Annotated in this window: 38 protein-coding genes (2 of these 38 cut by a window edge); 18 read left to right on the forward strand and 20 right to left on the reverse strand. The window is 46.6% G+C overall.

Translation table 11 applies throughout. The annotated features are described in order from the left end of the window. Positions 1-273, reverse strand: partial view of a methyltransferase domain-containing protein gene (locus QWY82_RS06655; protein ID WP_290260780.1) — the beginning only. It extends 576 nt beyond the left edge of the window; the window shows 273 of its 849 coding nt (coding positions 1-273); its start codon is at positions 271-273; the stop codon falls past the left edge of the window. Positions 274-726: 453 nt separating this feature from the next. On the opposite strand from QWY82_RS06655, the gene QWY82_RS06660 reads away from it, so the two are divergent. Beyond that, a complete protein-coding gene (locus QWY82_RS06660; protein ID WP_290260781.1) occupies positions 727-1,641 on the forward strand; it encodes a phytanoyl-CoA dioxygenase family protein in 915 nt (304 codons plus the stop codon). Positions 1,642-1,853: 212 nt separating this feature from the next. Next, positions 1,854-2,384 carry a 4'-phosphopantetheinyl transferase family protein gene (locus tag QWY82_RS06665; RefSeq protein WP_290260782.1) on the forward strand — a complete coding sequence of 177 codons (531 nt, stop codon included), beginning with the start codon at positions 1,854-1,856 and terminating at the stop codon, positions 2,382-2,384. Positions 2,385-2,397: 13 nt separating this feature from the next. Here the strand turns inward: QWY82_RS06665 and QWY82_RS06670 are convergent, their stop codons facing one another. The 3 genes from QWY82_RS06670 to tviB are packed head-to-tail and all read right to left on the reverse strand — an operon-like array spanning position 2,398 to position 5,607. After that, positions 2,398-3,309: an XrtA system polysaccharide deacetylase gene (locus QWY82_RS06670; RefSeq protein WP_290260784.1), complete on the reverse strand. Its 912-nt coding sequence runs from the start codon at positions 3,307-3,309 to the stop codon at positions 2,398-2,400. Positions 3,310-3,311: 2 nt separating this feature from the next. After that, complete coding sequence (locus QWY82_RS06675) at positions 3,312-4,319, reverse strand: NAD-dependent epimerase (RefSeq protein WP_290260785.1); 1,008 nt, start codon at positions 4,317-4,319, stop codon at positions 3,312-3,314. Positions 4,320-4,332: 13 nt separating this feature from the next. Beyond that, positions 4,333-5,607 carry a Vi polysaccharide biosynthesis UDP-N-acetylglucosamine C-6 dehydrogenase TviB gene (tviB, locus tag QWY82_RS06680; protein WP_290260786.1) on the reverse strand — a complete coding sequence of 425 codons (1,275 nt, stop codon included), beginning with the start codon at positions 5,605-5,607 and terminating at the stop codon, positions 4,333-4,335. Between the two features lie 299 nt (positions 5,608-5,906). Between tviB and QWY82_RS06685 the strand changes: the two genes are divergently transcribed. The 6 genes from QWY82_RS06685 to QWY82_RS06710 all read left to right on the forward strand — a co-directional run bounded on the left by QWY82_RS06685 (position 5,907) and on the right by QWY82_RS06710 (position 14,784). Next, a complete protein-coding gene (locus QWY82_RS06685) occupies positions 5,907-7,325 on the forward strand; it encodes a TIGR03013 family XrtA/PEP-CTERM system glycosyltransferase (RefSeq protein ID WP_290260787.1) in 1,419 nt (472 codons plus the stop codon). Between the two features lie 91 nt (positions 7,326-7,416). After that, the gene (locus QWY82_RS06690) at positions 7,417-7,953 is read left to right on the forward strand and encodes an XrtA/PEP-CTERM system exopolysaccharide export protein (RefSeq protein WP_290263484.1); all 537 of its coding nucleotides are present in this window, start codon (positions 7,417-7,419) and stop codon (positions 7,951-7,953) included. A gap of 45 nt (positions 7,954-7,998) precedes the next feature. Beyond that, a complete protein-coding gene (locus tag QWY82_RS06695; RefSeq protein WP_290260788.1) occupies positions 7,999-9,507 on the forward strand; it encodes an XrtA system polysaccharide chain length determinant in 1,509 nt (502 codons plus the stop codon). 16 nt (positions 9,508-9,523) lie between these two features. Further along, complete coding sequence (locus QWY82_RS06700; RefSeq protein WP_290260789.1) at positions 9,524-10,789, forward strand: hypothetical protein; 1,266 nt, start codon at positions 9,524-9,526, stop codon at positions 10,787-10,789. Between the two features lie 22 nt (positions 10,790-10,811). Next, entirely contained in the window at positions 10,812-12,116 is a 1,305-nt protein-coding gene (locus QWY82_RS06705; RefSeq protein ID WP_290260790.1) for a porin family protein, read from the forward strand. 16 nt (positions 12,117-12,132) lie between these two features. Then, positions 12,133-14,784: a tetratricopeptide repeat protein gene (locus QWY82_RS06710; protein WP_290260791.1), complete on the forward strand. Its 2,652-nt coding sequence runs from the start codon at positions 12,133-12,135 to the stop codon at positions 14,782-14,784. Positions 14,785-14,936: 152 nt separating this feature from the next. Here QWY82_RS06710 and QWY82_RS06715 read toward each other — a convergent pair whose 3' ends face one another. The 4 genes from QWY82_RS06715 to QWY82_RS06730 form a co-directional block, all read right to left on the reverse strand. Then, entirely contained in the window at positions 14,937-16,235 is a 1,299-nt protein-coding gene (locus QWY82_RS06715) for a FemAB family XrtA/PEP-CTERM system-associated protein (protein ID WP_290260792.1), read from the reverse strand. Positions 16,236-16,245: 10 nt separating this feature from the next. Next, the gene (locus QWY82_RS06720; protein WP_290260793.1) at positions 16,246-17,250 is read right to left on the reverse strand and encodes a polysaccharide deacetylase family protein; all 1,005 of its coding nucleotides are present in this window, start codon (positions 17,248-17,250) and stop codon (positions 16,246-16,248) included. A gap of 30 nt (positions 17,251-17,280) precedes the next feature. Beyond that, positions 17,281-18,126 carry a polysaccharide deacetylase family protein gene (locus tag QWY82_RS06725; RefSeq protein WP_290260794.1) on the reverse strand — a complete coding sequence of 282 codons (846 nt, stop codon included), beginning with the start codon at positions 18,124-18,126 and terminating at the stop codon, positions 17,281-17,283. Between the two features lie 149 nt (positions 18,127-18,275). Continuing rightward, positions 18,276-19,469: a carboxylate--amine ligase gene (locus QWY82_RS06730; protein WP_290260795.1), complete on the reverse strand. Its 1,194-nt coding sequence runs from the start codon at positions 19,467-19,469 to the stop codon at positions 18,276-18,278. A 428-nt stretch (positions 19,470-19,897) separates the two neighbouring features. Here QWY82_RS06730 and QWY82_RS06735 point away from each other — a divergent pair, with 428 nt between their 5' ends. The 4 genes from QWY82_RS06735 to QWY82_RS06745 all read left to right on the forward strand — a co-directional run bounded on the left by QWY82_RS06735 (position 19,898) and on the right by QWY82_RS06745 (position 23,825). After that, positions 19,898-20,995 (forward strand): glycosyltransferase family 4 protein, encoded by a 1,098-nt coding sequence (locus tag QWY82_RS06735; RefSeq protein ID WP_290263486.1) that lies wholly within the window; start codon positions 19,898-19,900, stop codon positions 20,993-20,995. A 49-nt stretch (positions 20,996-21,044) separates the two neighbouring features. After that, the gene (locus tag QWY82_RS19895; RefSeq protein ID WP_353958699.1) at positions 21,045-21,563 is read left to right on the forward strand and encodes an arsenate-mycothiol transferase ArsC; all 519 of its coding nucleotides are present in this window, start codon (positions 21,045-21,047) and stop codon (positions 21,561-21,563) included. A gap of 4 nt (positions 21,564-21,567) precedes the next feature. Continuing rightward, the gene (locus tag QWY82_RS06740) at positions 21,568-22,821 is read left to right on the forward strand and encodes an O-antigen ligase family protein (RefSeq protein WP_290260796.1); all 1,254 of its coding nucleotides are present in this window, start codon (positions 21,568-21,570) and stop codon (positions 22,819-22,821) included. A 137-nt stretch (positions 22,822-22,958) separates the two neighbouring features. Continuing rightward, positions 22,959-23,825: a hypothetical protein gene (locus QWY82_RS06745; protein ID WP_290260797.1), complete on the forward strand. Its 867-nt coding sequence runs from the start codon at positions 22,959-22,961 to the stop codon at positions 23,823-23,825. A gap of 150 nt (positions 23,826-23,975) precedes the next feature. On the opposite strand, the gene QWY82_RS06750 is transcribed toward QWY82_RS06745, so the two are convergent. From QWY82_RS06750 to QWY82_RS06780, 7 genes are all read right to left on the reverse strand, one after another. Beyond that, the gene (locus tag QWY82_RS06750; RefSeq protein ID WP_290260798.1) at positions 23,976-24,947 is read right to left on the reverse strand and encodes a glycosyltransferase family 2 protein; all 972 of its coding nucleotides are present in this window, start codon (positions 24,945-24,947) and stop codon (positions 23,976-23,978) included. Positions 24,948-25,051: 104 nt separating this feature from the next. Then, positions 25,052-26,362 carry a phenylacetate--CoA ligase family protein gene (locus tag QWY82_RS06755; protein WP_290260799.1) on the reverse strand — a complete coding sequence of 437 codons (1,311 nt, stop codon included), beginning with the start codon at positions 26,360-26,362 and terminating at the stop codon, positions 25,052-25,054. Next, positions 26,363-27,619 carry a glycosyltransferase gene (locus QWY82_RS06760; RefSeq protein ID WP_290260800.1) on the reverse strand — a complete coding sequence of 419 codons (1,257 nt, stop codon included), beginning with the start codon at positions 27,617-27,619 and terminating at the stop codon, positions 26,363-26,365. Positions 27,620-27,784: 165 nt separating this feature from the next. After that, the gene (locus QWY82_RS06765) at positions 27,785-28,927 is read right to left on the reverse strand and encodes a glycosyltransferase family 4 protein (RefSeq protein WP_290260801.1); all 1,143 of its coding nucleotides are present in this window, start codon (positions 28,925-28,927) and stop codon (positions 27,785-27,787) included. Next, complete coding sequence (locus QWY82_RS06770; protein ID WP_290260802.1) at positions 28,924-30,021, reverse strand: acyltransferase family protein; 1,098 nt, start codon at positions 30,019-30,021, stop codon at positions 28,924-28,926. Before QWY82_RS06770 ends, QWY82_RS06765 begins: the two co-directional genes overlap by 4 nt. Continuing rightward, complete coding sequence (locus QWY82_RS06775) at positions 30,011-31,870, reverse strand: ABC transporter ATP-binding protein (protein ID WP_290260803.1); 1,860 nt, start codon at positions 31,868-31,870, stop codon at positions 30,011-30,013. Before QWY82_RS06775 ends, QWY82_RS06770 begins: the two co-directional genes overlap by 11 nt. Further along, a complete protein-coding gene (locus QWY82_RS06780) occupies positions 31,861-33,003 on the reverse strand; it encodes a glycosyltransferase (RefSeq protein WP_290260804.1) in 1,143 nt (380 codons plus the stop codon). Before QWY82_RS06780 ends, QWY82_RS06775 begins: the two co-directional genes overlap by 10 nt. Positions 33,004-33,098: 95 nt before the next feature. Here QWY82_RS06780 and QWY82_RS06785 point away from each other — a divergent pair, with 95 nt between their 5' ends. Both QWY82_RS06785 and QWY82_RS06790 read left to right on the forward strand, forming a co-directional pair. After that, complete coding sequence (locus tag QWY82_RS06785; protein ID WP_290260805.1) at positions 33,099-34,244, forward strand: glycosyltransferase family 2 protein; 1,146 nt, start codon at positions 33,099-33,101, stop codon at positions 34,242-34,244. After that, positions 34,223-35,365 carry a DegT/DnrJ/EryC1/StrS family aminotransferase gene (locus tag QWY82_RS06790; protein WP_290260806.1) on the forward strand — a complete coding sequence of 381 codons (1,143 nt, stop codon included), beginning with the start codon at positions 34,223-34,225 and terminating at the stop codon, positions 35,363-35,365. The genes QWY82_RS06785 and QWY82_RS06790 overlap by 22 nt, the downstream gene beginning before the upstream one ends. Before the next feature lie 12 nt (positions 35,366-35,377). Here the strand turns inward: QWY82_RS06790 and xrt are convergent, their stop codons facing one another. Continuing rightward, entirely contained in the window at positions 35,378-36,844 is a 1,467-nt protein-coding gene (xrt, locus tag QWY82_RS06795) for an exosortase (protein WP_290260807.1), read from the reverse strand. A gap of 293 nt (positions 36,845-37,137) precedes the next feature. Further along, positions 37,138-37,887 (reverse strand): PEP-CTERM sorting domain-containing protein, encoded by a 750-nt coding sequence (locus QWY82_RS06800; protein ID WP_290260808.1) that lies wholly within the window; start codon positions 37,885-37,887, stop codon positions 37,138-37,140. An 878-nt stretch (positions 37,888-38,765) separates the two neighbouring features. On the opposite strand from QWY82_RS06800, the gene QWY82_RS06805 reads away from it, so the two are divergent. The 4 genes from QWY82_RS06805 (at position 38,766) to QWY82_RS06820 (ending at position 54,689) form a co-directional block, all read left to right on the forward strand. Continuing rightward, positions 38,766-44,756, forward strand: a complete 5,991-nt coding sequence (locus tag QWY82_RS06805) for a MupA/Atu3671 family FMN-dependent luciferase-like monooxygenase (RefSeq protein ID WP_290260809.1) — start codon at positions 38,766-38,768, stop codon at positions 44,754-44,756. A 61-nt stretch (positions 44,757-44,817) separates the two neighbouring features. Continuing rightward, positions 44,818-50,652 carry a type I polyketide synthase gene (locus tag QWY82_RS06810; protein ID WP_290260810.1) on the forward strand — a complete coding sequence of 1,945 codons (5,835 nt, stop codon included), beginning with the start codon at positions 44,818-44,820 and terminating at the stop codon, positions 50,650-50,652. A 36-nt stretch (positions 50,653-50,688) separates the two neighbouring features. Further along, positions 50,689-53,898, forward strand: coding sequence for a non-ribosomal peptide synthetase (locus QWY82_RS06815; protein WP_290260811.1), 3,210 nt, complete (start codon positions 50,689-50,691; stop codon positions 53,896-53,898). Then, on the forward strand, positions 53,895-54,689 hold the full coding sequence (locus QWY82_RS06820) for a hypothetical protein (protein WP_290260812.1): 795 nt from the start codon (positions 53,895-53,897) through the stop codon (positions 54,687-54,689). Before QWY82_RS06815 ends, QWY82_RS06820 begins: the two co-directional genes overlap by 4 nt. A gap of 77 nt (positions 54,690-54,766) precedes the next feature. On the opposite strand, the gene QWY82_RS06825 is transcribed toward QWY82_RS06820, so the two are convergent. The 3 genes from QWY82_RS06825 to prsK all read right to left on the reverse strand — a co-directional run. Next, complete coding sequence (locus QWY82_RS06825; RefSeq protein ID WP_290260813.1) at positions 54,767-55,201, reverse strand: fibronectin type III domain-containing protein; 435 nt, start codon at positions 55,199-55,201, stop codon at positions 54,767-54,769. Between the two features lie 160 nt (positions 55,202-55,361). Further along, positions 55,362-56,723, reverse strand: coding sequence for a PEP-CTERM-box response regulator transcription factor (gene prsR, locus QWY82_RS06830; RefSeq protein WP_290260814.1), 1,362 nt, complete (start codon positions 56,721-56,723; stop codon positions 55,362-55,364). Positions 56,724-56,738: 15 nt separating this feature from the next. Then, positions 56,739-57,671, reverse strand: partial view of an XrtA/PEP-CTERM system histidine kinase PrsK gene (gene prsK, locus QWY82_RS06835; RefSeq protein WP_290260815.1) — the 3' end only. Its footprint extends 1,125 nt past the window's final position; the window shows 933 of its 2,058 coding nt (coding positions 1,126-2,058); the start codon falls outside the window, past its right edge; it ends in the stop codon at positions 56,739-56,741.

Here is a 57,671-nt window from a genome sequence, read left to right on the forward strand (position 1 = left end):
CTCTGATTTTTGATACCACTCGGCGTCTATCTCATTCCGCCAAAAGTCTTTGTGGCTTTTTTCGAGTATATCGCCTTTATTCTTGTTGCTGTGGGCGAGGTAGAAGCGAATAAGTGTTTCTATGCGCTTGCCAATTTTGCTTTTACCAACACCTTTACCCCAGTATTGCAGAGCGAATGAATCTTTGATTTTTTGAGTCGTCGCAGGCATCAGCTTGGTCAGAATCAATCCAAGCATCATCTTTATACTTGCTTTCAAACGTCGAGAGTCCATTTTCTAGTTTCCAGTCTGCTAGTTGGGCCAAGCCTTGGTTGCATTATTCTCTGTCGTGTACAATTTTAGCGCCGCTGTTAAGTCGAAGGTATGAGAGTCGCAAGCTGCCCCAAGGGATGACCTTGGGCTACAGCCTAATGTCACAAACGACCGGATTTTAAAGTAATATTCAGATTAAGTCGCACCTATTTACTGGTTTGGCGGATTGGTTGATCGTTGTGTTGCCTATTCGATTGATGGAGCCGACGAGCAACTATTGCGCTCGAGCCTATCAAGATTGGCGCCAGTCGTTTTCACTGTGCGCCGCCTTGTCGCTGTCTTGCATGTCGTAGCATACTAAGCAACTTGTGTTAGATATGTCGGCGCAACGGCGAGCCGGGATGGTTGCGATTTTATACCGCCGCTACGCTTTAACGATGTCGCGGGTGTTGGATCACTACTAGGGATTTAGATATGGATGGTTTTGTAGGTGATGACGTGGGCACAGGGAGTGCATTAGAGTGTGGTCAATCGAGCATTCGTTTTACGGACTCCGAGAGGGATTCTCATGAGTTGCCGGCAGAAAAGATTGCACAAGGGGTGGCGCTATTTAAAGCCCATGGCTATCTAAAGGTAGAAAATGTTTTTGACCCCGTGACGATGGAGGCGTGGCAACGGCATTACCGAGTGCGCTATCGGGATCAATTAGTCGGCACCAGTCAAGAGGACAAGCGGCCCTTGTATACCGTTGATATTGAAGGGCCTTTTAACAGCGTTAAACTGTACGCAAACCCCAAAGTGTTTCCAATTGTGAAAGCGATATTGGGAGACAATTGTATATTGGGAGCGCTGAGCACTGTAATATCATTTCCCGGAGCGCCGGATCAATTTGTACACCGCGATAGCCAGGCAATTTTCACTGAAGATTACAGTGTGGATGTGACGATTCCTGCGTATGCGATGACAATGTTGGTGCCCTTGGTGGATTGCACGCTGGAAACCGGTTGCACTAAGGTGCGGCCCGGTACACATCTGTTGACGAAGCATCAAGAGTTGTCCGGCGGCGAGTGGGTTGACCCGGAAGTATCGGTTGGATCTATATTGCTTACTGATTCGAGAGTTATTCATCGCGGCGGCGCGAATAAATCCAATAGGGTGAGGCCTATCGTTTATTTAACATATCATCGAAAGTGGTATAGAGATTTTTGGGGTTATGAGCACCGTCCGCCAGTGAATGTCTCAGCTCGGGAGTTTGAAAATATACCCCAGCAATATCGTCCGTTAGTGGCATGGACGATAGACCCTTATAAAAAATATCGGTTTCAAGCTAGCGTCAAAAAAATGCTACCAGCACCCTTACTGAAGTTTATTAAGCGAATATCGTCTTAGCGAAAATTGATATGTAAGGCACCTCACGGAGGTGTTGATCTGTATTTATTTGACAGCGTCTGTGCGCTGAGGAATGTATATTTTTGCGAAGAATTACGAGCATCGAGGCGTCACTGAAAAGACTAGTACCGTCAGGGATTAAAATTTGCTGTTCGGCCGAGTTGTGCGCGCCATCCACACTCTATTCGCAAGAGATATCTTGCACTCACGGCATGGTCGAAAGTCGCGTTGTTGAGTTTGCACAAGGACGCTCTTGCGCGCGCTTAGCATTGGTCGAGTTGGGGGTGGCGCCGGCAGCGATTCTTCGCGGTACCCAGCGCGAACCTATTTGGCCTGACGGCGCGGTAGGTAGTATCGCGCATACCGACGCCACAGTCATTGCCGTGGCGGCAAATAACCATGCGCTTGCAGGCTTGGGGGTGGATGTGGAAAAAAAGGCGCCACTTAGTGCGCATTTAATTCCGATGGTTTGTCGTGAGGATGAGGCCGTTGGTATAAGCGGAGAGCAAGCAAATATAGTATTTAGCGCGAAGGAGGCTATTTATAAATGTATATTCCCTGTGGTACAGCGGTATGTTGATTTTCTGGAGGTTAGCGTGGCTCTGGATCATAGTAGCGGCCGGTTTACCGCGATGTCAGACGGCCAGCATCGGGATTTAGAGCTGCTTAGGCACCTGCAAGGCGTTAGCTTTGTCACCCAAGATCTCGTTTTCAGTGTGGCCTGGTTGCTCAAGCAGAACTGATCTCTATTTAGCGTTATCCTTGCTTGAAGTCTGATACGTGGCGGGTAGTTTCAAGCTTGGCATATTTTAAACTCTCGCTCATTGTGGCGAAGTCAAAGTCATTGAGAAGCCGCTCTAGCCTTGGCAGGCAGCGGTTTAGGTTCGTGTAGTGCCTAAAGCGTGAAAAGGCGCTGGCGTTGGGAACGCGCGGTTGTTCCGGGTCTATTTCCCAGGGGTGCAAATAAAATATTTGTGGTTTGGTTTGGTTGTGGCTAGCTCGTTCAAATAGCCAGCGCGAGAGTGCGTAAGGGTACTGACGAAAATAGCCGCCGCCGGCCGCGGGTATGGATTGCCCGAGCACCTTGGCGGTGGTGAGTGGAAATTCAGTGAGTGTTTTGCCGCTGCTGGTAATGATTTTATAGGGCTCTTCGGGGCTGCCGGGAATGCCGTAATTGTCGTGTCGGGTTGGGAAAATGCTGGAATCCCACTCAAAGCCAAGGTCGGCCAAAATATCTAAAGCCCAAAGGGATTTTTGGGTGATGGAGTAGCTAGCCGCGCGGTAACCGATGACTTTTTCGCCCGTAATCTGCTCAAGAATGTCTTTGGACTTTAGCGTTTCCTGCTTAAAAACTTCGGGGGTTTGGCTGTATATCAGCTGGTGACTGTAGCCGTGCGAGGCAATCTCGTGGCCGGCGGCTTGAATCGCTTTTACCAAGTTCGGGTAGCGCTCTGCCACCCAGCCCAAAATGAAAAATGTGATTTTGATGCCGGCTTGATCAAACAGCGCGAGTAATTTTTCGGTATTTTGCTCTACCCGGCAAGGCCACTCGTGCCAAGAATTAACATCGATAACATCCTTGAAGGCCGCTACGTGGAAGTAATCTTCCACGTCTACCGTCATGGCGTGTTTAATGGTTTTTCTGTGTTCGTTGCGTCCCTGCTTCATGACTAAACCTTATAAAAATCGCGATACCATTTAACAAATTTTTCGATACCGGCTTCTATCGGAGTGCTCGGCTTGTAATCTACATCTTTGATCAGTGCATCGACATCGGCATAGGTGTCGGGTACATCGCCTGGCTGCAGTGGCAGCAAGTTTTTAGTGGCTTTTTTACCTAGGCAATCTTCAAGAATTTCGATATAGCGCAGTAGCTCAACAGGGTTGTTGCTGCCGATGTTGTACAGGCGGTAGGGCGCCTTCGAAGTGGCCGGGTCGGGTTTGTCGCCAGTCCAGATGTCGTTGCTGGGCGCTACGTGGTCGAGCGTGCGCACAACGCCTTCAATAATATCGTCAATGTAGGTGAAATCGCGACGGTGGTTGCCGTAGTTGAAAACATCGATGGGTTCGCCGGCGAGTATTTTCCGGGTAAAAATAAATAGCGCCATGTCTGGGCGGCCCCAAGGGCCATAAACGGTAAAAAAGCGCAGGCCCGTGGTGGGAATATTGAAGAGGTGGCTATAGGTGTGTGCCATCAATTCGTTGGCTTTTTTGCTCGCGGCATAGAGGCTGACGGGGTGATCCACATTATTGTGAACCGAAAAGGGCATGGCGGTATTGGCGCCGTAAACCGAGCTACTAGAGGCGTAGACTAAATGATCGGTGCCAATGTGGCGGCAGGCTTCCAGAATATTCAAAAAACCGGTGATATTCGCATCTAAATAGGCCTGAGGGTTTTCCAGCGAGTATCGAACCCCGGCTTGTGCCGCTAGGTTAACCACTCTGTCTGGTTTGTGCGCTTTAAAGGCCGCGTCTAGGCTTGCCTTGTCTTCTATGCTGAGTCGAACATCGGTAAAACCATCGCGGCAGGTGAGGCGTGCCAAGCGGGCTTTCTTTAAATTGACGTCGTAGTAATCGTTGAGGTTGTCGATACCAATCACGGTGTCGCCTCGGTCTAGCAAGCGGTGCGCCAGTGTTGAGCCAATAAAGCCGGCGGCGCCGGTAATTAATACTTTCATAATCTGTTCCGTCTTAAAGGCGTGCGTCTACATCCGCCTTTGGCAGGATGTGTTTTACGTCGAATAGCACTGAATTAGGTTTGCCTAGGGCTCTGATTGCGCTGGCGCCCATGGATTTAAACTGCTCGTGCCCCACGCAAATAATAATGGCGTCGTAGTCATCAGGCTTCGGCGTTTGTATGGTGCTAAGGCCGTATTCATGCTCGGCCTCGGTAGAATCTACCCAGGGGTCGTAAATGTCGATGCTGGCATGGTAAGTGGCAAGCTCTGCGACAATATCCACCACCCGCGTGTTGCGTAGGTCTGGGCAGTTTTCTTTAAACGCCAAACCCATAATTAATATTTTCGCATCGACCACGTGAATGCGTTTTTGCGTCATCAGTTTGATAACTGATTCGGCCACGAAAGCGCCCATACCGTCGTTTATGCGTCGGCCGGCGAGAATCACTTCTGGGTTGTAACCCACTTGCTGCGCCTTGTGCGTCAGGTAATAAGGGTCAACGCTGATGCAATGGCCGCCAACGAGACCGGGGCGGAAGGGCAGAAAATTCCACTTGGTGCCGGCCGCTTCTAGCACCTCGAGGGTGTCGATATTTAAGCGTTTGAAAATCAATGCCAGCTCGTTAATGAGCGCTATGTTGATGTCGCGTTGGGTATTTTCGATCACCTTGGCGGCTTCGGCGACCTTTATAGAGTTGGCCTTATGGGTGCCCGCTGTGACGATTTTGCGGTATAGCGCATCGACATAATCGGCCACTTCCGGCGTCGAGCCGGAAGTCACTTTGACAATATTGTGGACGCGATGTGCCTTATCGCCTGGGTTAATCCGTTCTGGGCTGTAGCCAGCGTAGAAATCGGTGTTGAAGCTCAAGCCCGAGGTGCGCTCAATAATCGGAATGCAGTACTCCTCTGTGCAGCCTGGATAAACCGTCGATTCAAAAATCACAATGCTGTTTTTGCGAATGACCCGGCCCAACAGTTCGGAGGCCTTTTGCAGCGGTGTTAAATCGGGCTGCTTAGATTCTGTAATGGGAGTGGGCACGGTGACAATGTAGACATCGCAATGTTTGATGTCGCGCTCATCGCTGCTAAAAGACAACATTGTCGCAGCGCTTAATTCTTCGCCGTTAAGTTCCAGCGTTTGATCGACGCCTCGACTTAGGTCGGCCACTCGCCTGGTGTTGATGTCGAACCCTAAGGTATTGATCTTTTTACCAAATTCAGCAGCAAGTGGCAGACCAACGTAACCGAGACCGATAATACAAAGCGTGGGGGAGTCGTTGAACATGAGCCGCTGTCCTTGTGATGGCGTCATTTTAAGGTCGCATAATCTACCATAAAAGCCAATAAGGTGTGTATGGTTCAAAATGTGGGGTGGTTAAATAATATTCATACTTAGGAATCGGGTAATTGTCATAAAAAAGGATATAATGCCCGATTAGCAAGGTTCGGGCATTTTCTGCGCAGTGTTGGATGGCCGTGGCTTGATGATTTGCATATCGGCAATCTCGGCTATTTGGGCGTTTAGTTGCGCAGGGCACGTCATAGGTGCCATACAGGACGTGTAGATTACAAAAAGGATTTAGCGTGGCATATTTACGCCTTAACAAACATTATATACATCAGCACTTTCTCGCCCTCGGCGGTATTGAAGTGCTGCTTCTTCTTTTGATTGCGCTCGCTGTTCAGCATTCGCAATTCTTTATGTTAGGCGCTAATCCCGTTAGCTTGGATGATCTTCAAGGCTGGCTGCCCTCTTTGGTGTTCGCACTGGTGTTGAGCTGCTGCACACTTTCGATGGGTGTCTATCTTTCTTTAGTGCGCGAAGGCTTCTTCAGCATGGTGTTGCGCACCATAGTGAGCTTCTTCCTGCTGGGCAGCATGGCGCTCTATTTTGTCGATTTTCTGGCTGGCGGTGAATTCTTAGGTAGTAACCTCGTTTTTTGGGGCGTGTTGCTTTCTACCGTCTTGGTTTTTGTGGTTCGGTTGATCTTTATTGGCTTAGTTGATATTGCCAATATTCGCCGGCGCGTCGTGATATTTGGTGCGGGCACCCGGGCCTTGGAGTTGGTTAATGCTTTGGATGGCCATACCAGCAAGTTGGCCGTGCAAGTGGTGGGGTGTATTGTCGACGGCGATGGCCCCGTTGCCGTTGGGGATTCAAAACGACTCGCTGCGCCAAGTAACTGGCTGGATTTCGTTAAGCGTGAAGAAATTTCAGAGATTGTGATTGCGCCAGACGAGCGTCGCTCGGCTCAAGGCGCCAGTATCCCACTGAATGCACTATTAGACTGTAAGGTGGCGGGGGTGCCGTCAACGGATGTGCTGAGCTTTTTCGAGCGCGAATTAAACTATATCGATATAGACACACTAAAGCCCTCATGGCTGCTTTTTTCTGACGGGTTTAAAAATAATCGACGCCATCTATTAATAAAACGTTTGTTTGATTTGTCGCTGTCGCTCCTGTTTCTGTTTTTTATGTGGCCATTCATGTTGTTAACCGCCATAGCCGTTAAATTAGAGAGCCCTGGCTCCGCACTGTATTTTCAGGAGCGTGTGGGCCTTAATGGGAAAAGTTTTAAAATATACAAATTTCGCAGCATGCGCCAAGATGCCGAAAAAGGTGGCAAGGCGGTATGGGCGCAAAAGAACGATTCTAGAGTGACTCGGGTGGGGGCTTTTATCCGCAACACCCGGCTTGACGAGCTGCCCCAGCTTTATAATGTTATTGTGGGTGAAATGAGCTTTGTGGGCCCGCGCCCAGAGCGACCACAGTTTGTTGCCGAGCTTGAACAAGCCATTCCATTCTACAGTGCTCGCCATAAAGTTAAACCGGGGCTAATGGGCTGGGCGCAATTGAAATATCCCTATGGTGCCTCGGTTGAAGATGCAAAAAATAAACTTAAATATGACCTGTATTACGCTAAAAACAAAAGTTTCTTAATGGATTTACTGATTATGGTGCAAACCGTTGAGATTATTTTGTTGGGCAAGGGTGTTCATTAATAAAAACGATCAGGAGCGATCAGTGAAATATTTAATATTAGCGGCGCTAGCATTAGCGCTTACTGCGTGCGCCAACAAAAAAAGTTTGGAGATGCCCGTTATATCCCAATCGCCAGAAGTGAAAGCTTACCAAATCGGTGTGGGCGACTCATTGCAGGTTAACGTATGGCGCAATCAGGAGTTGTCATTGGCGGTACCTGTGCGCCCCGATGGGAAAATATCTATGCCCTTGGTGGGCGACATTGAGGCTGCAGGTCTTACGCCTTTGGCGCTATCGGATAGTATCGTTACCAAGCTCGGTGCATATGTTAGAAACCCGCAAGTAACTGTCATTGTCACCAACCCAAGCAGCGCAGATTTCCAGCGCCGAGTGAGAATTACCGGCGCTGTAGAGCTTCCCCAATCTATTGCGTTTCGCGAAGGCATGACCGTATTGGACTTGGTTTTATTGGCGGGTGGAACAAACGACTTTGCTTCCGCCAATGGCGCTAAGTTGTATCGAAAGGTCGATGGGGCGATGAAAATATACCCTATCTATTTAGATGACTTGATCAATAAAGGTGATGTGAGAACAAATTATCCTTTACAGCCATCAGACATTGTTACCGTGCCAGAACGTTCATTTTAAAATGTTGATTTTTTGTAATTAGGGTTTGTTAAAAAGAGTAGTTTGATGGACAAGATTTATATCCTAGAAATATTGGCTGCACTGAAAGCAGAGCTGATTCGGTTTCGCTTGGCCGTGGTTGCCACATTTATCACTGTAAGCTTTATGACTTTGATGGTGGGATATTTTTGGCCTAGCAGTTACACCACAAGCGTTGTGCTTTATTCTGATGTAACCACAATCATTGAGCCGCTTCTAAGGGGGCGGGCGTCAGTCACAGAAATTGACCGATCTCAGCAGGCCCGAGATGTCATTTACGGTCGCACCATTATGGAGGCTGCTGCTGTTGAGGCCGGGTTAATTGATGACACCATGAATGCGGATCAAAAAGATCGGGTTATCAGGAAGCTTCGTAGCGGCCTTGCATTAAAGACTGAGCGCAACAACTATTTTACTGTAAGTTATACAGCCGACAATCCCGATAGCTCTTTTGAAACCCTGTACACAATCATATCTGTATTTATTGCAGATACAGAGCGTAAGAAAAAGGATGAAAGCCTGGGAGCTTTTAATTTTATTGATGCTCAGGTGCAGTCTTATAAACGCCAGCTTGAGCTTGCTGATGGGCGGCTGAAGGATTTCAAATCAAAGAATCTAGACGGTAGTGAGGCTTCGGTAGCAGCGCGCATGGCGCAGTTGCGCGTGGATATTGAAACCTTAGCTATCGGTATTGAGGAAACTCAATCGCGTATCAATACCACTAAAGAGCAGCTTTCCGACGAGGGCCAGTATTTAAAAACCAAGGGGCAAGTTGACGAGTTAAAGCAAAGTCGCCAAGCGATGGTGAGTCAGTTGGAAAGCTTACTGCTCAGGTATCAAGAAGGTTATCCCGATATCGTTTCGCTGCGTGCGCAGATTGCTGAGATCGATCAGTCGATCGAGCAAACCAAACAGTCGGGCGAAGTGTATGGCGCAAATGTTGAAAACCCTTTATATGAAGAGCTGCGCAAGCAATTGTCTTTAGCCGAGGTGGAGCTGCGTGCACAAACGCGAAGAATGCAGTCATTAAAGGGGTTGTTGAAGCAGGAGGAATTACGTGCCCAAAGGGTGGCTGCTAACCAAGCTGAACTTTCAGAGTTGACGCGAGATTACAACGTTACTCGCGATGTGTACGAAGAGATGTTGCAACGCAAAGAATCCGCCCGCCTCTCAATGTCTCTCGATCAAGAAGGGCAAGGCGTTTCTTATCGAATTCAAGATCCCGCGACATTTCCGCTGGCGCCGTCAGGTATAAGTTTTAAGCACTTTGCTGCCGCTGGGCCTGTGTTGGGTTTGTTGGCACCTTTAGGGCTGCTCATTCTATATATACTCGCAGACCCGCATTTTAGGTCGGCAAGAACTATGCAACAGCAACTGCCGCAGGAGCTGACGTTGGTGGGGGTTATCCCACATTATGACTCGCCTATGTCTACGCGTTTGTTGCGAAAAGACATACTAATTTTGGTTGCTCTTTCCGTGCTAGCTATGGGCGCTTATATAGGGCTTGCTACCTATTGGCGATCAATACTGGGCTAATGCATGAGGTGTTACAGTGTCTAGTAAAGGTACGAAAGCGCCCGTGGAGGTTGCAAAAAGGGAGTTGGCTGATGCCGGCTTAGTTGATCCTGTAGAGAAAAAATTTCAAGCAGCGGACAATGCGTTAAAGCAGGGCAATAGTGATCTTGCGAAGGAGTTGTTAGATAACCTTTTACAAGAGCATCCCACCCACTTTCGTTCTTTAATGTTACAAAGCGCCATTGCAATGGCTAAAGGCAGATATTCTAAGTCAGAAATGTATACGCGAGCAGCAATTAAAACCTTGCCCGCAGCAAGTGTTATCAGTTTAGAGCGTGCTGTTGCGTTGAGTCAGCTCATCGATGCCCTAAACTTCCAGGGTAAGGTCGACGAAGCGAGCGTATTTGCTCGCATGCTTGGCGGCGCAAAAGAATTGTTGCCATTTAGCTCAGAGGCTAGCGCCTCGTTGGTTCCTGCGCGGGTGAGCAACGCTGTGAACGCTAGAAAAGTAAAGCATGGCGAAGAAAAAAGCATAAATTTGAAGGGAAAGACAGAGGCAAACGATATGTTGAAAAACGCAACGGTGGGTGTCAACACGAGTGCCAATACGGTTAGTCAGATGGGTCCTGCAAAAATTAAAAATATGGCTCCAACGTCATTGTGGAGTCATGAAGAGCTGCAAGAGCGTAAAGTTGTTTATGTTGGTATGCGCCAACGAGATGTTTTGAATGCGTTCCGCGAGGTTCGCATTAAGTTGATGCAAAAAAATAAGAACGACAACATGATTGTGATGGTGTCTTCTTTAAAGCCACAAGGGGGCGGTAGTTTTTTTGCATTCAATCTGGCGGCCATTTTTGCGCTGGACCCACAGAAAACCGCTCTTTATGTTGATTGTAACCCCTATGACTCCTCAGCCGAGCGCTATGTGAATGGCGTCGTTAATTTTGGTTTATCGCAATATTTAACCGATAGTGAAATAACCTTAGAGCAAATAATTTACCCATCGGGTGTGGAGCGCTTAAGGGTTATTCCGGCGGCTGGGACCAATGAGTCCGCAGCAGAGTCTTTTAACTCTGTGCGCATGAAGGAATTTATCGCAGAGATTAAGAACCGCTATCCGGACAGATTCATTGTGCTTGATGCGCCGTCGGTGGAGTCTACTACTGAGGCGCGTATTCTAACGCAATATTGTGATCAAGCCTTGTTGTTGGTTCCTTCAGGCAAAGCTACGGCAGAGGATGTGTTGTCGGGTGTGGATGCGCTTGGGCAGCAGCGCTTTGCTGGGCTCGTCTTTAACCGCTAAACCCGTTAGCGAGGTTGTTCAGGTGATTATTAGAAAGGCCCACATTTTTGTCGCTTCCATGATCAGCGTGTCAATCACGTCAGTGGCACAAACTAATTCGTCGGCTACTGCTACCGATAGCTTCGGCGGCAGCCTAACTGCCAGAATAACGCAGACCGACAATGCCAGAAAAACGGAAGACGCCTTAATTTCTGAACGCCAGGATGAGCTAGGCGGAAGCCTATTCGCAAATTATGAGAACAGTTTGCTGCAATTCGATGCAGACTATAACCTCAATGGCACAAATTACACGGAAGACTCTCAAGACAATCAAAACTTTATTGAAGGGCAGGCAGCGTTACAAATCGGTAAGGAGAAAGACCTTTTTGATTTGCTTTTGTCGCAAAGTCAGCGCACGCAATATGGTTCGCCTGACGACGTAGCGCTAAACGAAAATCTTGATGATCGAACTGTGTGGACCGCAACTCCTTCACTAAAAATGCAGCTGAGTGAGGTTGACACACTTGCCGTTCAAGGTACCTATTCATTGGTTGAGTATCGTACCAATTCCACGCGTGATAGCACGCGCGCAGGGGGTGTTGTCTATTGGCGGCATAGGTTATCCGCAATAAGTTCGTTTAACTTATCTGTCGGTGCAGATCAAATCGAATACCCAAATGGCGATTTAGATGACTACGACTCCCTTAATGCAAGGCTAAGTTACACCGCTCAAACCCGTTACTTGAACTACACGGTGTTAGCGGGTGTTAATAATGCCACATTTGCTGACGGTGGTAAGGACTACACCGCTCCAATGTTTAAAATCGATGTCACCTACGAAAACGGTGGCCAAGCTTTTGAGTTCAATGCATCGCAAGATATTACCGATAGTTCGATAGGCGATGGTAATCAGGATGGGGTGGACCCAACGCCGGGTAACGATGGTGTTGGGGTTGATCAAATGGAGCGTAAGCAATTTGGTTTGCGTTGGCGAACGCAATCGATTTGCTCTAGGTGCTCCTTTGATCTATATGCCCAATATCGAGATGATGAGTATCGACGCCTAAAGCAAGAAAATAACGATGAATCCTCTGCGGGATTAATGCTCCGTTATCGATTGACGGAACGGGCCGGTGTAGAGTTTGGCTACCGTAGGCAGTGGCAGCAATATGCCCAAATTGATCGACCAAGTTTTACTCGAGACTACTTAAGCTTAATGTACCTATACGACTTCACACAGCGCTTTAATGGTTCGCTTTTTTACCAATTCGAGGCTGCAGAGGGCGAGGTCGGTAGTAATGAGTATGAACAGAATAATTATGGGTTTGCGTTAACGTATTCGTTTTAGCGCAATCAGTCTTACTTTGTATGGTGTAAAAATAATGCTATTTCAGTTCCGATGGTTTTTGTTGGTGACCACATTTCTATTGATGTCCTGTAGTTCCGGAGAAAAGCAGGGAGCCGACAATGCTGAGCGTCATTTAAAATCCGCGAAAATTTATGAAAAACAGGGTCAGTTTCGAGCTGCAATGTTGGAGGCTAGAAATGTTATCCAGTTGACGCCTGATCAACCGGAAGGTTATGAAGTGCTGGCCGGTATCTACAACAAGATAGGCGCTTTTAGTCTCACAATATCGCTGTTGGAGCCTCGGAGTGTTGAATCCCCAAGTATCGATATTCCTCTTGCAGAAGCTTACATTGCTAGTAAGAAATACCGCTCTGCCATCGGAGTACTGGAACCGCTTATCGGAAGCGAATCAGTTAATGGCATGGCTATTTTGGTCGAGCGTCTGTCGGCTGAAGCATACCTTTACTTAGGTGATACGGATAAGTTTGATCTGCGTTTAAAAACTTTGCAGGCAATGCCTGAGGGCGAGCATACGGCCCTTTACCTAGAGGCAGCCCGCGCTCTTTCAGAGCAAAAGGTAGATGAAGCTCAGCGTTATTTAACTAAGTTAGTGGCGCTTGATGCTCAAGCTTTTGATGCCTTGACGTTATTGGGTGATATCAGTTTATTCAAGAACGATTTAAGTGGCGCAGAAGGTTTTTATACCGATGCACTGAGTACATTAAATAATGCCGATATTATGTTGGCAGACAAAGTCTTTGTTTTGCGGCGTCTGATAGAAGTATTAATTCGGCTGGGGCGATCAACCGAGGCTTATGCCTATCAAAAACTTTTATCGGATGCTAACCCTGATAGCTATGCTGCGCAGCAAAAATTTGATGACGCTATGCAGCTTTACACGGAAGGTGATTTGAATGGAGCCGCGGCGTTACTCAAGGAGTTAAGAGAGCAATTCCCTCAGGATAAAGGTTCAGCGACCCTGTTAGGTGTCGTAGCGCAAAAACAAGGTGATAATGAGTTAGCTGCTCAGCTTTTTGATGAATATTTGGATGCTGAAACGGTTGCGCCGTCGATAATACAAGCGGCTGCATTAGCAAAGTTTGGTGCGCAAAAGTCCGATGAGGCGGTGGCAATGTTAAAGGCGGCGGCAGAGCAACAGCCAGATAGTGCTGGAATACTCGCCACATATGGTTTGGCATTGGTTGAATTAAACAGAGACCTAGGTGAGGCAACAAAAATCTTAGAGCGAAGCCTCGCGCTAGATCCTAATCAGCAGCGTCTGCGTTTGGCGTTAGCGAGTAGCTATTTGCAGCGCGGTAATCAAGAGCAGGCACTTGCGCAATTGAAAAAGGCATACACTGAAAAGCCGCAAGATTTTCTTATCCAGCAGGCCTACTATAGGACGCTGCTGGCAGTGGGCAAACGCGAGGTATTGGAGCAGGAGTTAAGCAAGTATCGGAATGCAAACCCAACTTCTGCGAAAGCGTACTTTTTCGCTGGTTGGTATGAGTTTGAACAGAAAGATGTTAAAGCCGCTATCAAAAGCTTTGAGGAGGCGCGAAAACTAGACGACGCAATGATTAGCGGGCTTGCTCATATCGGACTGGCGCAATCCTATGAGGCTGAGGGTGAATTAGAGAGTGCCGCGCAAATTTGGCAACAAGCGATCAAGAATAACCCTGCATCACTTCAAGCTTATAGCAACTGGGTGAGAGTGTTGCAAAAAAGTAAGCAGCTGGAATCAGCTATACCTCGTTTGAACAAAATGGCATTGCCGGGTGAGTACTGGCAACCAGATTTTGCCCGCGCAAAAATCTATCAGCGGTTTGGCAAGCTATCCGAAGCATTGGAAAGCGCCAAAGCTGCACTAGTTAAGGCATCTTCTAACCCTGTGGTTGAGATTCTGTTGGCGGCAATCTACCAAGAGTCTTCAATGCAGTCTCTTACCGCTGGCGATGTGGTCTCAGCGCGAAATGCATTGCTGAAATCAATTGAGCTGGCGCCCGATAATATTAGCTATATTGCGAATTTAATAAAAATTGAACTTGATTCTGGCAATGTCGCCGCTGCACAGAAAATACTTGATGATTTAACGTCGGAGAGTGCGACGTTAGACGTGAAACATTATTTACAAGGTATGATTCACGAGCGAGGTGGTGATGGCGTTGCAGCATTGGTTTCTTATCGCGCTGCTTGGGCTATAAAGCCTTCGGATTTAATGGGTGACGCTATTTTTAACTTGCTCAGGACGGATAGTCTGCGACCAGAGCTGGCCGCTGATTTTCTCCATGATTGGGTGGCGGTGTTGCCGCAATCAGTTAAGCCGCTGCTGTATCTTGCTATGTTTGCACAATCTGAAAATAATACGACAGAGGCGGAAAGGTTATATTTGGAAGTGTTGGAGCGTCAGAGTAATGTGCCGGCGGCGCTGAATAATCTTGCCTGGATCTATGCAGATCGCGGCGATAAAAGAGCGCTTGAAACTGCCAAAAAGGCCTATGACCTTGCGCCTAAAAGCCCGGCAATCATGGATACCTATGGTTGGCTGCTGGTAAAAAGTGGTGAGCTGAAAGCTGGGCATGACGTGTTAGTGGCGGCGCTAGCCGCAGCCCCTCAGAATAAAGATATTCAAGATCATGTGGCCTTTGCTAAGGCGCAACTTAAATAACGATTGTCGCGGATATAGAGATTAAGCTTACCTAGCAGCGAGTAGTTAAGGTGAGCTTTTTATATGAGCCTTCTTGTTTATGTGCTTGAGGCTGTAGTAGCGCTATTTTTTTGCATGATTGAGAAGCTCGCCATTAAATGGGTGGGCATCCTCTAGGGAATGCCCCTAACGATAATGGGCCCAATTAGCCGTGTTAACCAAACTGGTAGTCGTTTCCAGGCCTTTATTAAAAGCTGTAGTTTTGGATTGTCTGTGTTTAAGTCAGAGGATTTTTGACTGGAACCAAAATAATACCAATGATGTTCGAATGGCTGCGCGCCCCATTGTTTCTTAAACTTGTAGGTTCCTGCATCCTTTGTCGATCTGCCGAAATCAAAATAATCATAATTGCAGTCAATAGCATGGTCTAGTATCTGTCTATAAAGCCACATGTTCATATTTTTATGATTATATTTCTTTAAGGTTGATGCCCAAGGAATTTCCAGTGTGTCTTGATTGCCTATCAAAAAGCCGGTAGAAACCGGAATTCCCTCTAAATACCCCACGGCAATAGTGGCTTTAATCGCTGCGGTACTGAGAATAGACTGAAAAAAACCTCGGCTGTATACCGGTGTGCCTAAATCGCGCATGTTCTCAGAAAAAACGCGGTAAAAGTCATCAAGTAGTTCCAGTTTTCCAAATTTAATTGAGGGGCTATTGATCTCCGCTTTTTTATATTGAGCGCGTACTTTAGCGCTTAGTTGTGACTCTAGGGCTTGTTTTGAATTTGGCAGCTTTAGTACCATCGATACTTTCTTGCTAATGCTTGTATCGGCCAATTCGGATTGCATGGTGCGCACTTCTACGTGCTTTAGCTTGTGTGTGATTGCTATGTCATTGCAGTGTGATAGGAGTGCCTTTGTTACATTGAGAAAGTCGGATTCTACGCCGCCATAGTTAACATACGGGACGGATACGCCCATGCGACCAAATAAAGCGGAGCTCACAATGGTAATGGGAAGACCACCGATAATTTCACCACCTGCGTTCTTTGCAACGATGATGATGGTGTCGTGATTAAAGCTGGCCTTTATAATAGCTTGCCAAGCGGAGGTGAAGAATACCGAGGCCTTTCTATTTAGAACAAAGTGTTCCCAGCGCTGCAGGCTTTCTGGTTGTAGGGTGTCAATTGAAAAGCTAGCCGAGAAGTTCGAGTGTTTGTTCTGATAAATAACACTGGGTTTGAGCAGGTTCTTTGATGCCGTATCTTCCTCTAGGGGCGATTTTTCAAGTTGTTTTATTTGCTTTTCGATGGCTTTGATATCGTCAGTGATATCTTTCATCTTATTTATCAGAGTATCGAACTCGGGCGATGGCTTTTTTGCCTCTTTAAATTGGCTAGAGGTCGCACCTTTTTCATCAAGCTTTTCTTTCAGCTTTCTGCGTAAAGTATTTATCTCAGAGTTTTTCATAGAGTTATATTTAGCTTATTTTACTGCGCACAAATTCAACCCAGGAAGTATACCGTATGAACTTTACGAGACTGGTTGGGAAGCTATGTCTCGGTATGGTGTAGGGTGCGTTTGCAATTTTAAGTAGCGTTGTATTGCCCGAAATGGCGGTTACGGCACCTGCGTAGCCTGCGGCCTGAACCAATTTAGTATGCCCGGCGTTGAAGTCATGTTGAGTTCCAGAAGGGTAGCAAAAAACAGAGGAGGGATTACGCAATTCATGTTTTAGGGTTTTTAATGAGCGAGTGAGTTCTTCGCGTATTTGTTCGTCGCTCAAACTGGTAAAGGGATGGTGGCTTGATGCATGAGAGCCTATTCTCAAGCCTTGCTTCTCTAACATTCGGAGCTTATCCCAGTCTGGCGCATTAAAATGTGATGGCGCTTTTTGTGGTATACCAATATCGAGTCGCATCGCCAAATCGTTGATGAGTTGAGATGTTTGGCTTGGGTTGCAGCGCTTTAGGTGGCTAACAATGTGGCGTCGAGTTTTTATGGCGGCTTCGGTACTGCTGGTATCTAAATTGAACACACTACTTTCGAAGCTGAAATCAGCTACTGTGGGTTTGGCATTTGCCAATAGGTAGCCAACTTTTGCATCCCAGGGCCAAGCAAGTTGATTCACGAAGCTTTCTAATACGAACAGCGTGGGTTTAGCGTTATATTTTAACAGTATTGGTATTAATGTTTCGGTTTGATCAAGGAACCCGTCATCTAAAGTAAAGCAGATAGTGGGGCGGCTGGGTGTTTCACCATTGGTGGCGAGCTCGAGAATGTCGTCAATGGACAAAAATTGAAAATTGTTATTCTGGGCATATTGAAGGCATTGCTCCAAAACATCGGGGTTAGCGCCGAGCAGTGATGGCGTTTCGGCTTGTGAGCGATGTAGCATGAAGATGGTGACATAGTGGCCAAGCGTGGTTTCGGCTATTCTCGAAACACCCGGTAATTTTAGTATTGCGCTAATAACTCTATCCATTATCTGCACCGCTCCTTATTTGTCTCGCGGCTAAAGCCAGCCTGAAAGCCTTGCGCCAAACTTATCTGCCGTATTGCTAACGTCCTCGTGCAGACCAATTCTAGGTAGTGAGTGTAAAGGTGTCGATTTGTTGCTAACAATGCCTCTTTTGGTGGTAACCGCTGCACTGTATGTTTGGCTGACTAGCTCCTCAGCTAGCCGAGAACTATCGCCATTGGGATAGCAAAAGATATCAACAGCCGCATTTAACTGCTCTTCAAGTTGAGATTTACTGCTTTCTATTTCTCTTGAGGCTTCGGTGGCGTCAAGGTCTTGATTCAAGCGCTGATGGGTGCAGGTATGCGAGCCGATGGTGCATAAGCCTGACTGAACCATAACTTGAATTTCTTGCCAGTTCATAAGTGTTCTTTGATCTGGCGTCTCGTCTTTCGGTGTTGGTAAGTCACTTAACGCTTGGTAAATTTCCTTTTCCGAATGCGCTTTCAGTAGGTTGATAACTTCTGAAATATGCTCTTTTGAGGCCGATTTCTGCTCACCTAAAGCATCTAATGCCGATGCGAATAGTGGCTTGCGTCTAAGTATGTCTGTGTGGCCAGCGCTTAAATAAGAAGCTATTCGATTAGGCCAAAAGCTGAAATCTGTTCCAATTTTTTCAGATACCGCAAATACGGTAAAGGGAATTTGATGTTTCTCCAGAATAGGAAAGGCAAATTGGTAATTATCTAGCCAGCCGTCGTCGAAGGTGATGGCACATGCTTTGGTTGGCAATGGATCATTGCGTTTTTTGGCATTTACCCAATCGCCTAAAGCCACAACTTCAAAATGACGCTTTATCTCTGTCATATGCATGTCAAATGTTTCTGGTGAAACAATCATTCCCGGCTCTTCCAATGCGCATCGTGGGTCATCTTTAGGTAGCACCCGGTGGTACATTAACACCCATAAGTTCTTGTTAGGCTGTGGGCGCCTGTGTGGGCCAAAGGCACTGGCGGCTTTTGTGGCAATGCGTTTAAGGAAGGACTTCATCAATCTAGGCCCAACAGTTGTTTTAAATAAATTTTAAATTCAAATATGGCCGGCTTTAAATCATTCCAGCGATTAATTTCGTGCTTTGTCTTTGGTGAAAATGGATTGAAAAAGCTGAGTAGCCTAGAAATTTTACTAGACAATTTTCTGTTTGATTTCAGAAATAGATAGAGGCTATCAACGTCGCCCAGAAGCCAACGCAGGCGTTGGCCGGTTCGGTAGGGTGTAATTGCCTCGCAAGGTAAGTTTAGTGCAAGGCAAACTAAGTGCTTCGGAAAATTCGCTCCAGCATCAATTGATAATTGTAGTGACCCCCAAAAACGCGTATTCACTTCCATTAAATAAGCCGTGCCGTCTGGAGCAATGCGAAATTCGACCATTGCAACACCGTGCCAATTCACCGCAGACATGAGTTGCTCAGTCAGGATCTTGAGTGCTGGGTTTACCTTGGCACTTTCGCTCAATACGCTCACTCCACCCTCAGGAGGTTTTTCGCGAAGGCGAGTATGGGCAAAAAATAGAATAGGCTCGCTTTGATGGTACAGGCAGAAAACACCTGCGCCATGCCCTGGAATAAACGCCTGAATCATAAAGGCTGAATTTTTGAGGTAGTCAGCCCGCGCTAGGTGAGCGCGTAACTCATCTTCAGATTTGACAACTTTAACCGAGGTTTTTACCCATGCGCCGTCTCGATACAACGTTGACTGACAAGGTTTCAGGACGAGAGGGTATGTCAGGCTAGAAATATCGAGCGTTGCGGTGCTGTCATAGCGCTGACTAGACGGCGTAGCGAAGCCTAATTTCTTGGCTAGCGCTAGTAAGTTGGACTTGTCCGCAAGCTGCATCACGGTATCAAGTGGCGCAAAAGGTAGGTCAACATCTGGCAGCTGCTCGTGATGTAGCAGAATCAGCTGACTGGTAATTTCTGTGACTGGCAGTACCAGGGAAAACTGATCGCTGGCCTGCGCCTTTGTAAGCCAGGCTAGGAAGGCTTGGGGGTCTGTTTCGGAACTAGGGCACTGTAAATAGCGGGCGCTATATCTAGAACTTCCGGCGAGCGACTGGCTTGTGGAATCAGCGGTGTAGATGGTTAATTGCGGTAAATCGCCAAGGGCGCGCACTGAGGCAAGGGCGCTGCGTTGGTTTGCGTCTAATACAAGTATTTTGTGCTGTTGGTTGGTTAAATTATCCATAATCCTAGCCTACGGCCGCCCCATCAATGGGTTTCATCACAGCGCAAATAATACCGTATATCCGTGCCATTTAGTACTCGGCGTAAGGCCTGTACAACACAAAGATAGATTATAGATTTTATCTATAAGTCCCGCCTTCCAAGTGTTCTGAGGCTATTGATCTACCCGCTATTGGTTTTTTTGCATCATAGGTGCTGCCGTTGATGGGGTTGGAGGCTTCCGCAGGTACACAAGTCAATATGAAATGTGAACACTGTCTGACATCTATAGCTGGCCATTCTAAACATGCCTGTGTTTGTAATACGCATGCTGCTAAAATGGCGCCGTGAACCCAGTGTGAGTTGATTTTATGGGGGACCACAGGAAGATTCATGTGCCTAGAGCGGAAAGCAGAGCGCTTTAGGACTTATTAGATGGAAATTAGACCTATGCAGGGCAGCACAATCCTTCATGTTATAGACACCACAGGGCCCGGTGGCGCTGAAACTATATTTACCCAGCTATGCGCCGAATCAAATCAAAGAGGCTACCACGCATTGGCACTTATTCGTGGTGAGGGCTGGGTGTCTCGAGAGCTCGAACGGTTAGGTGTCGAAACCCTAATCGTGAATTGTAAGGGTTCATTTAACGTTCGTTTTCTTGCAACATTGATTCGAATAATACTGACCAGAAAGGTCAAATTGATACAGTCCCACCTTTTGGGTTCCAATGTCTATGCTAGCTTGGCTGGTTTGCTAACCGCTAGACCGGTGTATTCAACATTTCATGGCTTTGTAGATATCGGTGAGCACGAACGATTTCGTGCACTAAAATTTTTCGCCATCCGTTACGGATCTAGAGCCGTATTTGCGGTAACGGAATCTTTGGCGTCAATGTTAGTAAAATCCACCTCTATAAATGAAAAGCAGGTAGTTGTAATCCCCAATGGCGTTGACACAGAGTATTTCTTTTCGCGCAATATGTATGAAATAGCCAGTGCTGGGCCTGTGAAAATAGGGTGCCTAGGCAATGTGCGCACGGCGAAAAATTACCCCATCGCCATTCTTATGATGAAGCACCTAAAAGAACAAGGGCTAAATGCCGAATTACATATAGCGGGTGATGATACAAACGCTTTGGCTGAGTCCTGTCGGGCTCAGGCGCTCGAACTCGGTGTGTCCGATAGTATAGTGTGGCGCGGCTTTGTGGCAAATACGCCGGCGTATCTAAATGAACTAGATATTTTTTTACTTTGTTCCTCTAGTGAAGGGCATCCGCTCGCCTTAACCCAAGCCATGTCCTGTGGGTTGCCCATTGTGACCACCGCTTGCGGAGTTGAGAATATTGTTGCACAAGGCGAAACGGCGGTAATTGTAGAAAATCAGAGTGTGACCGCCATTGTTGACGGTGTGCAGCAATTAGCCAGTGATGTGGTGTTAAGATCAACATTAGGCCAAACTGCTGCGAAAGTTGCTCGTGACAAGTGGTCTTTAGCTTTTACATTGAATAACTATTTTAAGAATTATGGCATTAGCAATGATGAATGAATCGCGAGTTATGACAAGTATTGCAGAAAATTTTGGCAGCAAGAAAGGAATGCTCAAGCACTATTACTATCAAGTACTGGATAAGATATTTAACAAATACAAACGCTATAAAGTAGTTCACCATAAGCCTGCTCGAATCGTATTTGTATGCAAGGGTAATATTTGTCGAAGTGCTTTTGCTGAGTGGCTGTTTAAGGAAAAGTCGAATATCCCCGTGTGCTCAATTGGATTGGATACTAAGACCGGGGGGGCGGCAAACTCCAGAGTTGCAGCACTATCGGAGAAAATGGGTGTGTCACTTGAAGCGCATAGAACTACCTCTATCAGGGACTACGTATATCAGCCCGGAGATTCCTTTGTATGCATGGAGCCATATCAAGCAAAGTTATTAAGTGCAATCTATAGCGATTCTCAAATTCTATTGCTAGGTGCATTCGCAACAAATAAAAACGTATATATCCATGACCCCTATTCGGCCAGTGATAGTTACGCGAGTAACTGTTTGGTGCATCTTTCTGAGTGCACATTAAATTTAATTTCTCATTTAGACGCTGCACCTAGGTCCTGAACGAATGCTGGCCGATCTAAAATACTTTATTGCTGAGTGCCGAAAACAAGATTTAGCGTTTTACTGCGCTTGTGCTTATTTAGTCTTTGAATACTTGCGGCCGCACACCATCTTCCCTTGGTTAGACTTTCTGCCGTGGGCTCAGCTTTCTTTAGTGATCGGTTGCATAGCATTATTTAAAAATGGTGAACTAAAAATTCAGGGGACGCATATCTATGTGGCTCTATTCGCGTTAACGTGCATATTTTCCTATTTAAATACTGAGTTTCCTGAGTCGGCTAAGAAAGTGATTGATGTGCCAATATCATGGTTTGTAGTCGTTCTGATGTTTTCTAATAGCATTCGAAACTTTAAGCAGTTCAAGCTTATTTTAATTCTATTTTTCTTAATCATCTTCAAAATGTCGTTGTTTGGTGCGAAAACCTGGGCGCTGAGGGGGTTCTCTTTTACTTCCTGGGGGATTGCTGGGCCGCGCGGTTGGTTTGAAAATTCTGGCGAGTTGGCGCTGATCATGGTGATTTTTACATGTATGAGTTTCGGCTTTTTATTGATGCACGAAAAAGTTAATAAGCTCTATTATTTAGCTCCGCTTACTGGAGCAATGACGGTTATTGCTGCTAGTTCTCGGGGTAGTCAGCTGGCTCTAGCTGTTGTTTTTATTATTGCAGCCATAGCTATTTGGAAAGTTAATATTAAAAACATGCTGGCCTTTTCCTTGCTGGCATTTTTTGCTCTAACGTTTTTGCCGGAAGAGCAAAAGGCTAGGTTTGAATCTATGGGCAGTGACGCCACATCCGAGTCTCGTTTGGTGTATTGGTCTGCTGGGCTTGATATGCTCGGTGAGAACAAGTTGTTTGGTGTTGGATTGAATGCATTTCCAGAATACTTCGAGCGATACTATTATGACCCGTCTGCCTTTAAAGCATTCTCGTATCGAAAAGAAGTTGCTCATAACACGCTAATTCAAGCCGCAAGTGAAATGGGCTACCCTGGACTATTTGCTTACTGCTTAATGGTTTTCCAATGTCTCGTATTAACCCAAAAAATTAGATCTAGTGCACATTCTCGGAGTTTTCATACGGAGGTAGTTGGCTATACCCGTTATGTCGATTTGGCATTGCTCGGATACTTTATATCTTCTTTTTTTATGTCTGTGGCTCTTTATCCCTATATCTACTTTCTTTTAGGTATAAATCAAGGCCTTTTGAATTGCTTTTCTTCTAAAAATGGAAAAAAGCTAAGTCAAGCGTTAAGTTAATATGCATTAAGGAGATTGGTCTTTCTATAGCACCTAATCTATAGTAACTGGGTTGGTGTATCTGACAATTTTAGAATGATAAGATATGTTCGTATCGCCAATAAAGTTTGAAATAAACGAGTTAATGTGGTGATTAAATGAAAACAATTCTTGCTTGTGCTTACCCTCTAATATTATCAATTCTATCGCCTGTTGCGTTGGCTGAATTAGATATTGGGCTAGTCGACCCTGAGTGGGAGTTTTCTGATGATTTCGAATCTCCGACCCCTGACGCTTCCTTTTGGCAGGGGGAGGGAGTCTACTTAAGGTACAGCATTCCGGACCCGACATCTTCTGGTAACAAAGTAATGGAGATGAAGTACGTACCTAATTCAGAGGGGTCTGGCGACTCTTGGTCTGAATATGATTTTAGGTTAGGTGTAAACGCGGTACAGTTACATATGAGCTTTGATATATACATTCCGGAGGACTATATACACATTGAGCACAACCATAAATTATTTTATCTTTGGTCAGGTGTTTACGGAACATCAAATGCAAATATATCTATAAACAGTGAAATGTGGGGTATGCCTGGTGGTGCCTCGCCTTCGATTTATATTGGTGTTGATGGCAATAATTATGGACACTCAATGATTAGTGGTGAGCCACTTATTATGAAGGATCGGGAGGGATCATGGAGTCGTATAGACGTATTGTTGCAGCTTGCAGAGGATTCTCATACTAAAGGTTCTGTGGAGATATACAAAGACGGAGTGTTCATCACTGGTACGCATCATCCCCAATTACAAAAGGCATATACTCAAGCGCCTCTCGGAAAAAACCTTATTCCATTCTCTACAAGAGGTAACTTCATTGATCAAGGAACATTATTAGGTTGGGCTAATGGAGCAGATGGAGGAGGCTTCTTGGTTGATACTGTATTCCTTATTGATAATTTCAAAATTCAAGCAAACTCTAAAATAGGTGCTACTAAAGGAAGTCGGCGCGCGAAGGTCCCTTAGAATGAACTAACTGCCCCGCGCAGGGGATTAGCATTTCTATGCGCGCGTACGCACCGTGGAGACTAATTTTTTTGGTATACACTAAATTGTTAATGTGTTGTAAAAGTGTTTTTTAAAAAGTTTGTATTTCTTAAAATGGTTTGTGTTGGCCTACAGTAAATATTGTTTTAGCGTGTTATAACTACGTTTGACTAATTCTATGGTTGCTCTCAGCGCTCCTTTTACTTTTCTGGTTGGATGTCCGGCAATTTTTAGCGAGTTGATGTAGTAGCCTAGGCCTTCAATAACACTACCGTTTCGAAGCTGGTAGGTCGAGGCGTCGATGTTTGCACGTATTAGTCTGTCGTTGAGGGCGATTCTTTGGTCGGAGCTTAGGTCTGAGTATTCTGCGAGAACTAAAAGCGCCTGTAATTTATCCGTAGATATGTTTTGCCAATGTTTAGTTGTGTTGCTGTCGTGCCTTCTCATCTCCATTAAAATATTGTCATTGAATACGGCGCCGCCTCGTGTAGATACTTTCAGCACAAACTCGGCGTCTTCGCAAATTTTTAACTTTGTACTAAATAGAAGTCCTTTCAAGTAAGACTTCCTGAACATGATGGCAGAGGTAAACGCCGGAAATTCACCGAACTTTATAAGTGTGGTGAATGATCTTCCCTCTATGGCGGTTAGGTTTCCTGTCGGCTTGGCCCTCGTCCTAGCTAAGGCTAGTTCATGATAGAATGAAAACTGCGGTAGAAATTTAACTCTATTAGTAGCGTCGAATCGAATGAAATTGGTAATGGAAAGTGCGGCGGAGGTGTGGAGATTTAGCGCGTAAGCCTGCTCTTCCAGCATGTTGGGTAACCAAAGATCGTCAGCATCTAAAAAGGCTATGTATTTTCCTTTCGCAATTTTCATTCCGAAATTTCTGGCAGAGGAGGCCCCAGAATTTTCCTGCCTGTAGTAATACACATAGCTACAGTTTATCGATTCTAATACCGACTTCGTGTTGTCTGTGGACCCGTCGTCAATAACGATTATTTCTGTTGCTTGCAGCGTTTGATTTAGGATGGTGCGAATTGCCTCCTCAATATGCTGTGCGTTGTTGAAGGTTGGTATAATTACTGATATTGAATCCATTTATAGCGTCCGAGATCGGCAAGTCTTGCAGCGTTATATACCAAAATCTACTTTTATAATGGTCGATGTGTCACCATTTTTATAACGTAAAATGAAGCTCAATCTTATAACAAAAGCGACTTAACTACTCTCATTTTTCCTGAGGGTTCTCGTTGTATTGAATCAACAAGATTTATATCAATGCTTAATTGAGAGTCAAAGGTTTCTAGCAATTTGTTGTTGATAACATGTGCATCATTGCTTGACCAGTCGTCCTTTGGGATGATATTAATAACTAAATTATTCGCTGAGGTTTGAATTGCTTGAAACTGCGAAATAACATTTCTTGCTTTTTTAAAATCTTCAATAACGTAAATAAGAGATTCGGGATGAATACTTCTGCCTGAATTAAGTTTTATAATGTCATAGGCTCTTCCTTGGATTTTTGATAGCAATGGAAGCGTTACCCCGCACGAACAAGGTTTATTGGACAGTTCTCCAAAATCGCCAGTTCTGTATCTAATTAGAGGGGTCTTAAGGTTATGGAAATCCGTTACGATAATCTCGCCGGTGCTATCGGTTTCAACAAATAGATTGTCTGCCATAACGTGCATGTTTCCACTCTTGCATTCGTGGGCAATGGAGCCTACCTCCCCGCAGCCATACTCATTAAAAACTTTGATGCCAAAGCATTTTTCAATTTTTAATCTAGCATGGGGGTAGAGAACCTCTGATGTGGTAATGATCGATATTAGACCACTTAGTGGTTTTAAGTTATGGCTGTCAATATGATTGGCTAGAGCTTCTATTACGCTAACATATCCATAGAGGTACTTCGGTCGAAATTTAAGAAGTTTCTTGTAGTAGTTTCCAAGCGATTTATCATCTAAATCAAATGCAGAAATCCGCATCCTGTTGGCTATAAAGTCAATTATGCTGGCTTTGACTTTTGCTTTGGCTGAGTGTGGGACGCCCCAGAATCGACCTTGCGCATCTCCAACTCCAATTCCCGCCCATTCGTAGGCTCTCCATGTGGCTGCGCGTTCTCTTGCTAGGGCGTCAGTGTTCTTTAGAATTGATACCGGCTGACCGGTGGACCCTCCAGTTGTTTTCGTTTCATATCGCAGTGACATGTTTGACTGGATTTTGTCTAGCGAGTTTATTAACTGGTTTTTTGATAGCGCTGGTACGGAGTTGATATCTCTGACAAGAGAAAATTTATCGATGTCGACGTCTTTCAAGGCTTCCTTATAATATTCGCTTGATTCCTTGGCGTGCTTTAAAATCGATTGGAACATCAAGTTTTGCGAGCTCTTAATATCCTCTTTTGATTTGTACTGAAAATTGCGATAGGCATTTAGGTGTTTAGAAATTGATTCACCTTTTAATATTGTCGCCGGATAATAGACGAAATATTTAGATAGGTAGCTATTCATTCAATCATCCTTCCGTGTGTTGGCAGTATAAAATTCGAGTAGTTTCTTTCCAGCAACATCGTCTGAGTGAACCGACTCAGCATACCGCCTAGCTTCTTGGCCTATAGACAGTATTTTTTCTATGTCGTTTATATAGTGAGTGAATTTAGTTAAAAACTCTTCTCTGGAACTACAGATTATGGCATTTAATCCGTCGGTTACATCAAGTCCTTCGAACGCTTCCGGGTATCCAATAACTGCTTGTTCATTTATCATAGCATCAATAACTTTAAGCTTTGTGCCTCCACCATCTCTGATTGGGCATATATACAAGTTGCTGTTTATATAGAAGGGAGCAATTTCTGGAACAAAGCCATGTAGTTTTACATTTTTAAAACGTTTGCTGGCTGAGACTATACTGTCATTTGGATTCTTTCCGATAATATCGATGGTTAGGCTTTGGTTGGCTTCTATTAATGGAAGTGCCAATTCATCTAAGAAATGTTGAACTGCATCAGTATTTGGGTACCAGTCTAAACCGCCGATAAAGAGAGCTTTGGGAGATTCTTTGCTTGGCGTGCGCTGATTTTTTGATGATTGCCTAGGAACAGGGTTTGGTATGTCCAAAATCTTGCATTTGGGAAAGCGCCGTAGTAGTTGTTTCGAGTCAGGATCAGAGCAGGTTATATGGATCTTGCTTCGTGGGCATTGGGCATTCTCGTATCTGTTTAGCTTTATGTATTCAAGAAAATAGTACGCCTTTTTAAAAAAATTACTGCACTTTTTCGATCGACGTAACATCATAGAAGACTCAATGTTGTGGTGATCAAGTGCCAGCATGGTTGTCTCTTTATCGGGAATGAATTGACATAATCCAATGGTGTCAATGTGAATCAGATCGTACTTTCTTTCTGAGAGCAGATTCTCTACCGACTCCTTAAAAATCCTTGAGTTATGCCACTCAACAGAATATGGGGTGTTCATAAATAGGCATTTTAGAGCCAAAAACAATTTGTTAAATGTACCATTTCCGCAGTCCATGGGAGAGAATATTGTCGTTCTAAAAATCGACCCCAGATGCTGTTTTGAAGTTTCTAGGCCTTCTTCGACAGACGGAAAAAAGGGGCTGATTAGGTTGGGTTGAATTTGCGCAACTAAGTCCACGTTATGGTGTTCGGCTAGGTGGCGAGATAAATAATAGCTCCTCATCAGAACCCCACCCTTTGGCGGATATGGAACAAGGTGCGACAGCCACAAGATATTTAATTTTGTATTCAATGAGAGCATCCGTTTGCTGTAGGTTTTAGTTGTGATTAATGATGCACATCAGCCTGTGATATGAATCATTAATCATACTTTATTGGTTCATACATGTTACGACTCGAGCATGTCTGGGTGCTCTACTAAACTCGATCTGGTTGCTTTGCCGAGGTGATCTACATTCTAGTAACCACTAAATACCGAAGCTAAGCAGCCTTCCAGGTTGGCGATTTGGTGTTCAGTCGTGTATTTCCCTTTGATTCTTGCGACTGCACTTACAGACATTTTGTTGTATCGTTGCTCATCATTTAAAAGTAATAGAATACAATTTGTTAATTCTTTTGCACTCCCTGGTGTAAAAGTGAGGCCGGTTACATGATCATCTACGGTTTCGATTAGACCTTGTAATCGAGAAACGATTATAGGTAAACCGCAACCAGCCATTTCCAATGTTGACATTGGAAATGAATCCCATCCGGTGGATGCAACGACGCCTATGTGGCATTGTGGCATTATTGTGGGCAGGTCATTTCGGTAGCCGGCAAAATGGACATGTCCTAATGCATTGCTTTTTTGAAGCATGGCAATAAACTTTTCTTCCTCGCCTGGTCGGTTGCCACAGATCAAAAAATGGATGTGATTGTTCTCCGGTGATTGGAGTAGCTCAATAGCGCTTTCAATAATTGTTCGTACACCCTTCCGTTCTTCCATGTGGCCAGAGTAGAATACAACTTTTGCATCGCTTGGTATCTTGAATTCGGTTGTCAAATAGTCGCTTTTATTCTTTGCTGGTTTGAATAAGCTCGTGTCAATCCCGGTAGGAATTACACTTGTTTGTTTCATGCTTATTCCTCTTCCATTAACTGCAAGATCTCTCATTGCTTCCGATTCAAATATAAAGTGATCCGGTTTATTTTTGTTGAATGCAAGAAGCAGCTTCTTTAAAGCTAGCTTAACAGGACCATTTTTGGAGCTTATTGTAGAGCCCCAATACGAGACAATATTTTTAATCCCGTTTTTGCGCAACATCGTGCAAACCTTGGCATTTGGTTGAACGTCAAAGCAAAATGCATATTCAATGCCTTTCTCTTTGATGTAGCAGCTCGCGCTATCGAAGGTCCCGATATCTTTATAGTTAAGCGCGATGACATTTTTAAAATCGCCTGGAAGGCTTTTCGGTGGCCCGGCGTCAAGATCGCTAAATGAAAAAAATACTTTTTCTTGAGATCCCGTCAATTTGCTCGCAGTTTTAAGAAAAATTTTCTCTAACGCTGCCATTGCGTATCCAGCATTGCTGGGGGTGTGAAACATGACTAGAATTTTCATGATGCTGCTGCCTTGTTTTTGCTTTCATTCCTTTTTATGTGCCGCTTTGCTAAATCTAAGGCCGGCTTTTCGATAAACAGCCAAGAGGCTAAACTGACTATTAATGTAATCACAAATATCAATGTGCCAGTAAGGTAGGTGGGGGTGATCTTTGAGTATAAGAACCAGTTGATTATTGGCATGTGATAGAGATATGTGCCGTAAGATATGTCAATGTTGCTAAGTGTATTATCTGCTAGGGATTCATTTGTATATGCGGCTGAAAAAATAACAGCAGAAAGGAATATGAACATCAACGGGTTTAATGAGTTGCCGAAGTCGGCGCCTAGTTGAAGCGCACCGTAGCTGAAGGCTAGGTATCCAATTAGTAGGGGAGTGAACTTCCCGTTTAGATACCGATGCGCTCTTTCGAAATTCTGTTGGAATATAACTCCAGCTATAAACATGAATATCCATGGGGCGAAGGAGACACGAAAAAGTTTTAGAGGAATGTTGTTTGAAATGTTGCTCGATAAGTAGTCGTAAAGAATGTTTGCAAAAATGAAAATGAAGAACATTGAGAAGAATGCGATTTTTGGAATTCTTTTTCCCGCTATTAAGTAGAGCAGCGGTATAAGGATATAAAATTGAAGTTCTACAGTAATTGTCCATAGGCTTCCGTTCAAGACCCCGTCACCATATGCACGAAGGTAGTCTGGGTTGTAGAATTGCACTATTGTTACTTTAGATAGCGTCAGCAAAATTAGTTGAAAGATGTCGGGGGGCGATCCAGCCAGTTCAAAATAATTGGTTGTGTATATAAGCGCAATAGCAAAAATTACGCTTACAAATAATGCAGGTTCAATTCTGGCAGCTCGTTTAAGCGCGTAGTCTTTCCATGACCTACTTGATTCCCATGATCTGCTAATCAAAAGGCCACTGATAAAAAAGAACACGGGAACTCCGGGGAAGAATCCTAGTATTTTGAGCACAACCACATGAAAATAACTAGCATCAACTCCGTAGATTGATACGAGATGATAGTGCACAACTTGCAATGCCGCAAAAATACGAATTAAGTTGAAATTATTTTTGTAAAAAGTGTTATTGTTCATTGCGCTGCCGGGAATTTTCTTGTGTGCTTTCTATTGTCTTAGTGTTTGTGTGATTCCCAAACCCCTTGTCCATTAGTGCTCTAAATCCTGCATCTTTCTCGATTAAGTTGGCGAAGCTATCGTTGGATGAGATAATACCGTTGTCCAAAAGAATGACTTGATCGGACAACTTTATCGCCGATGGCCTATGGGATATCACCAGAATGAGCATGTCTTTTTTGAGTTCCTGCAAAAGTTGCATGATCTCGTATTCACTTTCGATATCCAATGCGCTCGTTGGTTCGTCTAATATAAGAACTGAGCTTTGTTGGTAAAGCGCCCTTGCAATGGCAATTCGCTGCCTCTGCCCACCACTCAATAGTTTACCGTCTTGTCCTAGTTGGGTGTTGGCCCCGTTCGGCAGCTTGGCTACGAAATCATTGGCTCGTGCTTTCTGTAGTGCGTGAGCCACTTTTTTATCGTCAATTTCTTCATCACCTGCGCCAAATGCGACATTTTTGGTGACGGTACTATCAAGAATGAATATGTTTTGTGCTACATATGCCAGATTGTTCTGGTATTCTTCTATTCCAAATTCACTTAGTGGTACATTATTGATTTTGATTTGACCTTCTTGGTTTTCCAGTAGGCCAAGTAGTACATCTGCAAGCGTTGACTTCCCTGATCCGGAGTGACCCGCAATGGTATATATCTTACCTTTGCTGAGGTTTAAACTGATATTTCGGATCGCTCGTTCTTTGGTGTTTGGGTAGGTGTAGTCAATATTCTCTGCATCAATAGACTGTATGTCGATTTTACTTCTCGTATGCGTATTATCTTTCTCTTTTGATTTGTAGTTAAGTTCGCGGTATAAGGTGTCTACTACCGGTCCATTTGCACTCATTGCGGAAATGGACTTGTAAACCTGTTGCATGGTGGGCAGTAGTTTGTATCCAGCAATAGCGTAGATGCTGAGTAGGGCTATGAGATCCTTACCATTATCGCCTTTGAGAAGGGCAAAAATGGCGAGTAGTAAGATTGCCCCAAAAGCTACGGTTTCAATAACGAATTTTGGAATATCCCCCGTTAAAGCAATTGAAGCCGATGCTTTAAGTCCTTTTAAGTTAATCTGCTTTAGTTTAGTTAAGTAAACCTCTTCGGTGTGGCTTAACTTCAAATCTTTTATACCGATAAAACTTTCTGAGAGAATAGACTGCATCTTGCTATTTCGGTCAGACATGATTGTCCCGTTAATGTTTAGGGACTTCTTCACTGATATGTAGGTTATTAAGTAGGCTCCTCCAAGGATGGCGGCTGATGAAAATGCAACTGATGGACTAATTGCTATAAGCCCTACGATTATAATTGCAGCCACCATTGATTGACTAATAAGCAGTAAAAAAGGTTGTAAAACCATGTAAACAAAGCGGGGCGTTTCTTGCGATATTACAGAAATTATTTCATTGTAATTTTCTGATTTGTGATAGACGTATTCTCTGTGAAGGTAATTGTTAAATAGGTCCGATTGAATTTGCGCGCCAATCGTCACAGAGAATCTTATAAGTAGCCATAGGGTTACAACGGATATCAAGTTTGATACAAAAATCAGTGCGAGAGACGCCAGTGCAAATAGAATTGTAAATTGACTTTCGCTTTCCGCTCCTGAAAACTTATACGCATAGTTAAAAAACTTATTGCTGTGAACGATGCTCTGATCTGAGAGTAAGGTTATAAACGGCGCAATGCTTGCTATGCCAACTATTTGTATGAAAGCTGAGAATATAAAAAATAGTGTCAGCGTGTAAAATTCAGCTCTCTGTGTTTTAGTGAGCATTTTAAGAAGTGTCTTGATTATCTGTGCTATGTACATTTGGTGCTCGTTAGTGTGGCGGTACATTTACGTTTTTTGCCGTATAACTCGATGGTCTTTTTAGCGTTATACTCGGCAGTGAATTTCTTGTTTAAAGTGGGTGTTTTTTTTCTTGCACTGAGAATGTTCTCAATTGTTTGGGCATACCCTCTGGCGGAGTGTTCATTGCTGAGTAGGTGCCCATCTTCATTTGCTATTATTTCTGGCAACCCACCCGTTTTGTTTGCGACAACACAGACACCTAGTGCGCAAGCTTCCAGCACGACCATTGGCGTGCCTTCATGGTCTGAGCATATCACGAGTACATCGAGTGATTTAATATAGCGATGTACGTTTGATTGATGGCCATGAAAGGTAACAAATCTATCAATTTCCAGTGACTTAGCTAGCCTTACAAGTTCAGGCTTTTGCTTGCCGTCACCTAGGATATGGAAATGACAGTTTAGGTTTTTTTTAGTTAAGATTAATTTGGCCGCCTGTAAAAACAGGTCTACACGTTTTATCTGTTCAAGCCGGCCTACAATGCCAATATGCCTAGTGGGACCTTCGGTAGCCGGTTGAAATTCTATGGGTTCAATGGCCTGAAGAGGTTCTATGTCTACGCCGTTGTGTATCACGAAAATTTTTTCTGGAGCGTATGTTGCCTTCAGTATCTGCCCTAGGTCTTCGGATACGGCAATTATGCCAAACTGTAAGTGGTTCGCTACCCAGGTATCCAGGGCTACCTGAATGCGTTGCAGGCCTGTTGGCGCATATTCTGGTGCGCCGTGTGCGGTGCGCAGGCATTTCGCTCTATTCGAGGCGATTGGGTTCGCTAATAGATTTGCAATGGAACCCAGAATGTTTTCTTTTTGCCGATGGGTGTGAATGATATCTGGCTTAAATACCAGTATGGCTTTACGCAAGCGAAATAGAATTTGAGCGGCGTTGAAGTCTGCTTCAGGAATAATTTCAACGGGAATATGTAATGCGCCTAGCCGTGCTGATAGCTCACCATCATTTAAACAAACAACGCTTAGTTCGCAGTCTGGCTGAAGGTGCTTCAGCAGCGTATAGGCCTGCACTTCAGCCCCGGCCCAAAGGTCTCCGGAAATAATGTGCATTACGCGCAGCGGTTGGTTTAAACTTGCCATTCAATATTCATCCTTAACTTGAATGTGGCTTGCTCCCTTGTGGGGTGAATTTTAACGGCTTGTTAAGGTAAGGAAAAGGAAAATAAGGGATTAATATGGTAAAGGTCTGCTTTTGGGTCTTGGCGATAGCTTCGGTATACAGTTATCTGCTTTACCCACTTGTTTTAAAGTCGCGTGAATTGGTTGTTGGACGCAAGCGCCAAGGCGAAGAGCAAGGTGATTCTTCGCTGATCCACATGACCCTCATTGTTACTGCGTACAATGAAGAGCGTAGGATTCGCGAAAAGATTGAGAATACCCTCGCTATCGATTTTGCCGCCGATCGCTTAGAGCTTATCGTGGCTTCAGACTGTTCTGACGACGCAACGGATGCCATTGTTGCCGAGTACTCCGATCGTGGCGTTCGTTTAGTTCGCGCCAGTGAGCGCTTGGGTAAGGAAAATGCCCAGCTGGCTGCCATTCTTGAGGCTAAGGGTGACGTACTGGTGTTTTCTGATGTTGCAACACATATTCCGAATGATGCGCTATTGAAGTTAGAGCACTATTTTGCCGACCCTGAAATAGGCGCCGTTTCGAGCGAAGACCGGTTCGTGAGTAAAGATGGCGTAGTGGCGGGTGAGGGGGCCTATGTTAAGTATGAAATGTGGTTGCGAGCGCTAGAGTCGCGTTTGTCTGGTTTGGTGGGCTTGAGTGGATCTTTCTTCGCTGCGCGCAAGTCTGTTTGCGCCGACTGGGACATTCACTCGCCGAGTGATTTTAATACGGCGTTGAATACGGTGAAATCGGGTTTACGAGCAGTTTCTGCACCTGATGTGCTCGGTTTTTACCAGGATTTGCAAGACCCTGCTAAAGAGTATCAGCGAAAAGTGCGTACCGTTTTGCGAGGCATGACGGGGCTGTCGCGGCATAGCGAGGTGATGAATCCATCCACCTTTGGCTTTTTTGCTGTACAAGTTATCTCGCACAAGCTGATGCGTTGGCTAACACCTTGGTTTCTCGTCGCTTTCTTTATTACCTCAGCCGCTTTGGCGACTACAGGGTTGCTTTTTGCCTTGGTGTTTTTGGCTCAGATAGGGTTTTACGGCGTTGCCATGGCCGCCCAGTTTGCGCCGGATTTGCGTCGATCAGGTGTTGTGCGGTTGATTTACTTTTTCGTGCAGGTTCACGTTGCGCTTATGGATGCTTCGGTAAAATTTTTCACGGGAAAAAGGATGACCACATGGAAGCCCTCCGCGCGTTGATTCCTGGGGCCTTGGCGCCAACTGGGAACCCAATTTCAACTTCTGGTCTCGGTGACAATACGGCGCTTGCGGTGACTAACTTCCAGTCTTGTTTTCTCGATTCTGGTACATCTGCTCTAGCTGTGGCGTTAATCGACGCGCGCGCGCGGCGTGCGAACGTTAAGTTTCCGAAAGTGATCATACCTGGATATTGTTGCCCCGATTTAGTATCCGCGGCCAAGTTTGCTGGTTTGCAACCAGTTGCGGTTGATATTGGCAGAGAGGATGCAAGCTACGATCTTCACCAGCTAGCACAAGTCATGGATACAGATACGGTTGCGGTGATTGCCATCAATTTTCTGGGTGTGGCTGAGCGGTTAGAGGCTATTCGCGAGGTCATCGGCACGCGTGATGTAGCCTTGGTAGAGGATAATGCGCAGTGGTTGCCGGCTTCTGAATATACTTCTGTAGCGGATTATGTGGTGTTTTCCTTTGGCCGGGGTAAGCCGCTGAGTTTATTGGGAGGCGGTGTCGTTTTTTATCGTGCTACTTTGGCAGAGCTGCAGTTTGAGCCGGATGAATACGGGCAAACTGGGTACACCTATCGATTGAAATTATTTGCCTATAACTTGATGCTGCGGCCAGTTGGTTATCGCTTAGTGTGCCTATTGCCGTTTCTACGTTTGGGCTTAACGGTCTACAAGCCTAAAACTAAAATTGCCTTTATGGATAGTCAAAGGTTGAAGCTGTTGGGCGCGAATTTAGCTGCTTATAGGGTTCGTTCACAAGGGCTCGAAACGTCTTTGTTGAACGCTTTTGTAGCCGTTGATCGCAACCCCTATTCCGCTTTGAGTTCTAATCGAAGCGGTAGATTACTGCGCTTTCCTGTGTTGTGCGCATCGGAGCAGGAAAGGGATAGGTTGCTCGCGGAGCTGGTCGGCCTTGGTGCGTCAGCCTTATATGGCCGCTCGATAGATCAGGTTGAAGGTGTTGGGGCCTTGGTTGAGGTGCCGTACCCCTTGATTAATGCTAAAAGCTTTGCGAGTAGATTGCTGACCCTGCCACTACATCGTTATGTGGAGAAGCATTACTTGCAGAGCTTGCTCCGTAAGCTACAAGGTTTTTTCCATAGGCCTCTTTAGCTTATCTCTCGGCTATAGGGGCCGCCGTTTTTCCCAGGATGTTGCAATATCAATAAGGCTGCTTGTTTCGCTTTGGCAGTCGGTGTTGCAGTGGGTTTGAAAGATGATCATAGCGAAATACTGCTGGTTTAGCGCCCTGGCTTTGAGCTGCAATAATTTTGCCCATAAATAATTGCCAGTAGTCTCTTTGCCTATATTAAATTGCTCGAGGAGTAGGAACTGTTCTTGAGTGTTTATATGCTTTAGCCTACTTATTTGATAATTCTCCATCATTATCTTCACCGGTTGGCTATCTACGCGCTTCCAGATTTCTTTATCGTAGGTGGTGTCGATATAAGGGACTAGCTTACCCTCCTTTGACGGTATATTTTTAACCAGGTCGATGCGAACATTTAGGTCTTGAAAGTCTATCTTTTTGGTTTCCACAGAGGTGTTATTAATGGCTTTTATGGGCACCTCTTGCATGACATATCTTATGTCGCCTTGGCTTTGAAAATCTTTCAATGAATAGGGGTTTGTAGGGGGGGTAGTGTGGTTTGCTAGCAGGTAAAGCAGGGGGCCTAGCGCCAGTAGGAGGGTTGCAATAACGGGTGAGCCCATCTCCATATGAATGACATGTGGCTTAGTGTGTTGAACCATGGGTGCAAAGTAGAGCGCTGGCAACATGAACGCGCCAAATACCGCCCACCCGAACAGTTCGTGGTCATGCATGAGGTTACTTTGCATCTCTGTGTGGTAACCGATAAGTATCAGGATAAAGATTCTTACCCAGTTGGCAAAAAGTGCCAATGCAATACTACATAGTATTAGCCATGTATTTTGTTTTAATGAGGATCGGTTAAGCAGACCTATGATGTAGGCTAAGAGCACGGCAATGACTAAATACCGGAGGCCGGAGCATCCGTCTGCAATAACAATCAAGCCGCTCGGTATTTGGATTGTATTGTTTTCAATAAAGGCTGGAATCTGAAGCGCACTGATCAACTTGCTAACAACAAAGCCACTTAAGGAGACCAAGGTGTTGGTTAGTTGCGGCCAAATAGGTATGACGAATAGTAAAAGTGCAAGGGTGGGCGCCAACTGCTTAAAACTTTTCCATGAAAAGCAAGCGGCAATGTAAAACCCGATCAGCGCTAGCCAGAAGATGGCTGACAAAAGTTCAATTCTATTGATCTGGAATAAAAACCAACAAAGCGAGCTGCAGCCTAACGCTAACAGCGGCAGCCATGGTGTTGGATGTTTTATATTGTTGTTCGGCGTTTCAGCTTTAAAACTAAGGCGCCATAGAAAGTGTGCCAGCATAGCCAGTGTTGGTAGGGCATGACTAAGTGCTTGGTCCCATTTTGTCCAATGGCTTCCCAAGCTTTTAAGTGTAGGGTAGCAAAGAGCCACGGTAACTAAGATAGCGAGATAAATTATAAAATTTAATCTCTTTCTGATTAGTATCTCTTTAATATTGTCAATGCGCGGGCCAATCAAGCTAATTTGCTCCTATTTGCTCTGGCGCTGATTTGTTGGGTAATTGGGGGGTGCATGCAGCCGGCTTGGAATGCTGAGAGTAGTATAATGAGAGCTGCTGTGATAGGTGCTGAATGAGCTGAGGTATTGTAAGAAACGAGCAGCTCGCACTTCAGAATGCGGGAAATCACTAAACTCATAACGTCCATGTGCTAATCAACTAATAGTGTATTGGCTGATTCTAACGAATATGACTTGTAACTTCCAGATTGGGGGCAGTAGAGCGCGCCAGCAGAGTGCTGGCGCGGTTATAGCTAGCGGGCCGCTTGCTTTCTGGCAATGCCCAAACTTAATAGACCGAGTGCAAGCAGCAATATCGAGCCTGGTTCTGGTAGCCGGCCAACAACGATATCGTCAATGCCCCAGCCATCATTCCCTTTGCTGTTGATAAAGCTAAGTGTCGCGCCAATGATGTTCATGCTGCTGCTAACCGATACGTAACCTAAGTTACCACTCTGCAAATAGGGCGAAATGGTAAAACTGTCCGATTGGCTATTGTCTTCAAACAATAATTTAAGTGTTGCGCCAACGTCGGCAGCATCTGCGATCAAAAAGCCAAAGGCATTCATGCCATTGGTTTGTGGGTTATCAAAAGCCCAAGAAATTTCGCGCGCATCGTTACTGTCTAGCCACAGGTCGCGATCGTAGGTTGACAGTGTTTCTCTGCCATATTCGCCCGTCGCAGCGCTTTCGATCATGATGTGGTTGTTGTACAGGTTGGAGCCGCCTTGGCCGGCAGTTACTAAGCTGAAGGTGCCAACGTTGGTGGCATAGCTTGCAGCGTGGCTTTCCCAGCTGTTTTGATGACTGCCACCGTTCGCGGCAGAGGCGTCAGCTAGGCCGTCAAAGTTTTCTACTACCACTGGGCCACTTAATGAACTAATGAATGCTGCCTGGCCAGCAACCGCATCTGCGTTGTAATTTACGATAACGGAAGCGTTGGTTAGCGCCGGGATGACTAAAAGTGCGCAGCTGATGAGGGTCGCTTTCAATGTGATTTGCATCGGAATCCTTCCTGTGAAAATACTTCAGTGTCTTAGCGTGCTTAACATGCTGCCGAGTGACGAGTATCAGTTGTTGAGTTTCTCGCAGTAATAAGCATGTAGTGTGCCATGTCACTTAAGCTTATGATTTCTATGTGTTTTTTGTAATTTCATTACCCTTCGCACTTGCCTGATGTAAATAAAGTCGACAGTGTGTTGTGGGTGGCGTTTGTTGGGTTGAGTTCGGCATATGCGGCCTTGTGGCTTGTTGGTAGTGGGTGGTTATTGAAAAGTGGTTTCTATATTTGGTTGAACCCGTTTCGGCCAAACGCGTTTTGGTGGCCATGCCATTATGTTTACGCTGGGTTGAATGGAATTTAGGTAAGCTATTGGGTGGACGGTTTGGAGTCTAAAATGATGAAGCACCTTACGGCAGCGCCGCTTATAGGTGTGTAAAGTATTTCGGCGTTGTGCGGCCTAATGCCGGTAGTTCGCCGGATGGCGGGGCGCGAGGGTGGAGCCTTGAGTGGGATGCTTGAACGTTGGGGCGAGGTTTGCCTGCGGAAGTTTGCTGAGCCCTGCTTGTACGAATAATGTTTTAATCAGAGAATACCTCATACCAGAGACTGAGGCGCCAATTCGGTTACTTTGCTTGCTTGATTGGATGTGTGCTAGAGCCGTTAAGTTGTCTGATACTAAGCAGGCGTGCTGTGGTTGCTTGCTGTTATCCTATCCTGATGTTAAGTGTGGGTGCGCCGGAACGGATGGCAACAAAATCTGAACCTCAGTGAGGTAGGCCCAAACGAGTGTTCGTGGTGCGAGATTAAAGGCATTGCGACTCAGTTAAGGGAATTCTGACCATAAAAGGTTCATGGTCGCAGTTGATTAAGGATGGAATCTTGACCCAAGTAACGAATATAGCTAATCCCTTTACGTGCAGCATTATTGGCAACGGTAAGTTGACTTTGGTGTGTGCTCAACTATTGCTGGCTGCATCTCATCGCATTCAAGCCATCGTTTCTGACAGCGCCGAGCTTAGGGCGTGGGCCGAGGCTCATAATATTCCTGTTATCGAGGCTTCGGGCGATGTTGAGTCTTTTCTTGAGCAGAGGGAATTTGCCTATCTATTTAGCGTCATCAACCTAAATAAAATTTCAGCTAGATTGTTGGCGATGCCAACAAAACTCGCCATTAATTTCCACGATGCACCTTTGCCTCGCTATGCCGGTTTGCATGTGACCTCTTGGGCTATTGCCAATCAGGAATCAACATTTGGTGTTACTTGGCATGAAATGAATACAGAGTTCGACGCCGGTAGAATTCTTAAGCAGGTCGAATTTCCAATAGAAGCCGGCGAAACAGCATTTAGTTTAAACGTTAAATGTTTTACCAAGGCGCGCGAAACCTTTATCGAGCTGATCCAAGAGCTGGCAGAAGACAGGCCAACCTTCCGGTCACAGGATTTAACGGCGCGCACGGTATTTCCTCGTGCTAGGCGCCCTAATGCCATTATTGATTGGTCTCAGCCAGGGCAAAAAATTAGTGCGCTGCTACGATCGTTGAGCTACATGCCCGATGCGAACCCCATGGCTTTACCTAAGGTGTTAATCGGCCGCCGATTTTATTCGATCGCTGAGGCCGGGTTTCGTACCTTTGCTCATACTGCGCCAGTGGGTGCCATCGTAAGTATCGATGCCAGCGGTGTGGATGTCGCAGTAACGGGCGGTATTGTTCAGCTCAAAACTTTGCTGCTGCACGATGCGACATTAATCGCGGCGGGGCAGTTAGCGGTTGACATACATCTCACTACCGGGGCGCAGTTGCCGCTGGTGGAGGTAGCCGTGAGCGCCTCGATCCATGCGGCTTATCAGCAGGCGGGACTAAACGAGCCTTATTGGTTGACGCGCCTTGCCCAGGCCGAGCCGTTTCTTTTTCCCGAACAGGTTCAAGAGCAGGTTGCGTCGCAGTATTCTGAATCAGTAGAACTGCTATCCAGCCAACAGCAGGAACAGCTAACGGCAAGTTTTCCTGAGCTTGAGCCGTCGATTATTTTCGCGGCACTGTATTATTGTTTTTTGACGCGTTTAGCCGGTGAAAGCGCTTTTGATATCGGCTTGGCTTACCCGTCAATGGCGTCGGCGCAGATCGAATTCGATCAACTATTTTGTCGGCGCATTCCGTTTCGGGCTAGCCTGGATGGCACCAACAAGATAGGTGTGTTGGTTAAAAATCTCGCGGATCTTTTGGGTGCGGCTAAGGCAAAAGGGTTTTATACGCGCGATGTTTTTGCCAGGCAGCCTGATGTGGTGCCGGTGCAATTACCTGTTTCAGTGGTCATTGCAGACGCGGGTGTTGTAGAGCCCCCTGAGTTGGGCGATGCATTGGTTTTGGTTGTGCCGCAAGGCGGCAATGGCTACCGGTGGCGCTTTAATAATGAACTTTTGCCGGCACCGGTGGTTAGTCGTGTACAGGCGGGGTTCAAGGTCTTTTTGACCCAGGCTATCGCCAATCCGCTGTTGGCGCTTAATGATTTGCCGATGATTAGCGAGAGCGAGAAAAACCAACTGCTTCTCGAGTGGAATCAAACCCAGCGACCTTACGATGCCGCGCACTGTGTACATCAACTTATTGAAGCTCAGGCTCAGCTGAGACCCGAGGCGGTGGCTTTAGTCTTCAAAGAAAACCACCTTAGCTATCGAGAACTCGATCAACGCGCTACTCAGTTGGCGATAAAACTGCAAGCCGCGGGGGCCAAGCCCGACGTCCTTGTTGGCGTTTTTCTACATCGTTCAATCGAGATGGTGATCGGTTTGTTGGCGATCTTAAAAGCCGGCGCTGCTTATGTACCCCTTGATCCTCACTATCCTCGGGATCGCATTGCGTTGATGGTTGATGATGCGAATTTGCCAATACTTATCACGCACTCTCGTTTGCGCGATGAACTGCCCAATAACCGTGCGCATATCTGCTGTGTGGATCAGGTGGCTTCTGACTCAGTAGGCGGTGTTGGCGCAACGCTAGCGCCGGTGGATATGAGCCCTAATAATTTGGCCTATGTTATCTATACCTCCGGCTCAACTGGTAGGCCGAAAGGTGTCATGATCGAGCACCGAAATGTCATGAATTTCTTTGCTGGCATGGACGATACGTTGGATTACCAAGGTGAGCCGGGTGTTTGGCTTGCGGTCACGAGTATCTCATTTGATATTTCTGTGCTGGAAATTTTTTGGACCTTGAGCCGTGGTTTTAAAGTAGTTATTCAGGAGGATGAGGCGCCGTCTCTAGCCTCTGTCTCTGCGTCTACAGAGGCTCGGCACATGGATGTTGGCCTCTTCTATTTCTCCAGTGACGCAGGCCCTTCTGCCAACAATAACCGCTATAAATTATTGTTAGAAGGGGCGAAGTTTGCCGATACGCATGGCTTCTCTTCCGTCTGGACACCAGAGCGACACTTTCACCTGTTTGGCGGGCTCTATCCAAATCCTTCTGTCACAAGTGCTGCGATCGCGGCGGTGACCACCAATGTCGCTATACGAGCTGGCAGTATTGTTTTACCCCTGCATAATCCTGTGCGGGTGGTTGAAGAGTGGTCTGTAGTCGACAATATTTCAGGTGGTCGGGTAGGCTTTTCTTTCGCGTCCGGGTGGCATGCCAATGATTTCACCTTGCAGCCCGAGAATTTTGAAAACCGCAAGCAAATCATGTTTGATAGCATTGATAAAGTTCGCGACCTTTGGGCTGGAAAATCTGTCGCCATGATTAGCGGCGAAGGAAAGCCATTTAACGCCAGAGTTTATCCAGAGCCAGTGCAAAAGGAGCCGCCGATATGGATAACCACCGCCGGTAATGTAGATACTTTCCGCCAAGCGGGCGAGGGTGGCTTTAATATTTTGACCAATCTACTTGGCCAAAGTATTGAGGATATTCAGGCTAAAATCGCAGCTTATCGTGAGGGGCGGCGACGCAATGGTCACCAAGGTGATGGTATTGTTTCGGTAATGGTTCACACCTTCCTTGGTGTTGATGTCGACGAGGTTCGGGAGATTGTTCGCGAGCCTTTTTGTCAGTATTTAAAAACATCTTTCGATCTAGTTAAAATTGCTCCTTGGGCGTTTCCGGCGTTTCGACAGCCCTCGAAGAGCGCTGCCACTGACCCCAGTTTTGACGCAAATAGTTTAACAAGCGAAGATCTCGATGCGCTCTTGGATCATGCCTTCGACCGTTATTTTGAAACGGCAGGCGTATTCGGTACACCGCAGAGTTGCCTGCCGCTTATTGAGCGTTTAAAGCGAGCCGGTGTTGATGAGATAGCTTGCTTGATTGATTTCGGCGTTGATGATGATCAAGTGCTCGAGAGTTTGGTGCATCTTAATACCTTGCGTGAGCTGTCCTTACCGAAGCAAGGCACTCATGCTGCTAGGGCAGAAGACTTTTCCGTGGCGGCCCAAATTCGCAGGCATCAGGTCACGCACTTCCAATGTACACCTTCAATGGCGCGGATGTTGGCGGCTGATTCCGATGCGCTTTCTTCGCTCTCGAATGTAAAGAAAGTGCTGCTGGGCGGAGAAGCCTTGCCGATGGATTTGGTCGGTTTGTTGGCGCCTGTATTAACTGGCGATTTAATCAATGTCTACGGCCCCACAGAAACGACTATTTGGTCTACCTCGAGTTTAGTTGCTCGGGCAGCGCGCGACGTATCTATCGGTAAACCGATCGCCAATACCTTAATTTATATTCTCGATAGCGCGTTACACCCTGTGCCCGTTGGCGCTCAGGGCGAGCTGTATATCGGTGGCCAAGGTGTGGTGCGCGGTTATTTGGGGCGGCCAGATTTAACGGCCGATCGTTTTGTGCCAAATCCCTTTGTAGATGATCCGAAAGCAAAAATGTACCGCACGGGCGATTTGGTCAGGTATAAGCATAGCGGTGATATTGAATATCTTAGCCGACTTGATCATCAGGTCAAGCTTCGCGGTTATCGCATCGAGCTGGGTGAAATAGAGTCGCTAATTTGTGCTGACCCAGAGGTTAGGGATAGCGTTGTTGTTGTAGCTGAAATGGAAAATAAGGTACAAAGTTTGGTGGCATACATTGTACCTAAACTAGCCAATCTAATTCAGCACACGAGCGGTTCTGTGGCGAGTAGTTCTGACACGACTGACTCGGAGATTAACAATCTAGCTACTGGCCACTGGCAATCAATTTGGAATGAAACCTATCAATCCGGTAGCCACTCACGCGCGGGTGAATTGCACGAAATTTCTGACGACCCCACGCTAAACACTGCCGGCTGGCTCAATAGCTATACCGGTGAGCAGCATCCTCAGGGCCAGATGCTGGAGTGGGTTAATGCGACAACAGAGCGAATATTGGCGCTAAAGCCAAGGCGGGTGCTTGAAATTGGTTGCGGTACGGGCATGGTGTTATTTCGGGTGGCACCGCATTGCGAGGCTTATGTCGGTGTCGATTTTTCTAGCCAAGCCTTAGCGACAATTGAACAAAAGCTAACGGCACTAGAGCTGGATAATGTCGAGCTAGTACAGTCTACTGCCGATCAACTTGCGTTAGCGCATGCTGAGCCATTTGATCTGGTGGTCATAAACTCTGTGCTGCAATACTTTCCGTCGGCACGTTATGTTAGCAAGGTACTTAAGCGTGTGTTCTCGCTGCTTGCGGATAATGGCAAAGTATTTGTGGGCGATGTAAGAAGTTATGCACATATGGAAATTTTTCATCACTCCTTGGCCTTGGCGACGACGCCACCCACAACGGCAGTGAGCCAATTGCAGGCGCGGGTAGAGGAGTATCGCCAACGGGAAGCTGAGTTACTTATTGATCCAGATTTTTTTAGTGCATTGCAGTCAGAGCTTCCGGCACTGTCGCATATCAATATTCAATTAAAGCGCGGTGCCTATCACAATGAAATGTCCATGTACCGCTACGATGTGTATTTATCAAAAGGTAAGGTTAACGCTGATTTAACAGACGCTGATTTTAAAACGTTACCGTCGGTAGCTAACCTAGTGGATCTTCAGCAGCTACTGGCGCAAGCATCTAGCTGTGTGGTTGTGCGGGATATCGTAAATCCTCGAATTGCCGCACATGCCTTAGTGTCTGATCTGATCAAAGAGCCTGCAAGCTTTGCGACAGTTTCTGATTTGCAGGCTAGGATTGCCGAGGTTACGCCGAGTGGAATAGACCCAGAGCAACTGTACAGGCTAGATGCAGGTTGGCAGGTTCAACTCTCTTGGGCTCGGTCCGGTTTAAAGCAGTGCTACGATGCCTATTTTATTCCATCTCGCCATGGTGGCAGCTTGCAGCATGTGCCGATCGATAAACTAAAGCCGTTGAATCAACATTGTTTTGAGCCAAAGGCTCATGGCGTTGAATTTATGTTGATTGACCGAGTTAGGGCTGCGCTGCGTGAAAATCTGCCTGCGTTTATGGTGCCGAGTGAATATTTGATTCTGCCAAAGCTACCTTTAACGCCCAATGGCAAAATTGATCGGAAAGCCTTGCCTAGGCCTGAGAAGCGGCGGCGTGAAGCAAAGGCGGATTTTGTGGCGCCACAAGGTGATATTGAGCAGGCAATCGCGTCAGTGTTGCAGGACATGCTCAATATCGAAAAAATCGGAACTAAAGACAACTTTACCGATTTAGGCGCGAATTCCCTGCTTATGGTTCAGGCTAACAATCGGTTGAGCCAGTTACTTGATCGAAAAGTGTCTTTGGTGAGTATGTATCGCTATCCAACTATTGCGTCATTGGCTGAGTACTTAAAGGGCGATGCTAACGATAAGCAAGGTTTAGAGAAAGGGCAGCAACGGGGTGAACAACGTAAAGCGGCGCAAGCGGGTAGGCGACAGCGCCTGATCAGTACACGCAAGTAGCCGCCATTTAAAAGTGCTGGCGTTTGGTGACCGTACTTTACGCCCTCAAGAGCAGATAGACATGAATGATTTTGAACACATCGACGAAGGCGATGAGCATGCAATCGCCATCGTTGGTATGGCTTGCCATCTTCCGGGCGCATTAAACCTTGAGCAGTATTGGCATAATTTACGCGACGGTGTTGAGTCGGTGCATTTTTACACCGATGAAGAATTGCTAGCGGCCGGAGAGTCGCCGACTTTAATTGCCAATCCACACTACGTTCGCGCCCAGCCCCTATTACAGTATTTCGATTGTTTTGATGCCAAGTTCTGGGGCTTTAGTCCCCAAGATGCCGCGGTTACAGACCCAGCGCACAGATTGTTTTTACAGGTTGCTTATCATGCTTTAGAGCATGCGGGCCATACGGGATATGACGACGAGGGCCGGGTAGGGGTTTTTGCGGCGTCCGGTGCCAGCCTATATTGGATGGATAACCTAAAAACTAACCCGCAGCTGATGGCGGACATGGGCGAGTTTTTGGTGCGTCACACCGGCAATGATATGAATTTTTTGGCCACGCGCTTGTCCTACGAGCTCGATTTACGCGGCCCAAGTTTAAATGTACAAACCGCTTGCTCGTCTTCATTGGTTGCTATTCACCTCGCCGTGCAAAGTTTGTTGGGTGGCGAGTGCGATATGGCTATCGCTGGTGGTTCAACGGTATTGTTACCGCAGCAGCGCGGTTATCTCTATAAAGAGGGTGAGATTATGTCGCCCGATGGCCATTGTCGGCCTTTTGATGCTAAGTCTGCGGGTACCGTATTTGGCAGTGGTGCAGGCGCTATTGTTTTGCGCCGGCTGGATGATGCGATTGCCGATGGCGATACCATTCATGCCGTTATCATGGGCTCTGCGGTTAATAACGACGGTGCGCAGAAAGTGGGTTATTTAGCGCCGGGTGTTGAAGGCCAGGCCGCAGCTATTGCGGAAGCACTTGAGTTGGCGGGGGTAAAACCCGCTGATATTTCTTACATTGAGGCGCACGGAACCGGCACTCAGGTTGGCGACCCCATTGAGTTTGAAGCCTTGCATCAGGTATATCGCGGTGCGACTCAGCGACGAAATTACTGCCGAGTGGGCTCAGTGAAATCAAATATTGGGCACTTAGGCGAAGCGGCGGGCATGGCTTCTATTATCAAGGTGGTGCTAGCGCTTAAGCATCAACAATTGCCGCCCACGGTAAACTTCGAAACGCCAAACCCTGAACTCGATTTGAGCAATAGCCCATTTTGTTTTAACAACCAATTGGAACCTTGGCCGGCAATCAATGGCGCGAGGCTGGCTGGCGTCACGGCCTTAGGTGCCGGTGGCACCAATGCCCACCTAGTGGTCAAGCAGGCGCCAGCGTTGAAAAAAAAGGCGTCGATACAAGATCGGCAAGTGTTGTTGGTTTTGTCTGCCAAAAGCAGTGCTGCTGTGCGAGTAATGGGAAGAAATCTAGCCACAGCGTTGCGTGAGCAACCCGATTTATCGCTCGCCGATGTTGCATTTACTTTGCAAGTTGGGCGTCGCGCCCATGACTACCGAAGGGTGTTGGTAGCTGCAAGTAGGGAGGAGGCCATTACTCTATTAGAGGCTGATGAATCTGCTCGCGTTGTCGACGCGCTTGCCTCGGATAAACAGCCTTCGTTGATTTTTATGTTCCCCGGTGGCGGTGCGCAATACGCAGGCATGGGTGCAGGCCTTTACCAAACAGAAAGTGTTTATCGCGCTGCATTTGACGCCTGTTTAGCCTGCCTTGATGGGCCTTATGCAGAACAGATTCGCTCGCTTGTGTTAACCCAAGGCGATACTCAGGCGGCCGCGTCAAAAGCGTTGGAGCAACCTTCCCGCGCTTTGCCCGCGCTTTTCGCCACCGAATATGCGCTGGCCAAAACATTGATGGCGTGGGGGGCTACCCCAGCCGGATTTATTGGCCACTCTATGGGGGAATATACGGCGGCTTGTTTGTCAGGTGTTATCAGCGTGCGCGATGCTATGCGTTTAGTCTTGGTGCGCGGCCAGCTGTTTGAAGAAGTTGCGCGCGGCGGCATGTTAAGTATCGCTTTAGCTGAGCAGAGCGCGCGTAAGTATTTGCTCCCCGGGTTGGATATTGCCGCGGTCAATGCGCCTGAATTATGTGTGGCGGCGGGCCCAGTTGCAGAGATTGAACAACTACAGTTGTCGCTGGAGGCAAAAGGTATCGATTGCACCCGAGTGCGTATTGATGTCGCAGCTCATTCCGCCATGTTAGACACTATTCTTGAACAATTCCGCGCCTGTTGCCGCTCGATTCAATTTCATGCACCAAAAATACCTTTCACCTCTAATGTTAGTGGCACTTGGATTACCCAAGCCGAGGCGATGGATGCAAATTATTGGGTGCAGCATTTGCGCAGCACGGTGCGATTTGCCGACAACGTAACTACTGCGCTGAGCGAGGATACTCGCGTGTTGGTGGAGGTGGGCCCAGGCCAGGTACTGACTCATTTAGCGCGCGCCGGCACTGTTCAGGCCTATGCCACCCTCAGTGCCATGCGTCACCCAAGAGAGCAGGACGGCGATGCCGAGAGAGCGCTGAGAAGCTTTGGTCACCTGTGGGCTGCAGGTATTGTTATCGACTGGTCACATCTTTGGCCCCGGGAACAGCGCCGGCGCGTGCCATTACCTATCTACCCTTTTGAGCGCAAGGCCTACTGGATAGAGCCTGGGCCCAGTCATCAGCTCGATACAAATCCAACGCGCGATCTGAGTAAGCGCAACAAGATCGATGATTGGTTTAGCCGATTGAGTTGGGCGCAAACGAGCCTGCCCCATGTGACGTCAGAAATCGCCCAGCGCTGGCTGATTTTTGATGATGAATTAGGATTGTCTGCCAGCATCAAAGCAGAATTGGGTGATGTGCACGTTGTTAGCGTGCGAACCGATAAAAATTATTGTCGAGAAAGCGCTAACAGCTATCGCTTGAACCCTACAGATCAAGCCCAATTCGAGCGTTTGTTTACCGACTTAAATCTGGCTAAGCAAATACCAGAGCACATTCTCTATTTATGGCCCACAACGTCTGCAAAGAATTACCCCGAAAGCGCCCATGCCCGCTATGTTGATTTTGAAGCGCACATGGCTTCTTGTTTCTGGGGGCTATTTAATTTGGCAAAGGCCCTGAGCGAAAGTGTTGACGCGGTTCGTTTAACGGTCATTTCATCGGATATGCAGGCAATAAATACACAAAGTTGCCCAGAGAAAGCTGCCTTGTTGGGGGTGGTTGGCGTTTTACCGCGAGAGCTGCCGCAGGTGATAACACAGTCTATCGATGTATCACCGTCAGAATTACAGGCTGACTCACTGGTTAAGATTGCCCGCCAAATTGTTAAAGAGCTGGGTTCAGGCGCCGTTGATCGGGTAGTGGCTTACCGTGGTTTTGATCGTTGGGTCCGGCGCTTTGAAAACATACCCTTGGCTCCTGTCGCGCATAGCGATTGGTTGCGCAAAGGGACATCGGTGCTTATTACTGGAGGCTTGGGTGGCATAGGTTTAACCCTAGCAGCACAGCTGGCAGCGCAGGGCGCGGGCTATTTAATTTTAATGAGTCGCACGGGCTTACCCGAGCGAGAGCAGTGGCCGGCATGGCTTGCAGAGCACGCAGAGCAAGACAGTACTGCAGGTAAAATTAAACAAATTCAAGCCATCGAAGCGCTAGGCTCAACAGTATTGTTGGTGACAGCTGACGTGACCGACTTGGATTCATTGCAGCGCGCTGTTGCTCAAGCGACGCGAGTATGCGGCTCGATAGGCGGTGTCATCCATGCAGCTGGCGCTATGGATGATGAGGTTATTTTATTAAAGTCAGTGCAGTCCGCTCGTCGCGTTATGGAGGTAAAGATCAAAGGTGCGCTGGCGCTAGACAGTATTTTTTCGTCAGTAAGCTTAGATTTCTTCGTCGTCTTTTCGTCCGTTGCATCATACCTCGGCTTGCCTGGTCAGGTGGACTACGCCGCTGCCAATGCATTTTTAGATGGCTTTGCTGTCGAGCGCGCCTTGCGAACCTCTGGCCAGACGGTGGTTATCAATTGGAATGCGTGGCGGGATGTGGGAATGGCCGAGAGAGTTCAGGCCAAGCATGATGCCAATGAAATTTTCAATGCCACTGCCGAGCGTAAGCGAAGCACTTACAATTGGTTTGACTTCTATAGTGAGAGCAAAGCCCATCGGCGTTTATTTAGCACGCTGTTTGATCAAGAAAAGCACTGGCTAGTATCAGAACATAAAACACGGCAAGGTGCCACGCTAATCCCTGGTTCCGGCTTTATTGAGTTATTGCGTGCAGCATTCGTCGCCCATTGTGCTGCTGAAGGCGAGGATATGACAAATGCGTGTGTTGCTCTCGCCGATGTTCAGTTTATCGACACGTTTCACGTTCCGGCCCAGTCGCCTCGGTGGCTACATCTCGATGTGGATGGCGTTGCTGACCCCGTGCAGATTCAGGTGTTTTCCGATTCGTGGGACGCGCCTCATGTGACCGCGCGCGCGCAGATCATCGCCCCTGACCGACCCGATTTTGATTTGTCGACGGTGCGAGCCCGCTGCAGTAAAGCCATGCCGACGCAAGGTAAGTTCTTAGATCAAACGTTCATGGACTTTGGTGGCCGTTGGGGCTGTATCGACAGCATTTCTTCTGGAGCCGGTGAAGCGTTTATCGAACTTAGCTTGCCGAGTGAATACCATGGGGATTTAAGTTACATCGGATTGCACCCGGCGTTACTTGATATGGCGACAGGCAGTGCGCAATTTCTAATTCATGGCTTTTGTCCTCAACAAGATTTCTTTGTGCCTGTGGCTTATCAACGGATTGAAATCTATGCGCGAATGCCGAAAGTGCTTTTTAGCTACATTAAAATACGTGAAGATTCCGATGCCAATTTCGCTTTATTTGATGTGACCTTGGCCGATGAGCAGGGGCAATGCTTTGCTAGTATCAGCGGCTTCACCATGAAGCGAGTCGCTGCTGATTTCGGCGTGTCGGAACGGAGTGAAAAAAGGTGGAATACAACCGCTACTGCTAGTAATACTGCACTTGAAAAAATATTGCGCGAAGCGATATTACCTAGCGAAGGTATCGATGCCTTCAATCGCGTTATGGCGCAAAACCAGCAAACTCAATGGATAGTGTCATCGGTAGATTCTGAATTCTGGTTAAATCAATTAGATAATCCGGAATCAAGTTCACCGGGCCAACAACGCATACCTTTCGTAAAAGCTGAGTTTCACGATCCGGATGCCGATATTGAAATTCCAGAAATTGAGGCCGCGCTATACGCCAACCAATTGGCGAGTGATTTGGCGGTAAGATCCTATTTGGATCTCACTGCCGGTCGGCGGCTAGTGCTTTACTGCTGTTCGGCAAGCAACGCACAAATCTCATCCGATCTGTTGCTCAAAAAGTGTCGGTCTATATTGCGTAATGATCAGGTGCCGCAGCAAATTGTATTGCTTGAACATTTGCCGCGACTCGTGTCTGGTGAAATTGATAGGTGTGCCTTATCTGACCCCATGCTAGAGGCGAGTCAGATTGTTGCGCCTAAATCGAGTACGGAAATTGCGCTGGCTAAGCTTTGGCGAGACGTTTTAGGCGTAGAGCGGGTAGGGCTTGGTGAAAATTTCTTTGAGTTAGGCGGTCACTCGTTGCTACTCATTCGCATGGTGGCTAGGATAAATCGAGAATTTTCAATTAACTTGCAAATGTCCAAGTTGTTTGATGAGCCTAAGATCGAGGATTGGGCGGTGTTGATCGACGAACTAAAGGAAGGGCCTGCCGTTGAAGCAAAAAAAATACTTCGTGTTTCTCGTAGTGCCCATAAAATTAAAAATAGCTGATTTCCAAGATGTGTAAACTAGATAAAGATAAACTAAATGTTAGAAACTGAAGTGAATGAGGTGTATGAGTTTCCGGTGTCTCCGGCGCAGTCAGCCTTTTGGATGCTAAATCAGATGGCGCCTGACAACCCTGCCTATAACATTCCAGTGGTTGTAAGAATATTAGGAGGGCTTGATGTCGCGGCTATGCAGTCCGCTGTTCAATATATCGTACAGCGCCATGAAATACTTCGAACGCAATATGTCATATCGGACGGTAAATTAGTTCAACGCGTTTCTGCGTCGGCTGATTTTACTTGTCACTATCAATCATTTTCTGCCAGTCCGGATGGCGCAGCGAAGGCTATTCACGATTTAGTTACTAAAAATATTAGATCGAGTTTTGATCTAGGGACCAGTGAAATAGTTCGTGCTGGGTTATTGGAAGAGTCTAAAAATTGCTTTGTATTTTATTTGGTTGTCCACCATGTGGCGGTAGATCACGCGGCAGTTGGACAGCTGATGAAGGAGCTTCAATGCTCATATGATGCCTACTGTCAGGGTCTCGAGCCGAACCTCGATGAGCCAGAATTGCAGTATGTAGACTATGTGATGTGGAGCAGAGAACATCATCAAGAGACGAGTGAAAAGATTGAGTTGTGGCGAAATAAGTTGGCACCTTTTTCAGGTCAGTTAATGCTGCCAACTAATGGGTTAAAACCTACTATCTCGTCGGGCGAGGGTGCTGAGCTTCGCTTTTCTTTCACCAAACTTATATCTGATAAAGTGAAGGTATATAGTCATAAAAATAAAATATCAATTTTCCAAACGCTTTTTTCAGCTTACACGATATTATTATCGCGCCTTAGTGGTCAGGAAGATATTGTTGTTGGTACACCGTTCACATTGCGCGGTGGCCTTCCGGAGTTAGAGCTTGTGATTGGTAGCTTCATCAATACCCTGCCAATACCAGTTATGGTACATAAAGATAAAAGTTTTATTGAGTTGGGGTGCGTGGTTAAAGACACCTTGATTTTTGCTTTTGAAAATCAAGATATATCTTTCGAATCAATTGTAAATGCGTGCGTAAAAAAGCGCAGCACTGCTACCAATCCTTTATTTCAAGTTAGCTTTGTTTTTCAAGAGCCGCCGCAAGATTTGAGATTGAGTAGCCTAAAATGTGAATCATTGAACTATCATAACGGGGGTGCAATGTATGAGCTGCATGTATGGATGTGGGAAAATAATGGGCAGCTCTCTGGATCGATATGCTATGACACAGATATACACAATGAAGCGGCGATATCGAGATTTGCAGCTAATTTTGAAACGCTTTTGGATTCATTGATGGAAAATTCTCATCTTCCCTTGGCATCCATTGACCTGCTGTCTGGCGATGAGTGTGATTTGCTCATCCGGTGGAATGAAACGTCGGTGCCAACTCCTGCCGCGCAAAGTCTACCGGAACTGTTTGCAAATTCATGTGCGAGAACACCCGAGGCTATAGCCGTTGTTAATGGTGATAGCAAGCTAAGCTATGTGGAGTTGGAACAACGCGCCAATCAAGTGGCTAATTATTTGATCTCGCAGGGGATTAAGGCTGGAGACTATGTAGCAATTAGTCTGACGCGATCTGTCAACTTATTGGTGGGTTTGCTGGGCGTTATAAAAACCGGTGCGACCTATGTGCCACTTGATCCTGATTACCCGAATGATCGGCTGCTCTATATGCTTGAACAGTCTCATGCATCCTTGCTGGTGAGTGAATCAGGTTTAACTCATTCACTGCCGGATTATTCATGTCAACGAATAAATATTGATATCGATTGGCCCGCGATAGCGGCCTGTGAATCTATGCAAATGAACTATCCCCCGGCGACGTCATTGATGTATGTTATTTTTACATCTGGTTCAACGGGTTTGCCAAAAGGTGTTCAGATTAGCCATGGCGCGGTGACTAATTTTTTAACGGCAATGGCGTTACGCCCTGGTATTCACAGTAGCGATAAATTGCTTGCAGTTACCACGCTCTCATTTGATATATCAGTGTTGGAGTTGTTTTTACCATTAACCGTTGGCGCCACCGTTGTGCTCGCCAGTAAAGATGATACAAGCGATGGTCATCGCTTAAAGCGGTTGCTGCATGAATATCAGGTGACTGTCATGCAGGCTACGCCGAGCACGTGGCGTATGTTATTAGCGTCGGGCTGGGAAGGTGGTGGGGATTTTAAAGCATTGTGCGGTGGCGAAGCTTTTCCACGTGACTTGGCGTCTGCTTTGCTGGCAAGAGCTGGTGCCGTATGGAATATGTATGGCCCCACAGAAACGACGGTTTGGTCAACTTGTTACAAAATCGACGCGGATATCGACTCTATTCCTATTGGGCAGCCGATTGGAAATACACAATGCTATGTGTTGAATGATGCTCTGAAATTGCAACCCATTGGTGTTCCCGGGGAGTTGTATATTGGCGGCGATGGGGTTGCTACTGGGTATCTTGGCCAAGCTGATTTAACAGCTCAGCGATTTATTGATGATATGTTTAGGCCTTCAGTTGTTGGCGCAAAACTGTATCGCACCGGTGATTTGGTGCGTTGGCGCGAAGATGGCAATTTGGAATATTTAAACCGTGTAGATACGCAAGTTAAAATTCGAGGTTTTCGAATTGAGCTGGAAGAAATTGAACAAATATTGTTAAAGCTTGAGCAGGTAGAGCGCTGCGTCGTTACGGTGGAAGAGCTTAGCGATATGGATAAACGGCTGGTCGGTTATGTCCAATTTGTGAAAGATCTACATCTTACTACGTCTGAAATTCGCCGCTATCTTCGGGCGCATTTGCCTGAGTATATGGTTGTTCAGCATGTGGTAGATATTAGTTCTATGCCGTTGACTCCCAATGGTAAAGTTGATCGAAAGGCGCTGCCGAGCCCCTTCGCTCAAGTAAGTGAGGTCAATGAGTTTATCGCGCCAACAAGTGATGCGGAAAAAGTGCTTGCCCAAATATGGGAAAATGCTATTGGTATAGCGCGAGTAAGCGCAGACGCAAACTTTTTTGAGTTAGGTGGTCATTCCATGCTGGCACTCCAGGTTCGCTCTAAAATCGAAGAATCCTTTGGTGTGCAGATAACCACGCAGGATCTGATGCTGGATTCATTGGCGCAACTGGCGGCAAAATTATTCGTAGCAGTATCTTCGGCAGAAAAGGAGAAACCTGTAAACCACGGTGGCTTTTTTGGCAAGTTATTTAACAAGAAGATGGGTAAATGAAGTCAAACATGACGGTGATTTCTTTAGTCTTTATATTATTTGCTGCTTTGGCTTTGTTAGTAGCGGCGCTAATGTTGGTTTCGTCAAAGCGGGATTCAACCTATTTCCGTTGGACATCTAGCCTGTTAAGCCCTGTAACAGAAACATTACATGCCTGGATTTTAGACTACCCCGAGTTAGCTAGGCTTGATAACGAGAAAAATAGTGCAGTTTGGCGATGGTTCCAACCGGGATTAGTCGATAAAAAATTTGATGGGCAAAAAATTTTTCTGCAGACGCTTCATGAAAGTGTGTGGTACCACAATCAGCGGGGACCGATGATGTACCGATACTTCGCTGGCGACGGTGAGCTATCGGCGAGGATTAAGACACGAAAATCTTCAGATCTAAGTAGTTTCCCGGATGCCGAGTGGCAGTTTGGTGGGATTATTTTTCGAGATCCTAAAGGCGATGCTTGGTTTGCCCGCGAAAATTATGTGTTTAATGTCATTGGTTTTCGCCGTGATAAGTTGCAACTCGAGATGAAAACCACGCGCGATGGGCGAAGTGATGTCAGCGCCATAGACTGGCCATCTGGCGACGCAGATCTCAGTATTGTGCGGCGTGGCGAGGTGTTTACCATTAAAGCAAAGTCATTTGATGAGCCTGAATGGCAAGTGCTCGCAGTGTATAATCGGCCAGATTTGGCTCAGGTGCTGCAGGTTGGGGTGATCGTTTATTCGTTTAGTGAAGGGCGTCGAATTTTTGATTTGAGCGCTCAAGTTGAGAACTTAAGACTTAAGCAGCATTAAGATTTTCCTAGGAGAGGAGCAGTCACCGTAGGTCTGTGAAAGCTAAAAAATAACAACGTGTGTGATTGCCGGCGTTGTTAGTTGAACGGCGTAACCTTTGCGAATTGGCTGTACAGGCCATTTACATCAAAAACCGCGACTTGAAATTCATAGAGACCTTCGAGGTTGGCGAAGGTGTGAGATTCAATTTTATTGTCTTCATAAAGAATGTAGGTGTACTCAGCTTGTCCTTGTTTGCGGTAGCGCACTTCGTAACCGCCAATCTCATTAATGCTAATTGGCTCCTTGTTTTCTCGCTCTGTAGGTGGGTTCCAGATTAACAGTACTTGCCCACTCACCCAGCCATCGGTTGGCTCGGGTGTTGGGGTTGGCGAGGGTGTAGGTGTTGGCGAGGGTGTAGGCGTTGGCACCGGTTCTACACCAGGGACATAGGGATTCTTTGCGCCACCGCCGCAAGCGCTGGTGAGCGCAATGAGGGTGAGTAGTGTTGCGAGTGAGTACCTATATCGCATTTTGTATCAGTTTTCCGCACATCGTTATGACGCAGGGGAATGTGCCTGTCGGCCATGGCTTTGGCAATGGATTTAGGCGCCAAATCGATAAAGTGTGACAGATCTCTAGTGGTTGTAAGCTTTTTCGACAGTGTGTTGTCTTGAGGTTAATTAAATTGGCCTAGGTAGAGGTAATTGTAATGTCATGCTTTTTTATTAGGTCGTAAAATGTCGGGCGAGTGATGCCTAACAGTTTCGCCGCGGTGGAGATGTTGTTATCGGTCATGCATAGGGCGCGGGTTATTGCGGCCTTCTCTGCATCGTTGCGCACCTGGCGCAAATTCAAACTCAGCTCAGCTTCTTGGCACAGGCCTAGATCGTCGCAGTTGATCATTTTGCTATCGGCCATAATCACCGCGCGTTTTATTTTGTTTTCCATTTCGCGCACATTGCCAGGCCATTCGTAAGCCTCTATGGCGGCGATGGCGTCGGTGGTGAAATCGGTGATCACTTGCTCGTGCTCTTTGGCAAATTGGCGCTTGAAGTGGCGTGCTAGCAGTACTTTGTCGCCATCGCGTTGGCGCAGTGGCGGTATGTCGATGGTGATTTCGCTGATTCGGTAGTAGAGGTCTTCGCGGAAGGAGCCGGCCGCCACCATGTCTTTGAGGTTTTTATTGGTGGCACAAATTACTCGCACATCGACGCTAATTTCAGTTCTGCCTCCCACCCGCTCGATCACGCGCTCCTGTAAAAAGCGCAGTAATTTAGCCTGTAGATTGTGGGGCATATCGCCAATTTCATCGAGGAATAGGGTGCCGCTGTTGGCGGTTTCTATTTTGCCGAGGGTTTGTTTGGCGGCGCCGGTGAAGGCGCCCTTCTCGTAGCCGAACAGTTCGCTCTCAATTAAATTTTCGGGCACGGCGGCACAGTTAATGGCGACAAAGCGTTGGTCGCTGCGCGGGCTGAGCTGATGGATGGCGCGTGCCATGACTTCCTTGCCGGTGCCGCTTTCGCCCAGCAAGCAGCAGGTGACGTTGGCCGGGGCAATTTTTTCCAGCGTGCGGCAAATCTTCAGCATGGCGGGGTCGTTGGTGAGCAGGCCTTCCAGCGGCTGTTGCCGTTGGGTTTGCAGGCGCCGGTTTTCTTGCTCTAGGTGGTGAATGTGAAAGGCGCGCTGAACAATGAGGTCGAGGGAATCTGGGTCGACCGGTTTTTGATAGTAGTCGTAGGCGCCCATGCCGATCGCGGCGATGGCGTGCTCTTGATCGGTTTTGCCGGTCATCACAATGATTTTAGTGGTGGGCGATATGCGCAAAATTTCCTGTACGCATTTAAAGCCTTCGGCGGTGCCATCTGGATCGGGGGGTAGGCCGAGGTCTTGGATGATGACGGCTGGCTCGTGTTTTCTTACCGCAGTGCTGGCGTCGTCTCGGGTTTCAGCGAAGACGGTTTCATATTGGTCGAAATGCCAGCGCAATTGATTTTGCAGGCCGCGGTCATCTTCGACGATCAGCAATATGGGTTTGTCTTCGGGTTTGTTCATCTTGGCCTTGCTTCCCTAGCTTGCAAAAGGTGTGGGTTCTAATACCGGCAGGGTGAAGGTGACTTTTGTGCCCTTGCCGACTTCTGAGAATACATCCAACGTTCCATCGAGTTCTTTTATGTACTCGCGGGATAGGTATGCACCAATGCCCATGCCCTTGCCCGATTTGGTGGTGTCAAAGGGTTTGAATAGGCGGTTGTTGATGAAATCCCAATCCATGCCACAGCCGGTATCTTGTATGGTGATGCAGGCGGTGTTGTTGTCGACGCCGAGTGTAACATGCACGCCGCCATCTTCGTCGGTTGCATCGAGTGCGTTTTTGATGAAGTGGCTGATGGTCATGACTAGACGCACTTCATCGGCGTGAATGGTATGGGTGACTTTATCTAATTGGCTGGTCAGTTGTTGCTTGCCCGAGCGGCATTCTTCTATTGCTTGACGCACGGCATCGGTGATTTTAATTTCTTCGATCAATTCATTTTTGCCGCGCTTTAATTTTTTCAATAGGTTGCGCATGCGCTCGACCGAGCTATCGATAGTGCTGATGGCGTCGTCGAAAAAGGCTGGGTTGTGTTTATGTTTTTCGGCGTTCTTTACCACCAGAGCTTGCTGGGCAATTAAGTTATTGAGGTCGTGGATAATAAAGGCCACAAGCTTATTGTAGGTGTCGAATTGGCGGTTCTCCGCTAGCTGCTCAGATTGCTGGTGCAGCTTCAGGTAGCTGGCCAACTGCCGGCCGGTGGTTTTGAGTAGGTCTAAATCTTCCCAGGTTAATAGGCTGCTTGTTTGCGGTTCACTTAAGGCCATAAAGCCAATCAATTCTTTGCCGGCAATGAGCGGGAAAATAAGCCAAAGCTCGTGAATGTTTTCTGCCCACAGTGGCAATAACTCGTTGTGCTGGCTGAGTGTTTGATTATCTTTGGCTGCGGGAAAATAAATCCATTCAGC

It is taken from the genome of Simiduia curdlanivorans, assembly GCF_030409605.1.
In the GTDB taxonomy this organism is placed as follows: domain Bacteria; phylum Pseudomonadota; class Gammaproteobacteria; order Pseudomonadales; family Cellvibrionaceae; genus Simiduia; species Simiduia curdlanivorans.

Bases quoted from the DNA above. Each gene is read 5' to 3' on its own strand.
- QWY82_RS06660 (WP_290260781.1), top strand. From the start codon at position 727: ATGGATGGTTTTGTAGGTGATGACGTGGGCACAGGGAGTGCATTAGAG.
- QWY82_RS06665 (WP_290260782.1), top strand. From the start codon at position 1,854: ATGGTCGAAAGTCGCGTTGTTGAGTTTGCACAAGGACGCTCTTGCGCG.
- QWY82_RS06670 (WP_290260784.1), bottom strand. From the start codon at position 3,309: ATGAAGCAGGGACGCAACGAACACAGAAAAACCATTAAACACGCCATG.
- QWY82_RS06675 (WP_290260785.1), bottom strand. From the start codon at position 4,319: ATGAAAGTATTAATTACCGGCGCCGCCGGCTTTATTGGCTCAACACTG.
- tviB (WP_290260786.1), bottom strand. From the start codon at position 5,607: ATGTTCAACGACTCCCCCACGCTTTGTATTATCGGTCTCGGTTACGTT.
- QWY82_RS06690 (WP_290263484.1), top strand. From the start codon at position 7,417: ATGCCCGTTATATCCCAATCGCCAGAAGTGAAAGCTTACCAAATCGGT.
- QWY82_RS06695 (WP_290260788.1), top strand. From the start codon at position 7,999: ATGGACAAGATTTATATCCTAGAAATATTGGCTGCACTGAAAGCAGAG.
- QWY82_RS06715 (WP_290260792.1), bottom strand. From the start codon at position 16,235: ATGAAAAACTCTGAGATAAATACTTTACGCAGAAAGCTGAAAGAAAAG.
- QWY82_RS06720 (WP_290260793.1), bottom strand. From the start codon at position 17,250: ATGGATAGAGTTATTAGCGCAATACTAAAATTACCGGGTGTTTCGAGA.
- QWY82_RS06725 (WP_290260794.1), bottom strand. From the start codon at position 18,126: ATGATTGTTTCACCAGAAACATTTGACATGCATATGACAGAGATAAAG.
- QWY82_RS06730 (WP_290260795.1), bottom strand. From the start codon at position 19,469: ATGGATAATTTAACCAACCAACAGCACAAAATACTTGTATTAGACGCA.
- QWY82_RS06735 (WP_290263486.1), top strand. From the start codon at position 19,898: ATGCAGGGCAGCACAATCCTTCATGTTATAGACACCACAGGGCCCGGT.
- QWY82_RS19895 (WP_353958699.1), top strand. From the start codon at position 21,045: ATGCTCAAGCACTATTACTATCAAGTACTGGATAAGATATTTAACAAA.
- QWY82_RS06740 (WP_290260796.1), top strand. From the start codon at position 21,568: ATGCTGGCCGATCTAAAATACTTTATTGCTGAGTGCCGAAAACAAGAT.
- QWY82_RS06745 (WP_290260797.1), top strand. From the start codon at position 22,959: ATGAAAACAATTCTTGCTTGTGCTTACCCTCTAATATTATCAATTCTA.
- QWY82_RS06750 (WP_290260798.1), bottom strand. From the start codon at position 24,947: ATGGATTCAATATCAGTAATTATACCAACCTTCAACAACGCACAGCAT.
- QWY82_RS06755 (WP_290260799.1), bottom strand. From the start codon at position 26,362: ATGAATAGCTACCTATCTAAATATTTCGTCTATTATCCGGCGACAATA.
- QWY82_RS06765 (WP_290260801.1), bottom strand. From the start codon at position 28,927: ATGAAAATTCTAGTCATGTTTCACACCCCCAGCAATGCTGGATACGCA.
- QWY82_RS06770 (WP_290260802.1), bottom strand. From the start codon at position 30,021: ATGAACAATAACACTTTTTACAAAAATAATTTCAACTTAATTCGTATT.
- QWY82_RS06775 (WP_290260803.1), bottom strand. From the start codon at position 31,870: ATGTACATAGCACAGATAATCAAGACACTTCTTAAAATGCTCACTAAA.
- QWY82_RS06780 (WP_290260804.1), bottom strand. From the start codon at position 33,003: ATGGCAAGTTTAAACCAACCGCTGCGCGTAATGCACATTATTTCCGGA.
- QWY82_RS06785 (WP_290260805.1), top strand. From the start codon at position 33,099: ATGGTAAAGGTCTGCTTTTGGGTCTTGGCGATAGCTTCGGTATACAGT.
- QWY82_RS06790 (WP_290260806.1), top strand. From the start codon at position 34,223: ATGGAAGCCCTCCGCGCGTTGATTCCTGGGGCCTTGGCGCCAACTGGG.
- QWY82_RS06800 (WP_290260808.1), bottom strand. From the start codon at position 37,887: ATGCAAATCACATTGAAAGCGACCCTCATCAGCTGCGCACTTTTAGTC.
- QWY82_RS06810 (WP_290260810.1), top strand. From the start codon at position 44,818: ATGAATGATTTTGAACACATCGACGAAGGCGATGAGCATGCAATCGCC.
- QWY82_RS06815 (WP_290260811.1), top strand. From the start codon at position 50,689: ATGTTAGAAACTGAAGTGAATGAGGTGTATGAGTTTCCGGTGTCTCCG.
- QWY82_RS06820 (WP_290260812.1), top strand. From the start codon at position 53,895: ATGAAGTCAAACATGACGGTGATTTCTTTAGTCTTTATATTATTTGCT.
- QWY82_RS06825 (WP_290260813.1), bottom strand. From the start codon at position 55,201: ATGCGATATAGGTACTCACTCGCAACACTACTCACCCTCATTGCGCTC.
- prsR (WP_290260814.1), bottom strand. From the start codon at position 56,723: ATGAACAAACCCGAAGACAAACCCATATTGCTGATCGTCGAAGATGAC.